We start from the raw sequence: 57671 nt of genomic DNA on the forward strand, positions 1-57671 counted from the left end.
ATGCAGGATGTGAAATCGGGCAGCGCGGGATTGTGCATTCCGGTGCCGTGATCGGCACCGATGGTTTTGGCTTTGCCAATGAGGGTGGGGCCTGGATCAAGATTCCGCAAACCGGACGCGTAATCATCGGCGACGATGTCGATATCGGTGCCAATACCTGCATCGACCGCGGCGCTCTGGCCGACACCGTGATTGAAAATGGCGTGAAACTCGATAACCAGATCCAGATTGGCCACAACTGTCATATTGGCGCACATACCGCGATGGCAGGCTGCGTCGGCGTGGCCGGCAGTGCCAAGATCGGTAAGTATTGCACTTTTGGCGGCGCCGCAATGGTGCTTGGTCATCTGAGCATCGCCGATCATGTCCATGTTTCTTCCGGCAGCATGGTGTCGCGTTCGATCCTGGAAGCCGGTCAGTACACCGGCTTTTATCCGCTGGCCAAGAATGCCGACTGGGAAAAATCGGCCGCCATCGTGCGCAATCTGGCGTCGATGCGGGAAAAGCTGCGTAGCCTGGAAAAGACCGTGCAATTACTTACAAAATCGCTTACAGACAAGAGTAAAGAAGAATGAATACCCTCGATATCAATCAAATCAAACAATATCTGCCGCACCGCTACCCGATGTTGCTAGTCGATCGCGTACTGGACTGGGAGGCCGGCAAGCGCATTACTGCAATCAAGAACGTTACGGTCAACGAAGAATTCTTCAACGGCCATTTCCCGAACAAGCCGGTGATGCCGGGCGTACTGATGATCGAGGCGATGGCCCAGACTGCGGCAATCCTGTCGTTTCTGACCATGGATGTAAAGCCGGACGAAGACACCATCGTCTATTTTCTCGGCATCGATGGCGCGCGTTTCAAGCGGCCGGTGGAGCCGGGCGACCAGCTTAGGATGGAAGTCGAAATCCTGCGCGTAGCGCGCGGCATCTGGAAATATTCCGCCAGGGCGACCGTGGACGGCCAGCTTGCAGTCGAGGGCGAGTTGATGTGCACCATGCGCAGCGCTGCCGATGCCAGCAAGGCTGCGGGGCAGTAATGTCGGGGATTCATGCCACGGCGCTGGTGGACGCCAAAGCGCAATTGGACAGTTCGGTCGAAGTCGGTCCCTATGCGGTCATCGGGCCGAACGTGCGGATCGCTGCCGGCACCAAAATCGGCCCGCATGTCGTGATCGAAGGCCATACCAGCATCGGGCGCGAAAATACTATTTTCCAGTTCGCCTCGATCGGGGCTGCGCCGCAGGACAAGAAATATGCGGGCGAGCCGACCCGGCTTGAAATCGGCGAACGCAATACGATTCGCGAATTCTGCACGCTCAATCTCGGCACTGCGCAGGATGCCGGCGTCACCCGGCTGGGCAACGATAACTGGATCATGGCATACGTCCATATCGCGCATGACTGCCAGTTGGGCAACGACATCATTCTGGCCAATAATGCGACGCTGGCCGGACACGTGCATCTGGACGACTGGGTATTTCTCGGCGGCTTTACGACAGTTCACCAGTTTTGCCGCATCGGCGCCCATGCAATGACGGCGTTCACCGCTGCCGTTAGCCAGGATGTGCCGCCGTTCGTGACAGCGGCCGGCAATCGTGCGGTACCGGCCGGTATCAATAGCGAAGGCCTGAAGCGACGCGGTTTCAGCAGCGAACAGATCATGGCGATCAAGCGCGGCTACAAATTGATTTACCGCGCCGGCTTGTCGCTCGAAGCGGCCCAGTCGGCGCTGCGGGAAGAGGAGTCGAAGACTCCGCAAGCCGCGCAATACCTGCGTTTGCTGCGTGAATTCATTGCGTCGTCCCCTCGTGGCATCATCCGCTGAGATCGCAAACACCGCGATTGCGATGGTGGCCGGCGAGAGTTCCGGCGACCTGCTGGCGAGCCGCTTGCTGTCGGGCCTGCGCGTGCATCTGCCGCAAGCCCGCATGCACGGCATCGGCGGCGCCAAAATGGCCGAGCATGGCTTTGTCAGCGATTGGCCGATGGAGAAATTGACGGTGCGCGGCCTGTTTGAAGTGATCCCGCGTTATCGCGAGATCAAGTCGATCCAGAATGCGCTGCGCGATCAGTTGCTGGCTGAAAAACCGGCGGTTTTCGTCGGTGTCGATTATCCTGGCTTCAATCTTGGCCTGGAAATGCAGTTAAAACAAGCAGGCATACCTACCGTGCATTTCATCGGCCCGCAAATCTGGGCCTGGCGCGGCGGACGCATCAAGAAAATCGCCAAGGCAGTGTCGCACATGCTGGTGGTGTTTCCGTTCGAGGAAGAGATCTATCGCCAGGCCGGCATCCCGGTGACCTACGTCGGCCATCCGCTGGCAGAAGTGATCCCGCTGCTGCCGGATGTAGCGGCGGCGCGGGTCGCGCTGAATCTGCCGGCGGCGGCAAAGGTGATCGCGATCCTGCCCGGCAGCCGCATGTCGGAACTCAAATACAACACCGCAGCCTTTATCGGGGCGGCAAAGTTGCTGGCCCGACGCGAGCCCGGCCTGCACTTTGTGGTGCCGATGGCCGGCGCGAAGCAGCGCGAGTATTTTGTGCAACTGCTGGCGCAAGCCGGTTTGACCGATGTTCCGCTACGCTTGCTCGACGGCCAGTCGCATACCGCGCTGGCGGCGGCCGATGCGGTGCTGGTGGCCTCCGGTACCGCATCGCTGGAAGTCGCGCTGTTCAAGAAGCCGATGGTGATTGCCTACCGGATGATGCGCGCTTCGTGGGAAATCATGCGCCACATGGGGTATCAACCGTGGATCGGGCTGCCAAATATCCTGGCGCGCGAATTTCTGGTGCCCGAACTGCTGCAGGATGCGGCCACGCCGCAAGCGTTGGCTGATGCGCTCTGGCAGCAGTTGAGCGACGTCAGCCTGCAAGCGTCCCTGCGGCAACGGTTTACCGAGATGCATCATGCGCTGCTGCGCGATACCGCCAGCGCAAGCGCGCAGGCTGTGTTGCGCGTAATGAATATGGCCAAGGATTAATACTGCACTTTGTATTTTTCAATTTCACAATAATTACCTGTGGAATTATCAGTATTTTTGTCCATACTCCCTATTTTGTTTTTTATTGAATTTTTTAAAGTGAGCGGTGTGCAAAAATCGGAACAATTCCTGTTGTCGTTTGACCTCGATAGCCCGTTGATGTGCGGCGTTGACGAAGCAGGGCGCGGTCCGCTGGCGGGCCCGGTATTTGCCGCCGCCGTGATTCTCGACCCGGCGCAGCCAATAAAAGGCTTGCGCGATTCGAAGAAACTGACAGCATCGCGGCGCGAAGTGCTGGCGCTCCAGATCCGGCAGCAGGCGCTGGCCTGGTCGATCGCTCAGTGCTCGGAGGAGGAGATCGATCGTTTGAACATTCTGCAAGCCACCATGCTGGCGATGCGCCGTGCAGTCGAAGGATTGTCGATGATACCGACGCTGGCCCTGATCGACGGCAATCGCTGTCCTGTGATGTCGATCCGCTGCGAGGCGATCATCCAGGGCGACGACAAGGTGGCGGCCATTTCAGCCGCCTCGATTCTGGCCAAAACCGCGCGCGATGCCGCCCTGGCGACGCTGCATCAGCAACTCCCGCAATATGCATTCGACCAGCACAAAGGCTATCCGACCGCCTTGCATCTGGCGCGGCTGCGCGAACATGGGGTGTCGCCGGTGCATCGCAAATCGTATGCGCCGGTGCGCGCATTGCTCGCCTTGGAGTAGCCATGAAACCGATTACCTCACGCGACAACCCGCTCTATAAAGAGCTAAAACAGCTGGCAACCAGCTCGCAAGCCCGGCGCCGGGCGCAGCGCACGCTGCTCGACGGCGTGCATTTGTGCGAAGTCTATCTGGAGCAGGTCGGCGCGCCGCCCCTGTGCGTGGTCAGCGACAGCGCCGTGTTGCTGCATGAAGTCGCACCTATCCTGCAGCGCTGCGAACAGGACGGCGCGCAATGCATAGTGCTGCCCGACGCGCTGTTCAAGGCCATTAGCCAGGTTGAGCATGGCGTCGATCTGCTGTTCGTGATCGATACGCCGGCGCCCGATGCGTCATTGCGCCTGTGCGGCAATGCGGTGCTGCTGGACAGATTGCAAGACCCAGGCAATCTCGGCTCGATTCTGCGCAGCGCCGCAGCAGCGGGAATTACCGACGTCTTTTGCAGCGTCGGCACCGCCTTCGCCTGGTCGCCGAAAGTATTACGCGCCGGCATGGGGGCGCACTTTTTGCTGCGCATCACGGAGAATGTCGATCTGGTGCAATTATTGCAGTCGGCAACCGTACCGGGGCTGGCCACCAGTTCCCATGCAAAAACAACCATTTACGACATCGATTTGCAGCAACCGGTGGCATGGGTGTTCGGCCACGAAGGGCAGGGGATTTCCGATTCTCTGATGGCCCTGACCACGCACCAAGTCGGCATTCCGCACCTGGGCCGGATGGAATCCCTGAATGTGGCAGCCAGCGCGGCAGTCTGCTTTTTCGAGCAGGTCAGGCAAAGGCGTTAATTCTCGCAAGCTAAAAATCCACCGCTGCCTCCCAGGCGCGACGATGGGCTTTTCATGTCTTTTCCGCACTTGTTGAGATTCTCAGTACACCCGCTTCTCCAGTTTGACTTCCTGCAGGATCGTGCTGGAAATCTCTTCTATCGATTTGGTGGTGGACGATAGCCAGCGAATTCCCTCCCGCTTCATCATCGCTTCCGCCTCGTTGATCTCGAAGCGGCAGTTTGCCAGCGACGAATATTTGCTGCCGGGGCGGCGCTCATTGCGGATTTCGGACAAGCGTTCAGGCGTGATGCTCAGGCCGAAAATCTTCGATTTGTAGGTCAGCAAGGCCGAAGGAAATTTGCCACGTTCGAAATCTTCCGGTATCAGCGGATAATTCGCCGCCTTGATGCCGTATTGCATCGCCAGAAAAAGGCTGGTCGGGGTCTTTCCCGAGCGCGATACGCCCACCAGGATCACGTCGGCGGTCGACAGGTTCTTGTGCGACTGGCCGTCATCATGGATCAGCGAGTAATTGATCGCTTCGATGCGGTTTTTGTATTCTTCTGAATTGGCAATGTTGTGACTGCGGCCGATGGTATGGGTCGACTTGACTTCGAGCTCCTGCTCCAGCGGGCCGACAAAGGTCTGGATCAAGTCCATGTACATACATTTGGTATTGCGGATGATCTGCGACAGGTCGCCCTTGACCAGCGTGGAGAAAATGATCGGGCGCTTGCCCTCCTGCTCAAAGGCTTCATTGATCTTGTTCGCTGCGTGATGCGCCTTGTCGAGATCGTCAATGAAGGGCAGGCGCACTTGCCTGAAGCGCAGGCTGAACTGTGTCAGTACTGCATGGCCGAAAGTTTCGGCCGTGATGCCGGTGCCGTCGGAGACGAAGAACACGGTGCGATCGAATGCTGCCGGCTGGTTGATCAAGGTATCTGGCATGGGGCCCTAAGAGAGTGGTTGTGCTAAAAATAGACGGCTTGCAGATAAAAACCAATCGCACCATGTAAAATGTGCGAATTGGGTTTAATCAGGTTGCTCTCATAAGAATAACAAAAAGCAGTGATCAATGAAGATGCGCACACAGATTTCTTATCATCAAACTAGAGGTTGTTATGTCCAACGCAGTACTTGCAGGGGTGTCCACGGAGGCCACTTACGTAGCTTCATTTGAACATTTGCGCATGACGGATGTCGATTCCGTCGGCGGCAAAAATGCATCATTAGGCGAAATGATCAGCCAATTGGCCAGCGCCGGTGTGCGCGTGCCGGGCGGCTTCGCCACTACCGCCCAGGCTTTCCGGGATTTTCTATCGTATAGCGCGGATGGTGGCCTGCCGCTGGCCGACCGCATCGCGCAGCGTTTGGAGAGCCTGAACATCGACGATGTCCGGTCCTTGGCCCAGGCCGGCGCCGAAATCCGTCAGTGGATCATCGACACGCCTTTTCAGCCTCGGCTTGAAAAGGAAATTCATGATTTTTATCAGCAACTTGTAGCAGACTCTGCAAGCGAAATGTCGTTTGCCGTCCGGTCCTCGGCTACGGCTGAAGATTTGCCGGATGCATCCTTTGCCGGCCAACAGGAAACCTTCCTGAACGTGGTCGGCATCGACAATATTCTTGAAGCGATGAAGCATGTGTTCGCTTCGCTGTACAACGACCGCGCCATTTCCTACCGCGTTCACAAGGGCTTCACGCATGCGGAAGTAGCCCTGTCCGCCGGCGTGCAGCGCATGGTGCGCTCTGACCTCGGCGCGGCCGGCGTGATGTTTACGATCGATACCGAATCGGGCTTCAAGGATGTGGTGTTTATCACTTCCAGCTACGGCCTGGGCGAAACGGTGGTGCAGGGCGCAGTCAATCCGGACGAGTTTTACGTCCATAAGCCGATGCTGGAGTTGGGCAAATCGCCGGTGATTCGCCGCAATATCGGTTCCAAGCTGCTGAAAATGGAATTCACCGGCGAAGCCAAGGCCGGGCGCTCGGTCAAGACCGTCGATGTGCCGATCGAGTTGCGCAACCGCTATTCGCTGAACGACGCGGAAGTGGTTGAGCTGGCCAAGTATGCGGTCATCATCGAGAATCATTACCAGCGGCCGATGGATATCGAATGGGGCAAGGATGGCCGCGACGGCAAGTTGTACATCCTGCAGGCGCGCCCGGAAACGGTGAAGTCGCAGCAGAAAGCGACCGATGCCCAGCAGCGCTTCAAGCTGCGCAGCACCGGTACGATACTGGCTTCCGGCCGCGCGATCGGGCAGAAAATCGGTGCCGGTCCGGTGCGCGTGATTCACGACCCGGCCGATATGGAACGGGTTCAGCCCGGCGATGTACTGGTCGCCGACATGACCGATCCCAACTGGGAGCCGGTGATGAAGCGGGCTGCCGCGATCGTCACCAACCGGGGCGGGCGCACCTGCCATGCGGCGATCATTGCGCGCGAGCTGGGTGTTCCTGCGGTGGTCGGCTGCGGCGATGCGACCGAATTGCTCAAGGACGGCACGCTGGTCACGGTGTCCTGCGCCGAGGGCGACGAGGGCAAGATCTACGACGGCTTGCTGGAAACCGAGGTCACCGAAGTGGCGCGCGGCGAGTTGCCGAAGCTGCCGCTGAAGATCATGATGAACGTCGGCAATCCGCAACTGGCGTTTGATTTCCAGTCGATTCCGAATGCCGGTGTCGGCTTGGCGCGTCTTGAGTTCATCATCAACAACAATATCGGCGTCCATCCGAAGGCGATCCTGGAATACCCGAATATCGATCCCGCACTCAAAAAAGCGGTTGAGTCGGTGGCGCGCGGCCATGCTTCGCCGAAGGCATTTTATGTCGACAAGCTGGCCGAAGGCATCGCCACCATCGGTGCGGCTTTCTGGCCCAAGCCGGTGATCGTGCGCATGTCCGACTTCAAGTCGAACGAGTACAAGAAGCTGATCGGCGGTTCGCGGTACGAGCCGGATGAAGAAAATCCGATGCTGGGCTTCCGCGGCGCGGCGCGCTATCTGGCCGACGATTTTGCCGAGGCATTTGAAATGGAATGCCTGGCCATGAAGCGGGTCCGCAACGAGATGGGCTTGACCAACGTCGAAATCATGATTCCGTTCGTGCGCACTCTAGGGCAAGCAGAAAAAGTCATCGCTTTGCTGGGCAAGAACGGCCTCAAGCGCGGCCAGGATGGCTTGCGCGTGATCATGATGTGCGAAGTGCCTTCGAATGCGATTCTGGCCGAGCAGTTCCTGCAGCATTTCGACGGCTTCTCGATCGGCTCCAACGACCTGACCCAGCTGACGCTGGGCCTGGATCGGGATTCCGGCATGGAATTGCTGGCGGCCGATTTCGACGAGCGCGATCCTGCGGTGCTGGCCTTGCTGTCGCAGGCAATTGCCGCCTGCCGCGCGCAGGGCAAATACGTCGGGATTTGCGGCCAGGGACCATCGGATCATCCGGATTTCGCCGAGTGGCTGATGAAGCAGGGCATCGAATCGATTTCGCTCAATCCGGATACGGTGATCGATACCTGGCAAGCGCTGGCGGCGGTTAAGTAAATTTTTATTGCCGACATGAAAACGCGAGCACGATGCTCGCGTTTTTTTTCGCTTATCATGGCAATGCCTTGTTTCCCCGGGCCAACGGATTCAGGCAGTCTATTTCGCAAAACATAAAAAAGGAACATCTGATGCACGACTGGATGATCTGGTTCGGCATGGCGGGCATTCTCGTCATTGCCGAAATATTCACCGGCACGTTTTATCTGCTGATGATCGCGTTGGGGATGCTGGCCGGCGGTGCGGCAGCGTTGACGGGCGTGGCTTTTGCGTTGCAAATGACGCTGGCCGCGATCATGGGCGCAATCGCCACCTTTTTATTGCGCAAGAGCAGTTTTGCCAGAAAACATAAAGTGCCAGCCGCGCGCGACCCGAATGTGAATCTCGATATCGGACAAACCGTGGATGTCGCGCAATGGCACGGCAACCATGCGCGCGCAATGTACCGCGGCGCCATGTGGGACATCGAACTGATGCCGGGCGCCGTGGCAGTAACCGGCACTTTCGTCATTCGTGAAATACGCGGCAGTCACCTGATTGTCGCCAATACCGCTAGCTAAAGGACCCCCATGATGTTTAATTTCGGCAGTGTTTCGATCATCCTGTTCATTCTGGCGATCGTTTTCGTGGTCAAGACCATCAATGTGGTGCCGCAGCAGCATGCCTGGGTGGTCGAGCGCTTCGGCAAGTACCATAGCACGCTGGCGCCGGGCCTGAACATCGTTTTGCCCTTCATCGACCGCATCGCCTACAAGCATTCGCTGAAGGAAATCCCGCTGGACGTTCCCAGCCAGGTCTGCATCACCAAGGACAATACGCAGCTGCAAGTCGACGGCATTCTGTACTTCCAGGTGACCGACCCGATGCGCGCCTCGTACGGTTCTTCAAACTACATTGCCGCGGTGTCGCAGCTGGCGCAAACCACGTTGCGCAGCGTGATCGGCAAGATGGAACTCGACAAAACCTTCGAGGAGCGCACGCACATCAACCAGAGCATCGTCAGTTCGATCGACGAGTCGGCCGCGAACTGGGGCGTGAAGGTGCTGCGCTACGAGATCAAGGATTTGACGCCGCCCAAGGAAATTCTGCATTCGATGCAGGCCCAGATCACCGCCGAGCGCGAAAAACGGGCGCTGATCGCCGCCTCCGAAGGGCGCAAGCAGGAGCAGATCAACATCGCAACCGGCGAACGGGAGGCGTCGATCGCCAAGTCGGAAGGCGAAAAGCAGGCCTCGATCAACCGCGCCGAAGGCCAGGCCGCGGCGATCATCGCCTTGGCCGAAGCCAGCGCAGATGCGATCCGCAAGACCGCTGCCGCGATCCGGGAGCCGGGTGGCGCCGATGCGGTGAACCTGAAAGTGGCCGAGCAATACGTCAGCGCCTTCGCCAATCTGGCCAAGACCAATAATTCGATTATCGTTCCGGCCAATATGAGCGATATCAGCGGCTTGATTGCAAGCGCGATGCAGGTCGTGAAGTCACAGCAAAAATCCTGATCCAGACTTGGCAGCCGTGTCGAAAACGACTGCCTGTCTCAGTTTTTCCGATCATGTCGGCGAATGGTTCTGTGCCAAAATATATACACAGTCATGTATTTATTAATGTCGCAATGAGATTGCGTGAGATAGGCCATTTTATGGCTATACTCAAAAATAAATCACAATCGATCAGGGTACGTCTTGACGCTTAACGCCGATGCGTTTTCATGATTTGCTGCTGTTCGCGCTGCCAGTCGCGCGCCCTCTCGGTATCGCGCTTGTCGTGCTGTTTCTTGCCTTTTGCCAGTCCGATTTCGCATTTGACGCGACCCCGCACGAAATGCAGATTGATTGGTACCAGGGTGTATCCGGATCGTTCGACCTTGCCGATCAGCTTGCTGATTTCGGCTGCATTGAGCAGTAGCTTGCGGGTGCGCAAGGCTTCCGGATGCACATGGGTGGAGGCGCTCAGCAGTGCGCTGATGTGGGCGCCGAACAGGAAAATCTCACCGTTGCGGGCGATTACATAGGCTTCCTTGAGCTGCACTCGGCCGGCCCGTATCGCCTTGACTTCCCAGCCATGCAGGACAACACCGGCTTCGTAGCGTTCCTCGATAAAGTAGTCATGGAAAGCTTTTCTGTTATCAACTATGGTCATGTGATGGGGCAATAAGGCGAGTCGGTTAAAATTCGTGTAATTTTATCAAACGGTTGAGATTCAATGGCTGCAGTACACAAATCAGTGATTGTAGGTTATAGCGCCGAGCAGATGTTTGCGCTGGTCGATAAGGTGGAGGATTATCCGCGTTTTCTGCCGTGGTGCGGCGGGGTGGATGTGCGCGAGCGCGAGGCCGACCGGCTGGTTGCCACCATTGCCATACAGTATCACGGCATCAAGCAGACCTTCACCACGGAGAACACCAATACCCGGCCGACCTCGATGCAGATGCGCTTGCTGGAAGGCCCGTTCCGGCATTTGCAGGGTGCTTGGGTATTCAAGCCGTTGCGCGAGGATGCCTGCAAGATTGAATTCGACTTGCAATATGAATTTTCCAGCAAAATTCTGGAAAAAATCATCGGGCCGGTGTTCGGCATGATTGCCAACAGTTTCGTCGATTCATTCTGTAAAAGGGCGGAGGCCGCATATGGATAAGGCAACCGGCAAGTTGCAGGTGCAGGTGTGTTTCGCCAAGCCGGATTCGGTGCTGCTGCGCGACGTTTTGGTGCCGCCTGGCAGCACTTTGCAAGCCGCCATCGAGCACAGCGGGATTCTGAGTGAGATGCCGGAAATTGACTTGTCGGCTTGCCAGGTCGGTATTTATGCCAAGCTCAAGACTTTGGAAACGATTTTGCGCGATGGCGACCGGATTGAGATTTATCGGCCGCTGATTGCTGATCCGAAAGAATCGCGTCGCCGGCGCGCCGACAGAAAATCGGGTTTATCTTCGGACTCGTAAGGATGGGCTTTGTGTCCTCGCAGCTGCAAGGATTTATTTGCATTCGCTGAGAATTTTCCTGGTGTCGCGCGCTTCCTGGGCCCGCTGCGCATCGCTCAGAAAAGCACGCTGACCATTTTTTTCTTGCCGCGCAATGCGCTGGCCGGAGTCGAGCGCTTTCTGGTAGGCGCTGGCGCGCTCGCAGTTTTTGCTCTTGTCGGCGGCGCGCTGGGCATCGTCGGCCGATTTTTTGTCTTTTTCAGCCTGTTCCATCCTGCGCTTCTGAAATTCGGCATTCTTCTCGGCGGTCGTCATCGGCAACTTTTTGTCACTGGCCGCTGCTGTCGGCGCACCACCTTCCGCTGCCTCGGGCGCAACGCTGGAAGCGGCTCCCCGGGACGGCGCGCGGGGAGATTTCAGGATATGGCTGTTCGGTACCGCTGCCGGTGGCGCCATGTCGGAATACTGCTTTACCCCTTTCTCATCCAGCCATACATACTGTGCTGCAGCATGAGACGATAAACCGAGCATCAGGCTGGCAAGGGCGAATGCAGTGATGCGCTTGTAGTGCAAATGATTCATTATCAACCTTGCTGATTGTACTGGAGAGAAATAAGCATGAAAGTCATCCGATTACCGTGCGGAATTACGTTTTATAATCCGTGGCGACCATACTTCCGACCGGAAATATTATATAGAAACACCGTCGCGTGGAAGGTAACTGGTCGGAGGATTTTATTTCTCTGGCGCAAGTCTATAGTTCGAACCGATGAACACGTCATGGGATTTTGTACGGGAAACGTCTTCTTTAAGCGGATTTCTGTATAATTCTATTTTGCGCCAATAGGAATTAAGATGCGTTTACTTCAAAAAGCACTCACATTCGATGATGTGCTGCTCGTACCGGCATATTCAAATATCCTCCCCAAAGATACCTCTCTGAAAACGCGCCTGACGCGCAATATCACATTGAACATGCCGCTGGTATCGGCTGCAATGGATACTGTGACAGAGGCGCGGCTGGCGATTGCGATGGCGCAAGAGGGTGGTATCGGCATCATCCACAAGAACATGACCGCTGCCGAGCAGGCGCGCGAGGTCGCCAAGGTCAAGCGTTTCGAATCCGGCGTGTTGCGCGACCCGATTACCATCCCGCCCACCATGCGCATTCGCGACGTGATCGCACTGTCGTTGCAGCATGGTATCAGCGGCTTTCCCGTGGTCGAGGGCAAGACCGTGGTCGGCATCATTACCAACCGCGACTTGCGCTTTGAAGGCGAACTGGATGCGGAAGCGCGCGCCAAGATGACTCCGCGCGACAAGCTGGTATATGTCAAGGAAGGCGATGATCCGGTCGAAGCCAAGCGCTTGATGAACAAGCACCGGCTGGAACGCGTGCTGGTAGTCAACGATGCATTCGAATTGCGCGGCCTGATTACGGTCAAGGACATCCAGAAAGCCACCGAGCATCCATTTGCCTCCAAGGACGAGCACGGCAAGTTGCGGGTCGGTGCTGCAGTCGGAGTCGGTCCGGAAAACGAGCATCGGATCGACCTGCTGGCCAAGGCCGGCGTCGATGTGATCGTGGTCGATACCGCGCATGGCCACTCGCAAGGCGTGCTGGATCGGGTCAGATGGGTCAAGACGCACTACCCTGAGGTTGAAGTTATCGGCGGCAATATTGCCACCGCAGCCGCAGCCAAGGCACTGGTCGAATACGGTGCTGATGGCGTCAAGGTCGGGATCGGCCCCGGCTCCATCTGCACCACCCGCATCGTGGCCGGTGTCGGGGTGCCGCAGATTACTGCGATTGCCAATGTAAGCAAAGCACTCCAGGGGACCGGCGTGCCATGCATTGCCGATGGCGGAATCCGGTATTCGGGCGATATTTCCAAGGCGCTGGCGGCTGGCGCTTCCTGCGTCATGATGGGCAGCATGTTTGCCGGCACCGAAGAGGCGCCGGGCGAAGTGATTTTGTTCCAGGGCCGCAGTTATAAATCCTATCGCGGCATGGGCAGCCTGGGCGCGATGGCCGACGGCTCAGCCGACCGTTATTTCCAGGACCCTGCCAACAACACCGACAAGCTGGTACCGGAAGGCATCGAAGGCCGGGTTGCCTATAAGGGCAGCGTATTGGCCATCTTGTATCAACTGGTCGGCGGCATCCGCTCATCGATGGGGTATTGCGGTTGCGCTACCATCGATGAATTGCGTGAAAAAGCGGAGTTTGTCGAAATCACCTCGGCTGGCATGCGCGAATCGCACGTACATGACGTACAGATCACCAAGGAAGCGCCGAATTATCGCGCGGATTGAATCTGTGGCCTGCGCTGGTTATACCCTTCGCTCGAACTGGAAGCCCCATGGTAATGACGCATCAAGATAATATGGATGATTTTATCGGGGCCAATACCGTGCCGCTGGATGCCTCCGGATTCAGCATGCATCAGCAAATCTTACGGATTCGGCGCATCGGCAAGCGTTTGTTCGGTGTTTCAAGCTGCTTTGTCAGCATCACCGATTTGATGACGGGCGCCGCCGAGTCAGAGCGCTCGATGGAGTCGATTGAAGCGGTGTTTGTTGATGGATTGCCGGCTCCGCAAGCCTTGTATGTGGCTAACGATGCCCGTAACGATCCATCGTTGCGCCAGCATCGGCTGGTTGTTGGTGCGCCGTACATCCGATTCTATGCAGCGCATCCGATCATGGATGCACAAAATCAGATTATCGGCAGCGTTTGCCTGGTCGATTACGCGCCACGCACCTTTAATCAGGAAGACGGACAGCTGTTGGCAGATCTGGCGTCCCTGTTCGAGCGTGAATTGCGACTCAGCAGCGCAAGCGCAACGCAGCTCGATCTGATCAAGAAGAATCGCAATTTGCGGCGGGAATCTCTGACCGACCCTCTGATCGGCACGTGGAACCGGACTGCCATCATGCGCGCATTATCGGCCGAGATGGTCAATTGCCGTCAGGCTCAAAAATCCTTGTCGATGGTTTTTGTCGATCTGGATCATTTCAAGAAAATTAACGAAGAACACGGCCGCCCGAGCGGCGACACCTTGCTGCTCAAGGTGGTCAGCCGTCTGCGTTCCTGCATCCGTCCTCACGATGCGCTGGGCCGCTACGATGGCGATCAATTCATGGTGGTCTTGCCCGGCGCGTCGCATCTGATTTCGCTGGCGGTAGCGGAGCGGATGCGCTTGGCCATCATGGCGCATGCAGAAGCGATCGGTGCTGCCAAACTACAATTAACAGTCAGCGCCGGCACCGCATCGACCGATGCGTTTCCTGCCGCAACTGCCGAAGAATTGATCAATCATGCCGAAAAAGCGTTAGCTGCCGCTAAAAAAGCAGGTCGTAACTGCGTCGTCCAGGCTAATCCTGGTGAATCCCTGTCGTTTTAATGTCTTTTTGTAAAAGCGTCTTCCATGCATTCTAAAATCCTCATCCTCGATTTCGGTTCACAGGTCACCCAATTGATTGCCCGCCGCGTGCGTGATTCAGGCGTTTTTTCTGAAGTCTTTCCTTACGACGTATCGGATGAGTTCATTCGCAACTACGGTGCGGCCGGGGTAATTCTGTCGGGCGGTCCGAACTCCGTAATGGAAGGCGATACGCCGCGTGCACCGCAGGCGGTGTTCGAGCTCGGCGTGCCGGTACTGGGCATCTGTTACGGCATGCAGACCATGGCTGCCCAGCTCGGCGGCCAGGTCGAAAGCGGCCTGGTGCGCGAATTCGGCTACGCCGAAGTGCGCGCCCGCGGCCATACTGCCTTGCTCAATGAAATCAACGATTTCGTCACGCCCGAAGGCCACGGCGTGCTCAAGGTCTGGATGAGCCACGGCGACAAGGTCAACCAGATGCCGCCCGGCTTCAAGCTAATGGCCTCGACCGACAACTGCCCGATCGCCGCAATGGCCGATGAAGAGCGCCGCTTCTACGCGGTGCAATTCCATCCGGAAGTCACTCACACCGTGCAGGGCAAGGTTATCCTCGGCCGTTTCGTGCATGAGATTTGCGGCTGCAAGTCCGACTGGAACATGCCGGATTACATTGCCGAAGCGGTCGCAGCGATCCGCCAGAAAGTCGGCCATGACGAAGTCATCCTGGGCCTATCCGGCGGCGTCGACAGCAGCGTCGCTGCAGCCCTGATCCACCGCGCCATCGGCGATCAGCTGACCTGCGTTTTCGTCGACCACGGCTTGCTGCGCCTGGACGAAGGCAAGATGGTGATGGATATGTTCGGCAAGAACCTCGGCGTGAAAGTGATCCATGTCGATGCGACCGCCCAGTTCATGGGAGAGTTGGACGGAGTGACCGACCCGGAAGCCAAGCGCAAGATCATCGGGCGCGAATTCGTCGAAGTATTCCAGGCCGAGTCCGGCAAGCTGCAAAACGCCAAATGGCTGGCCCAGGGCACCATCTATCCGGACGTGATCGAAAGCGCCGGCAAGGGCAAAAAAGGCCACACCATCAAGAGTCACCACAATGTCGGCGGCCTGCCCGACACCATGAACCTGAAACTGCTGGAACCCTTGCGCGAACTGTTCAAGGACGAGGTGCGCGAACTCGGCGTCGCACTCGGCTTGCCGCACGACATGGTGTATCGCCACCCGTTCCCCGGCCCCGGTCTGGGCGTGCGCATTTTGGGTGAAGTGAAGAAGGAATTCGCCGACCTGCTGCGCCGTGCCGATGCGATTTTCATCGAGGAATTGCGCAATACCGTGGATGAAAACAGCGGCAACAACTGGTACCAGTTGACCAGCCAGGCCTTTGCGGTATTTTTGCCGGTGAAGTCGGTCGGCGTGATGGGGGATGGCCGCACCTATGAATACGTGGTGGCCCTGCGCGCGGTGCAGACGCAGGATTTCATGACTGCGCACTGGGCGCATCTGCCGCACGAATTGCTGGGCAAGGTCTCGAACCGCATCATCAATGAAGTGCGCGGCATCAATCGCGTGGTCTATGATATTTCCGGCAAACCTCCGGCGACGATCGAGTGGGAATGATTTTGACTATGGCAACGTAGCGCAGAGTCTGGCAGAAAATTATATTAAGCCACTGTTTTTAAGGGACTTTTTTGCATCCCAATGTTTGGAGAAGGCAGTGACAAGCACGATGTGTTGATGGCGCAGTTGTTGGTGCGAATTCGGTCTGATGCTATTTCAACAGGCTGATGGGCACGGAACTGAAAAATATCAAGACAAAAGAAAATATATTCAAGCTGTCCGATCGGGGTGGGCTCTACGTGGCAGTCTTGGCCGCGCGTATGGTATCATTTCGGCAACAGGAACCTCAATCTGATTGGCATTTATGCAATTTTGAGCGGATGCGCTGGTTAATCAGCGTCCCGCCCGTGACAACGCAACTTAACGAGGTTCATTGCGGCGGTCACGCGCATTACCCCAATCCTTGGTCACCAATTCGGATACGTGCTGCATTTTGCCGTTACGATCCACGCTGTAATCCTTAAAGACGATTTTTTCGTCCAGTTGCACGTCTGGCCCTATCCGTGTGTATTCAAACAGTACACTGCGTATTACCCGCGCACTGGCACATATATGACTGCCATGCCCGATCCAAGTCGGGCCGATGATTGTGCAACCGGCCTCGATATGACTCCCCGCGCCGATATACACGGGTCCTTTTATGATGGTACCTTTCCAATCAATCCGCGTATTAAGCCCGGTCCAGATCCCATCATCAATCTGTATTCCCGGGATATGCATCTGTGCGAGATCACCCATCATCACGCTTTGCGATACCGACCAGTAGTCCTTCATGCTGCCGATGTCGATCCAGTTGAATTTTCGATTCTGTGCAAAAAACGGGATGCCTTTTTCCACCAGTAAGGGAAACAGCTCTGAGCCGATATCGAACACTGTGTTTGCCGGAATCATGTCCACCACTTGCGGTTCAAAGATATAGATGCCGGTGCTAACATGGTTCGACAGTGCTTTGTCCTGCTGTGGCTTTTCCTGGAAGGATTGAATACGACCGTCCTGATCCGCCACCACCACGCCATAGTCGGATACCTTGTCCCATGGAACCTCCTTGGTAATGATGCTGGCCAGCGCGCCCTTGCGCTTGTGTGCAAACAGGGCAGACTGAATGTCGAGGTCAATCACCGCATCACCGCATAAGACAATCGTGGTCTCATCAAAGAAACCGCCAAATTCCTGAATCTTCTTCATCCCGCCAGCAGAACCCAGTGGTTGCGCTATCACATCCCCGGCGTCGTTGGTATAACCCTCAAAGGAATAGCCAATCTGCACCCCGAACTGATGTCCGTCGCCGAAGTATTCTTCAATTTTTTCGTGCAGGTAACTGACGTTGACCATGATCTCGCGCACGCCGTATTTGGCGAGATGCTCAATCAGATACGCCATTACCGGTTTGCCGAGGATGGGGATCATCGGCTTGGGCAGATCGTAGGTCAGCGGCTGAACGCGGGTTCCTTTACCCGCTGCGAGAATCATGGCTTTCATAATTTTCTTTACAAATAGGGGTTGATGGAGCAGCGGAGTGTTAGCGTGTCGACCTAATCAACTTCCAATTATTTCAAGTTCAATTGGAATATAGGGCTGCGATAACGGTACGTCGAAAAATTCCGATGGACAGTGGGGCGTTGATATCTGGAAAAAATCACATGCTGGGAAATTGCCTGCTTGTTTATAGTTGCCAGAAGGAGGCTATCAAAATTGGGGTGGCGTCAACACCAGTATCGCCACTGTATGCTGATGCTTATCATCAAGCAGTGGAATCGTCCCATCCATTTGTTCAATGCCGTCCAGTTTTACATTGCCCTTTGCACCAAGGACACTGCTTTGCGTCACCTCGATCCTGTACATTGTGTCGCGATACCGATAGTGCATTGCATATGTACTCCAGTCAGCCGGCAAGCACGGCATGATAGTTAGTTTGTCGCCTTCCAGCTTCAAGCCCAACAGTGATTCCACAATCAAGCGGTACATCCATCCCGCCGATCCGGTGTACCAGGTCCAGCCACCGCGGCCCACGTGCGGCGTTACCGCATACACGTCGGCAGCAATGACATAGGGTTCGACCTTGTAGGTGGCGATATCAGTGGCAGTTTTGCCGTGGTTGACCGGATTGATCATCTGCAGCAATTCCCATGCGCGCCGGCTGTCTCCCATTTTGGCAAACGCCATCGCACTCCAGATCGCCGCGTGCGTGTACTGTCCGCCGTTTTCACGTACGCCTGGAACGTAGCCGCGAATATAGCCGGGATTCAGATCGGATTTATCGAAGGGCGGATCGAGTAATTGGATGATCGAATCTGCACGCCGCACCAGTCGGCGATCGACTGCCTGCATCGCCATCCTCACACGTTCCAAATTGCCGGCGCCGGACAATACAGCCCAGCTTTGGGAAATTGAATCGATTTGACATTCGACGTTTTGTGCAGAACCAAGTGGTGTTCCGTCATCGAAATATGCCCGGCGATACCATGCGCCATCCCAACCGTTTTTCTCAATGTTCTGACGTAGCTGAGCCGCTTCGGCATGACAGCGATCCGCGAAAGTCTGGTCGTTGTGGTTTGTTGCCACTTCGGAAAAACACATCAATACTTCATAAAGAAAAAAGCCAAGCCAGATGCTTTCGCCTTGACCATGCTCGCCGACCTTGTTCATGCCATCGTTCCAATCACAGGAACCGATCAATGGGAGGCCATGCACACCGAACTTCAATCCTCGCTCAATCGCACGCACGCAATGCTCGTACAACGTCGCGATCTGCGCCGAACGGTTCGGCAGGTCATAGTAAGAATCTTCCTCCGGATTCACGGAGCGGCCCTCGATAAAGTGCGCCATCTCATTCAATACACCGGTATCTCCGGTGCTGATCACATAACGATGAACCGCAAGCGGCAGCCACAGGTAATCGTCAGAACAATGCGTGCGAACGCCACGCTCGGTCGGTGGATGCCACCAGTGCAGCACATCGCCTTCGATAAATTGATGTGCTGCACACAGCAGCAGGTGTGCGCGCATCAGTTCCGGGTGGCTGTGCACCAGTGCCATCGTGTCCTGCAACTGGTCGCGAAAGCCGAATGCGCCACCGGACTGGTAGTAACCGCTGCGCGCCCACAGACGGCAGGCAATGGTTTGGTACATCAGCCAGCCGTTGGCCAGGATATTCAGGGAATGGTCCGGGGTCTCGACCTGTACTGCGCCCAGCGTACGATCCCAGTAGGTATGCACGGCTTCCAGCGCATCCCACGCAGCAGTCGAGCCGCGCAAACGCCGCACCAGATTGCTGACATCGGTGTGGCGGGTATCTGCCATGCCGAGCATGAACACGATTTCGCGTTGCTGTCCATGGAGTAATTCGAACTGTACCTGCATTGCAGCACATGGATCGAGACCGGCACCGACCTTTCCGGATAAGCGTACACGCTTCATCGCGACGGGATTTTGCAGCGATCCGTTGCGGCCAATGAATTCATTGCGGTCGCCGCTGATGGTGCGCGACGTTGCATCGACATCGAAGAACGCAGTGCGTTCGGTGAACTCGGTGTTGTAGGGATTGCGTGCAAACAGTGCGCCGGTGGCAGGATCGGTTTCGGTGATGATATGCATCGTCGATTTTGGACCCAGGTCGCCAAGTACCCATTCGACATAACCGGTGGCGGACAGCGTGCGCATCGTGTCGGAATCGTTGCGTATGCGCAATATCGAATATTTAACCGACGCATCCAGCGCGACACACACGGTCAGTTCGGATGTTATGCCGTCCTCGGCATGTTCAAACACGCTGTAACCGAAGCCATGTCGCGTGACATAGTCACCTTCGCCGCGGCGGGGCAACGGCGTCGGCGACCAGTAGCGGCCAGTTTTTTCATCGCGCAGATAAAATACTTCGCCGCCGGTGTCGCACACCGGATCATTGTCCCAAGGCGTCAGCCGGAATTCATGTGCGTTCTCACCCCAGGTATACGCTTGCCCGCTTTCGGAAATGACGGTGCCAAATTGCGGATTGGCTATCACATTAACCCATGGCGCAGGCGTGACCTGACCGGCTGCGGTAGTGATCACGTATTCGCGCCCATCCGGCGTAAATCCACCAATGCCGTTCGACAGGATCAGATTGCGCGTGGGCAGGACATCGCCCTTGCTTATGTTCTTATTGGCGATGGCTGGTTGGAGATTGCCGGTTGCTGTCAGTCGCGGTATGCGCACGCCCCGCAGGTCGCGGCGGTTGATCTGTTCGGCCAGTGTGCCGCGGCTGTCGGTGAGGATCACCCGCGCCACCGACTGGAATAGTACACGGTCCTCATTGGAAATCTGATCGAGCAGTCGGACGAAAATGCCGCCTGGGCGATCAATCGCGTGGGCGCCGATGACCGATGCAATCAGCCCCATGATCTGTTCGTGTAAGCCATGCCGGTAACCGTTATGCTCTTCGTTCCAAATCACAAGATCGACCGCCAGCCCTTTCGAACGCCAATACGCATGCGCCTGTATCAACTGACGCACCAGTCCGATGTTTTCCTGGTTCTTGATCTGCACTAGCACGATCGGCAGGTCGCCGGAAATGGCGAAGCTCCACAAGCCGGACTGTCCGCGGTAATTGCGGAGAAGAACACTGGCCTCGGCACGCAACAGCGGATTGACAAAAATGATTGAGCTGGCCAGGCGTGCATATAGTTGCGCATCGGCTTCGCTGGCGTTCAGTTGACGCAGCACCACCTGGCTGTGGGTCCACGATAGTTCGATCACGCGATCTGCCAGATGACGGTCCTGATATGTATCTATCAGGCCGAGACAGAGTTCGCGCGATTCTCCAATGCCGGTCACCATGTCTATGATGATCGATTGTTCTGCGTCAAGCGTGATCTGATAACGGATCGCGACGATCGGATCGAGTACGGAGCCCTGGGCGCCTGTCAGCGGCGCGGGGTCGAACATCGCTTGCGGTGCAGCGATGGTATTGCCGCGACCGATGAATTGCATGCGGTCGGTTTCATACGATACGGCATTGATATCGACGCCATGCACCGCCATCAGATGGAACATCCACGGCATTTTTTCATGTATCGAACGCGGCCGACGGGTACACAGGATGGCACGGCGCAGATGCAGGATTTCGGTCTGAACGAACAGGTTGCCAAATGCTGGATGCATCGCATCTGCGGCTGCCGGTGCCAGCACCACTTCCGCATAGCTGGTGATTTCTATGGTCCGGCGCGAGCGCGAGGAATTGATAATGCGGGTACGACGCAGTTCGATATCGTCTTCCGGCGACACGACGATTTCGGTGTGCATGTCGAAATCGTTGTCGTTGCGGCGGAATTCGGCGCGGCCTTCTGAGAAAAACACTTCGTAAGTCTGTGGCTGTGCCAGTGTCGGCTGGAATGCGGTCGACCAGAAATGGCCATCCTCCATGTCGCGCACGTAACAGAACGTGCCCCAGTTGTCGCGCGTGCTGTCTTCACGCCAGCGGGTGATCGAAAGGTCGTTCCAGCGGCTGGAGCTACCACCGCCGCTGGTGACCATTACATGGTAACGACCGTTGGATAACAGCTGCACTTCCGGTGTGCGGGAGTCGGGTCGCTGCAGTACACGCATCTGCTTTCCCTGATCGGTCGATACGGTACGGATGTCGGCCAACTCGGTTGTGTTCGAATAGGTCGCAGAGGCTTTGGGCACCCGTTCATGCAGCAGCAACATTGTCGCCTGGAACAGGGGGTCGGATGCGAAACGCTTTTGCAGCGGACGGTCGAGCAGCAGATACGCCAGCGACAAGAAGCTCATGCCCTGATGATGGGTCATGAACGAGCGCACCGTCACATTGCTCTGCCCGTACGGCAGGCGTGACGATGTGTAATCGATTGCTTCATAGAATCCGAATTTGCCTTCAAAGCCTTGGGCTGACAATTGCTGCAGGTTGGCACATGCCGCTTCCGGCACCACCATCAGGGCCATCATCGATGCATACGGTGCGATTACCAGATCGTCACCGAGACCGCGCTTGAAGCCGATTCCTGGCACGCCAAATGCGCGGTATTGATAATTCAAGCTGGCATCGAAAGCGTTATAACCTGATTCTGAAATGCCCCATGGCACACCGCGCTGTGTCCCGTATTCGATCTGCCGTTCCACGGCGGAATGATAGGTCTGGTCAAGCAGGGTATTTTTAAACGTCGGCATCACCAGCAATGGCATCAGGTATTCGAACATTGACCCGTTCCACGACAATAGGATCGGTTCACCACTGGCGATAGTAAGCTGGCGTCCGAGTGCAAACCAGCTTTCCTGCGGTAGTTGTCCTTGTGCGATGGCGACGAAGGTGGTTAGCCTTGCTTCGGAAGCCAGCAGGTCATAGGAGCTGGCATCGAGGCGCCGTTCTGTGACGTTGTAACCGATCGCCAGCAGGTACGTCGCAGGGTCGTACAGGAAGCCGTATTCCATTCGTGCGAACTCTGCAGATTGCAGCGCGAGCTGGTCGATCAACAGCATGCGTTGGGTAACGTTGTGACTGCCTTCGGACACCAGTTGATTGAGGGCAGACACTTGTTGCGCATCGTTCGGATTGGTTTGGTCGGCAAGCCATTGTTTAAAAACCGGTGCCAGATTGGCATGGAGCTGAGCCAGCTGACGTAGCGTTGGTATTTCGTCCAGTGCGGGGAAGTGAGTGCGCCATTCGGCCGGTGTGGGCATCTGTGTCCAGGGCGCCAGCAAGCTGAGTTCATTCAACGCTGCATGGCACTGGCTTGCCAGCGCACGTGCCCAACCATTGAGCTGCAGATTGGGCTGTAAGGAGGGAGCAGCTTCGAGGCCTGCAAGGAAGCTCGCGGCGCTGTGGCTTAGCCGCTCTAGGCAATCGTGAGCGAGCATCAGTGTGCAAGGTGCAGACTGGCAGGTGGATTCGAGATCTTTCTCGAACTGAAGCAATGTCGCCAGCGGCGTATTACCTGCATTCTCACACAGGATTTCGTAAGTATCTCGGATGCCGGCGAAGACACGGGCAGCGAGGATCGGTGTATCGAGTAATCCGGTCAGGCCTGGCCCAAGCGTAAGCAGATGGCCGGCAAGGTTGCCGCTGTCCACCGTCGATACATACATCGGGTGCAGTGGCTCCAGGTCTTTAGTGCCGTACCAGTTGTAGAAATGCCCCTGATAACGTTCCAGAAAAGCCATGGTCTGCAAGGTCTTTTGGGACCGTTCAATCAATTGTCCGGCATGAATGTAGCCGAAATCATACGCGGCAAGATTAGCCAGCAGCGACAGGCCGATATTGGTGGGCGATGTGCGGTGCGCCACAACCGCGACCGGATGCTCCTGCACGTTGTCGATCGGAAGCCAGTTGTCTTCCGGGCCGACATAGGTTTCAAAAAATAACCACGTTTTGCGCGACAGCGATTTCAGGAACAGAGTCTGCTCATCTGATAAATGCGCGGTGCGGCGCGGGACCGGCTGGCTGATCCAATATGCAATGATGGGGGAAACCAACCACAGCAGCAGAATCGGCGCAGCCGCTCCTATTGCAATCGGATTGTCAGCGATCAGATAGGCAGCGCTGGCCAGGGCCGTCATCGGTGCGATCCACATCGATCGATAAGTGGCATACAGTCCACGGCTTGACTGCCGATTTGTCTGGCTCGATGGATTCCATTCCAGCAGTTTTCGGTGCGAGACCAATACCCGCCATTGTGTCCGGAGGATTGCATCAAGGCTGATCCAGGCTTCATACGGCATGAAGCTCAGGGACAGTGCGGCATGGATGAAGTGTTGCGTAGTCGATCGCAGCAATGTCGAAAAATGCTGATGGAACAGCATGTCGTTCGGTTTGCGCGCAAGATCTAGAATGAAGGAGCAGATCGATGGAATCAGCACGATGCCAAGTGCCGTACCGGTCCAGAACCAGGCCGCTGACAAGGATGGCGACAAGGCAGTCCAGCCTGTTAATAATAATGCCGCCAGAGCGCACGGTACGACGCTGCGGCGCAGATTGTCGAATAGCTTCCAGCGCGACAATGCCGATAGCGGATTGCGGTGGAGCACCATTTTGCCGGTGGATGAATCGCGAACGCCTGGCACCATCGGCAGCAGCCAGGAGGCGATCTGCCAGTCGCCGCGGATCCAGCGATGTTGGCGGCTGATGTCGGCGCTGTAGCAGGAGGGATATTCTTCATAAAGTTGCACATCATTCAACAGACCGGCACGTGCATAACATCCTTCCAGCAAATCATGGCTGAGAATACGGTTTTCCGGCATGCGGTCGCGCAGGGCACGTTCGAATGCGTCGACGTCGTAAATGCCTTTGCCGATGAAGGAGCCTTCACCGAATACATCCTGATAGACATCCGACACGGTGCGCGTATAGGGATCGATACCTGCTTCGCCGCCGCACAGCAGGGCATAACGCGATGCCTCGGCGCCGGGAAAGCTGACTGCCACGCGTGGCTGCAGGATGCCGTAGCCCTCGCAGATGCGCTGGCGTTGCTCGTCAAACTGCGCCCGGTTCAGCGGATGTGCCATCGTGGCCGCGAATTTGCGTGCGGCGTCGCGCGGCAATTGCGTATCGGTGTCGAGCGTGATCACATACCTGACATTGCTCAGGCCTTCGGTGTTACCAACAATCAGCGAGAACGCATCGGTCGCGCCGCCGCGCAAGAAGGCGTTGAGGTCGCCCAGTTTGCCGCGTTTTCGTTCGTAGCCCATCCAGGTTTTTTCCTGCGCGTTCCAGCGCCGCGGCCGATGCAGCAGCAGGAAATAGTCATTTTTGGCGCCGTGATATTTTTGGTTTAGTTCATCAATGTTCTTCTTTGCGCGTTCCAGCAGGATTGCATCGGCCGGTGTGGTTTCTGTTTCCGCATCGGCGAAATCGCTCAGCAGGCAAACGCGCAGATTGTCGTCGCGGTTGGCGAGAAAGCGGACCTCGAGCGCTTCAGTCAGGCTGTCAATATTTTGTGTCGTAAACAGCATCGTCGGCACAACGATGAGGGTGCGCGATTCGAGTGGAATGCCATCCGAAAAATCCATGCGGGGAAGTGGATGGGGCAGGCTGATCAAGGTGGCAAACCAGTTGACCATGGACAGCGCAAGCTGGCTGCTGGCAACCAGTGTGATCAATGCGACCAGCGCAAGCAGCCATTCATCCACGCCATCGGCACCGGCTTTGGCAACGATGGCACCGGTGGCGGCCAAGGTCAGCAACAGTATGCTGCCAAGATAGATAGTCAAGGGCGCGCTTCTGCCCGCGCGCTGCAGTGCTTCCAGCATTGGCAGCTGAAAATTTGCCGATCGTTCCAGCTCCGGAAGACCGTTGCCAATCAGGTAATAACCAATATGCGCGGTGCGCTCTTCGGCCCCGGCCTGGCTTGCAGTGGCGCTGGCGAGTCGAAATGCATTGTCGGCGACTTCCACTTCGGACAGGCGGCTATGCTTGGCAATTTTTTCCACCACATGCCGATAGTGATCGCGCGTCGCGAAATCCATTCTGGTGTAGACGCCGGCCGGGTCTTTGCGCAAAGTGTGCTCGACCACGCTCAAGGTTTCGACAAACACGCGCCAGTCCATGGCAAGGAGGAAGCGCAGGCTGCCGATACTGTTGCTGATCGATACCTGTTCGGCGGCTTGCTGTTGGGTTTCGAGCTGGATCAGATGCTCAATGGTTTGGCCAGACTCTGCCAGCCGTTGCGATAGCCAGGTTAGCGGCAGTGTCAGGCCGTGCTCTTGCAAGCGCTGCACCAGTTCTGCGACGAATGCGCTATCTATTGGCGGATCGGAGCGTGCCATGTCAGCGACCAGCAGAATCAGATTGCTTGGATCATGTTCGGCGGTCTCCGCCATTTTTTCTGCCCAGTCATATGCCAGGTTGCGGTTGCAACGGGTTGTTGCCAGACGGGTGGCGACGCGTCGCAGGTTTTCGAGCAGTGCGAGCCGCAACATGATCGGGATCGCCCACAATTCTCCGAGCTTGAGGGTGGTGACCTGCTGGTAGGCCGTGACGAAACGGGTCAAACTCTCAGGATCAACCCGGCCATCACCATGTGAAATGGTTTCCAGTGCGATGTCATATACACGCGGTTTGCCGGCGGATGCGCCGCGCAGCAAGCGTGGCAATTCCTTGCTGTAATTTTTGGGAAAATGCCGCTTGGCGGTGCAGATATGTTCTTCGATCATGTAGAAATTATCGAGGAGCCACTCCGCTGCAGGCGTCACTTGCCGGCCGGCCTTGATGGCCTCGGTCAACTGATTGCAGGCATCGATGATGACAGTTTCATTGTCGGCGAGGCGCGATAACAACTGGTCGCGCCCGCGCCCAATGCTGATCTTGTGGGCATTGGCCAGGATGCGGCCGTGTTGTTCCATTTGCAATGCGCTGAATAACTCAGCGCGCAGCGGCAATCCATCATCCGCATGCCGGCCTGAAAAATTGTTTTTCAGCAATACGCTCTTGGCTTTACGTAAATTGCCGCGCAAAAAATCACGATCAGGTTTCAATTCTGACGTTTCTTTCTATTCAGCGAATCTGGATGACCCGGATCGCCGAGGAGGCGTAGCGTTGGCGGAACTCCGATTCTGGTATTGCCGGAGATCGATAAGCTACTGGATTGATTCAGGAAAAACGGGAACGCTGCGTCTGTCTTTTGGCGTGCTGCTGAAATTAACCTTTAAACATTATCGTTTGGGCGATGGACTGGATTTTGCGTTACCGCATAGGGAAGATCTTTATCCGTTGTCTTCTTGAAGTTTCTTGAAAAACGTGCCAGGAATGCAAGTTGTACGGTGTGCGCCGCGACAGGGTCATTGCTGCCCGGTGTCGCCAGTGCAGTTCAATGGAGCCCGGATATAAAAAATATCTTCTGTGCTAGTTACTCCCATGTGTATTTATAATGCGCACATAAAAATAGGCGGTTAATGATGCGTTTTTGCACATACTCAATTTATTGCTCTTTATTATTGGCAACTGCGTATTCCGCGATGGCGCGGCTTTCGCGTTTGCCTTGTTCATCGCGGCGCGCAAGCCGACGCCGCCCCGGAAAGTTCAAAAAACACCCACAGACTTCCGTGGCGCGCCTATTTTTAGATGCGACTTGTGCAATTACTATCTTTTTGGCGCACACTGAGCGTTGTGGAATGTCGTGTTTAGCCAAGTTTTACTCAAGTGCCCGGCGCGCGTTAGTGCATAGACAGCGAAGAGTGTTCCCGTCGCTGCATGCCGCCGGTGCAAGGCGCGCCCAAACGAGGAAATCGTCATGAACGCTATTGAAGATCTTCATGAACTGGGGCAAAGCCTGTGGCTCGACAACATCACGCGTGAATTGTTGAGCAGCGGCACCTTGCAACGCTATCTGAGAGACTTTGCCATCACCGGGCTCACTTCGAATCCGACAATTTTCGATAAGGCGATTCGCAATACGTATTTTTATGATGCGGCGATTCTCGCAAAGGCCGCCGAAGAAAAGTCAGGAGAGGCGCTGTTTTTCGAACTGGCGCTGGAAGACCTGACCCGGGCCGCCGACCTGTTTCTTCCGATTCACACGGCGACGCGCGGCGTTGATGGCTGGGTTTCGCTCGAAGTGTCGCCCTTGCTGGCGAACGATGCGATTGGCACGGTGCGGGAAGCTGCGCGACTCCACGCACGCGCACAACGGGTCAATCTATTCATCAAGATTCCGGGCACGTCCGCTGGCCTCATAGCCATTGAAGAATCGATTTTCGCCGGTGTGCCGGTCAACGTCACGCTGCTATTTTCGCGCGAACAATACCTGGCAGCCGCCGATGCGTATATGCGCGGTATCGAAAGGCGGATCGCTGCGGGACTGAATCCAAAGGTCGGTTCGGTTGCTTCGATTTTCGTCAGTCGCTGGGATGTTGCCGTCAAGGATGCCGTTCCTGTAGCACTGCGCAATCAACTTGGCATCGCCATTGCACGACGCGCATATCGGGCCTATCGCAAACTATTAGTCTCGCCGCGCTGGCGCAAGCTGACAGAAGCAGGCGCTGGCGAGCAGCGCCTGCTGTGGGCGAGCACCGGCACCAAAGATCCTTTAGCACCCGATACGCTCTATCTGCAGGCGCTAGCCGCGCCCGATACCATCAACACCATCCCGGAAAAGACGTTACTTGCTTTCGCCGATCACGGCGCGGTGAGCGGCAGCATGCCGGCGGACGGCGGCGATGCCGAAAATGTTATCGCTGCCTTTGTGCAGGCGGGCGTGGACGATGCCGTGCTGGCCACCCAGTTGCAGCGGGATGGCGCCGCAGCGTTCAGCACGTCGTGGCGCGATTTGATGGCATGCATTGCAACCAAGAGTGCAAGGCTTGCAAAAGCCGAAACGGGCAGGGACGACCGGTCATGAGTTACACCAAAGCCACGCCTTACCCGCGACTTACCGAGCGGCCCGCGTGGCAGGCCTTGGCGAAGCACTACCGGCAAGTGCACGATCTGCATTTATGGCGGCTTTTTTCCGACGATCCACAGCGCGGCGAGCGCCTGACTGCTGAAGGCGCTGGTCTCTACCTCGATTACTCGAAAAATCGCGTCACCGACGAGACGATTAAGCTGCTGCTGCAGTTGGCTGGGGAATGCGGCCTGGCTGGGCGTATCGATGCCATGTTCAGCGGCCAGAAGATCAACACCAGCGAGGAAAGAGCGGTGCTCCACGTCGCCCTGCGTGCGTCGGCGAGCGAGCGGATCGAAGTCGATGGGGTGAACGTGGTGCCAGAGGTGCATGCGGTTCTCGCGCATATGGCAACGTTTTCCGACAGCGTGCGCAGCAAAAGCTGGCTGGGGCATACCGGCCGGGCCATTCGTAATGTGATCAATATCGGTATCGGCGGTTCCGATCTCGGCCCGGTCATGGCATATGAAGCGCTGCGGCATTACAGCCGGCGCGACATGACGTTTCGCTTCATTTCCAACGTCGACGGCACGGATTTCGCGGAAGCCACGCGTGATCTGGACCCGGAAGAGACGCTGTTCATCATCTGTTCCAAGACCTTCGCGACGCTTGAAACGCTAACCAATGCGCACTCTGCCCGGGCCTGGTGCCTGCGCAAGCTCAAGGACGAGCGGGCGGTGCAGCGCCATTTCGTTGCCGTATCGACAAATGCAGAAGGGGTGGAGGAGTTCGGCATTGACACCGCCAACACGTTTGGTTTCTGGGATTGGGACGGTGGACGTTATTCGATGGAATCGGCGATCGGGCTATCGACCATGCTTGCCATCGGGGCGGAAAATTTTTATGCCATGCTGTCCGGCTTTCATGCGATGGATACGCATTTCCGGAGTACCCCGTTCGACCGGAACCTGCCGGTGCTGATGGGCTTGCTGGCGGTCTGGAACAATGATTTTCTGGGTGCAAATACGGTCGCAGTGTTGCCTTATGAACACTACCTGAAGCGTTTCCCTGCGTATCTGCAGCAGTTGGCGATGGAAAGCAACGGTAAACACGTCACCCTGGAAGGTGCCCAAGCCGAGGTGCCGACTGGACCGATCTACTGGGGCGAGCCAGGCACCAATGGCCAGCACTCATTCTATCAATTGATCCATCAGGGAACCGCACTCGTGCCCTGCGACTTTATCGGTTTTTGCCAGTCGCTCAATCCAATGGGCCGCCATCACGATTTGCTGCTGGCCAACTTGTTCGCACAGACCGAAGCGCTGGCATTCGGCAAGACAAAAGAGCAAATTGCGGCCGAAGGCACGCCGTCCTGGCTGGTGCCGCATCGTGTGTGCGAGGGCAATCGTCCGACCAATACCATTCTCGCTGAACGCCTGACCCCGGGCACGCTTGGACAACTGGTTGCACTGTATGAACATAGTGTTTTTACGCAGGGAGCGATCTGGAATATCGATTCCTTCGATCAGTGGGGCGTCGAACTCGGCAAGGTTTTGGCGCAACGCATCATTCCTGAACTGGAAAGTGCGGATGAGCCCAAGCTTGGGCACGACAGTTCAACCAATGCATTGATCCGGCGCTACCGACGCCTGCGAAAAGAGCCATGATGAAAATCAGCCTATTGGCCGGAAAACCGGCCCCACCTGAAATACTGGTGGATGTGCCCAGACTCATTACGGCTTACTACACGGATATGCCAGATCTGTCGGTACCCGGGCAGCGTGTGATATTCGGTACCTCGGGCCATCGCGGCTCTTCATTCGAGGCCAGCTTTAATGAATGGCACGTACTCGCCATAAGCCAGGCCATTTGCGAGTATCGGGCCAGACAGGGCATCAATGGCCCGTTGTTCATGGGAATTGACACGCACGCATTGTCGGCACCCGCTTGCGCCAGCGCGCTAGAAGTGTTGGCCGCCAACGGCGTGAACGTCATGCTTGCGCCGCACGACGAATACACGCCGACGCCCGCGATTTCGCTCGCCATACTCATGCATAATCGCGCCCGCACTACCGGTTTGGCCGATGGCATCGTCATCACGCCTTCGCACAATCCGCCCGATAACGGTGGATACAAGTACAACCCGCCGCACGGCGGGCCGGCTGGTACCGGCGTGACGGTCTGGATTGAGGCAAAAGCCAACGAATTTCTGAAAAATGGCCTGAATGACGTCAAGAGAATGTCCTACCAGCAGGCGCTATGCGCGGACACCACGCACCGCTACGACTATCTGGATGCATACGTGCGTCAACTCGACCGGATTATCGATATGGCAGCGATTCGCAGCGCCACTATCCGTCTTGGGGTGGATCCGCTCGGCGGTGCCGGTGTGCACTACTGGGTGCGGATAGGCGAACGCTACGATCTGAACCTGTGCGTGATCAGCGACGAAGTCGACCCGACATTCCGGTTCATGACTGTCGACTGGGATGGCCGCATTCGCATGGATCCGTCATCGTCCTATGCAATGCAGCGTCTTATCGGGTTGAAGGATCGCTACGATATTGCATTCGCATGCGATACCGATCACGACCGGCATGGCATCGTTACCCCAGGTGCCGGTTTGGTGCGTCCCAATCACTATCTTTCCGTTGCAATTGATTATCTGTTCCAGAACCGGCCGCAATGGTCCAAAGAGGCAGGTGTGGGGAAAACCGTCGTCAGTAGCCAAATGATCGATTGCGTGTGCGCACGACTGGGTCGGAAACTGTATGAGGTTCCGGTCGGCTTCAAGTGGTTTGCAGCTGGTTTGCGCGACGGTTCCTTGGGTTTCTGCGGTGAAGAAAGTGCGGGTGCATCATTTTTGCGTATCGACGGTTCGGTCTGGACTACAGATAAAGACGGACTGGTCCCGGCCTTGCTTGCGGCGGAGATCACAGCGCGCAGCGGGCGCGATCCGGGCGAGATCTATCGCGAACTTTCACGGGAATGCGGCGATCCTGTCGCTGACCGAGTCGATGCGCCCGCCACGCCGGCGCAAAAGAAAATGTTGTCGAAGCTCTCGCAGCAGCAGGTGCAATGCAGCGAGCTTGCCGGCGAAAAAATTCAGAGTGTTCTCACTAAAGCGCCTGGGAACGGCGCCTCGATCGGGGGAGTGAAGGTTTCCACCGACGGCGGCTGGTTTGCGGCGCGCCCATCCGGAACGGAAGATGTTTACAAAATTTATGCAGAGAGCTTTCATGGGGAAGATCATTTGCGCCGCATCATGAAAGAAGCGCAGGCGATTGTGGATGCCGTGCTTGCTCAAGGGAAAGACGGCCAGTAATCGCCGTCTGAAGAAAGCAGAGCGGGAAACGCATAACGGGATCGCAGCATAAAAATCGTCGGATTTGTTTTTTAACTCGGAAATACAACGTGCGTAAAAAAAAACTGACCACCGAAGCCGAGTTGAGCATGCTCCAACGGGAATCCTTCAGTTATTTCATGCATGAGACCAATCCGGCAAACGGTCTGGTGATCGACAAGACCGCGCCGAATTGGCCGGCCAGCGTCGCTGCGGTGGGTCTCGCGCTGGCAGCGTACCCGGTTGCGCTGGAACGCGGTTTCATCTCGCGTGCTGTAGCTGTCGAGCGTGTGCTGACGACGTTGCGATTTTTCTGGAATAGTCCGCAGGGACCCGAGGCCGACGCCACCGGATACAAGGGGTTTTACTACCATTTTCTGGATATGCAAACGGGCCTGCGTGCCTGGAATTGCGAACTTTCGACGATTGATAGTGCCTTTTTTCTGGCCGGTGCCTTGATGGCGGGCAGATATTTCGGAGCGACGACGGCGGACGAGACTGAAATCCGCACATTGGCCGATGCGCTCTATCTGCGCGCCGATTGGCCCTGGGCGCAGGCGAACGGTGTAGCGGTGTCGCTCGGATGGAAGCCTGAGAGCGGTTTCCTGTCCTATCGCTGGAAGGGATATGACGAAGCACTGTTGCTTTATATCATCGGCCTCGGCTCGCCTTCGCATCCATTGCCCCCAAGCTGTTACGAGGCGTGGGTCTCGGGCTACCAATGGGAGCACAGCTACGGTATCGATTATCTCTACGCCGGCGCATTATTCACACATCAGCTTTCGCATATCTGGGTGGATTTTCGTGGGATACAGGACGCGTTCATGCGCACCAAAGCCATCGACTATTTCGAGAACAGCCGCCGTGCGACGATGGTTCAGCAACGCTATGCGATTGACAATCCGCACGGCTTCGCGGGTTATTGCGACTGTTGCTGGGGCGTTACTGCAAGCGACGGCCCTGGTCCTGCGATTCTTGAGATTGACGGCGTCAAGCGTGAATTTTTCGATTACGTGGCGCGCGGCGTGCCACATGGTCCCGACGATGGCACTGTCGCACCGTGGGTGGTGGTGGCGTCACTGCCATTCGCGCCGGAAATCGTGCTGCCGGCCATCGACTATTTTGTCTACCAGCTCGATTTGAAAGGCGAGCATCCGTATGGTTTCAAAGCAACCTACAACGCCACCTATCCGAGCAAAAAACGTAATCCGTACGGTTGGGTATCGCGCTGGCATTTTGGCATTAATCAAGGACCGATCATCCTGATGGTCGAGAACTATCGTAGCGGATTGCCGTGGCGCCTTATGCGAGACTGCCCTTACATCGCAGATGGTTTGCGGCGGGCCGATTTTACCGGCGGCTGGCTGAGTAAAGGCTGAAATGCCTCTATCCGCGCAGCAAAGCAATGGCGCGCTGGCAAACATTTTCAACCGTAAAGCCGTATTCACGCAGCACTATCGCGCCGCTCGCCGACGCTCCAAAACCGTCGACTGCGAGCACATCGCCACGCTCTCCCACATAACGATGCCATCCTTGCGCCACGCCGGTCTCGACCGCGAGTCGGATGCCTAGCGCCGGCGGCAACACCGCATCGCGATATTCCTGCGACTGCTGCTCGAACAGCTCCCAGCTCGGCATCGAGACGATGCGCGCCTGAATATCCTGTGCCAGTAGTTGATGTTGTGCAGACACGATCAGCGGGACTTCCGAGCCGCTGGCAATCAGGATCATTTCCGGTTTGCCGTTCGGGGCTTCTGCCAGAGTGTAAGCACCGCGCTGCAAGCCACTGGCGTCGGCAAATTGCGCACGATCGAGGGTGGGGACATCCTGCCGCGTCAACACCAGCGCCACCGGCCGTTCGCATGTTTCGACCGCAACGCGCCAGGCGACTGCTGTTTCGTTAGCATCGGCCGGTCGAATCACGATCAGGCGTGGCACAGCGCGAAGGCTGGCGAGCTGCTCTACCGGCTGATGGGTGGCGCCATCCTCACCCAGCGCTATGCTGTCGTGAGTGAAAACATAGACCACATGCAGACCCATCAAGGCGGCAAGCCGGATAGACGGACGCATGTAATCGGAAAAAACTAAAAAAGTCGCACCGAATGGCAAGGTGCCGCCATGCGCGGCCATGCCGTTGATGATCGCGCCCATCGCATGCTCGCGTACGCCAAAGTGCAGATTGCGACCGGAGGGGCGCCAGCCGCCGCCGTCGGAGCCTTGCCGGTCGCTGGCGGCAGTCTCTGCTGGCTGGAAATCTCCCCATCCCGCCAGCGCGGTATGGGTAGACGGGTCCAAGTCCGCCGAGCCGCCGATGAGTGCAGGCAAATGCGGTGCGATGGCATTCATGATTTTGCCCGATGCAACGCGCGTGGCCATGCCTTTGGTATCGGCCGGAAACTGCGGGATGTCTTTATCCCAACCGGAGGGCGGGGCGTCGCTGCGCATCAGCTGCAGCAACTCCAGCCCGAGTGCCGGAAATTGCGTTTTGTAGGCAGAAAATTTATCGAGCCATTCCCTCTCGCCTTGCGCGCCACGCCCGACCGTTTCAAGGAAGTGCACGCGTGCCGGTTCGGGAATGTAAAACATCGGTTCCACTGGCCAGCCGAGGTTGCGCTTGGTCAAACGCAGCTCTTCCACTCCGAGCGGCGAACCATGCGCTTCAAACGAGTCCTGTTTATTAGGCGAGCCATACCCAAGATGCGTACGCACCAAAATCAGCGAAGGCCGCCTTGTTTCAGCCCGAGCCGCATCCAGCGCCAGCCCGATCGCTGTCAGGTCATTACCGTCGTCCAGCGACTGAGTATGCCAACCATAGGCCTCGAAACGGCCCGACTGATCCTCGGTAAAAGTCATGTCGGTGCTGGCGGAAAGCGTGGTGTGATTGTCGTCGTACAGGTAAATGAGCTTGCCCAATTGCAGATGGCCCGCCAGCGACGCAGCTTCCGATGCGACGCCTTCCATCAGGTCGCCGTCGCTCACGATGCCGTAGGTAAAATGGTTGATCACATCAAAGCCATCGCGGTTGTAGCGTGCAGCAAGATTCATTTCAGCCATCGCCATACCCACGCCATTGCCAAAACCTTGGCCCAGCGGCCCCGTTGTCACCTCTACGCCCGGCGTCAGGCCGCGTTCCGGATGGCCGGGCGTGATGCTGGCCCATTGGCGAAATTGCTGGAGTTGCTGGAGCGGCAGCGCATAACCGGTGAGGTGGAGCAGGCTGTACAGCAATGCCGAACCATGTCCGGCTGAGAGCACAAAGCGATCGCGGTCGAACCAGTGCGGATTGGCAGCATGGTGCTTGAGAAAACGTGTCCACAGTACGTAGGCCATCGATGCCGCACCTAATGGTAAGCCAGGGTGGCCGCTATTGGCTTGCTGCACCGCATCGACCGATAGAAAACGCAGCGTGTTGACGCATAACGCATCCAGAGCGGAGGCGGGAAGCGGAGTATCCATGTCATAACTCCTCAATCAAGATAGTCGATCGTAAAAGACGAGATCAACATTTTCCGGCGGACGCAACAGCCAGTTGCCGGTGCCGACTGCGGGACAGCGGGCGACCCATGTTTCGTCATAGAAATAAAATTCTTATCAGGACTTACGCAAAATACGGCTGTTTAAGTAGTGCAAGCCTGCACTACTGGGATTGCGTAAGTCCTATAAGTTCTACTTATGTGCTCAATGGTGTGCCGTCAGTCGCACGGATCGCGAATTGTCGTTTCTGCAACTGTAGTTGAGCATCTGTTGAATGCATAACCTAATTTTTCCGACAACGCGCGTAAATCGCACTCTTGTTTGTGATTCGACAAAGTGCACTATAAGGAACATGCAAATATCGCAATATTATTCTAGGCATGTCTTGAAATAAAATCGCAATGCGTTAGCAAAAGTGTTTTCACCTGCCATTGCTTTTACGCATTTTCGACAATTCGAACTGTCCATTGCCGGAAGCTTATTTATTGCCGAATGAGAATAGTCATTTTTTGGTCAAGAGCAAGGGCGCCGGATACTGAATCAGCGACAGCAGCATTCGGTCTGGTTCAGCGCACATGGTGTAGATCGATAAAAAAGGAAATTCCAGGTGAATCTGGGGATGATCGGATTAGGGCGTATGGGAGCCAGTTTGGTGCGGCGCTTGACCAGGAATGGCCACAAGTGCGTCGTCTACGATGTGAACCCAGCCATCACCAAAAAAATCGCAGGTCACGGCATTCGAGGTTCCGGTTCAATCGAAGAGTTGGTCGCGAAGCTGACCAAGCCTCGCATAGTCTGGGTGATGGTTCCCGCTGGCGTAGTCGGTGCGACCGTCGAGGAGCTGGCTTCCCATATGGAGGCCGGAGATATCATCATCGACGGCGGCAATAGTTATTACCGGGATGATCTTTTGAGAGCGGAGACGCTCAAGCCAAGAGGGATACATTATGTCGATTGCGGCACCAGCGGCGGGGTATTAGGGCTCGATCGCGGTTACTGCCTGATGGTCGGCGGAGCGGCGCAGATCGTTAAGTATCTGGACCCAATTTTCAAGAGTATCGCGCCCGGGGTAGAGGCTGCGCCGCGAACTCCAGGCAGGAAGGGCACTGCTGGCGCTGCCGAGCATGGGTATCTGCATTGCGGCCCGACCGGGGCCGGACATTTTGTGAAGATGGTTCACAACGGCATCGAGTATGGCGTCATGGCGGCGTATGCCGAAGGATTGAATATCTTGGAAGGCGCCAACGCCGGCATGCGCGCTGGCGATGTGAACGCCGAAACGGCGCCGTTACGAAATCCTGAGTTTTACCAATATGACCTGGATCTGCCCCAAATCGCAGAAGTCTGGCGCCGCGGCAGCGTGATCGGGTCCTGGTTGCTGGATCTGACGGCTGCGGCACTTCTGCAGGATCCGCATCTGAAGAGTTATGCTGGCCGGGTGTCGGATTCCGGCGAAGGGCGCTGGACGATCGCAGCTGCAATCGATGAAGCGGTGCCGGCCCCTGTTCTCAGTGCCGCGCTCTACGAACGGTTCAGTTCGCGTGGCGACGCGGATTTTGCCAATCGCTTGTTATCTGCAATGCGCAAGCAGTTTGGCGGACACGACGAAAAGGAAATCGGGAAAGGCTGAGATGAACCAGACAGATGGCAGGGCACAATCGGATGCGCTGGTCCTGTTCGGCGTGACCGGCGACCTGGCATACAAGAAAATTTTCCCTGCGCTCTATGCGCTGGCAAGGCGGGGAGCTCTCAACGTCCCGCTGGTTGGCATCGCTTCCTGTCCAATCAGTCTGGCGCAATTGCGCCAGCGCGCCGGGGCAGCCATAAAAAGTGCAGGAAAAATCGATGACAAGCCAGCTTTGCGCCATCTGCTCTCACTTCTTCGCTATGTTAACGGCGACTACAACGACCCGGCTACCTTCATCGCTCTCAAGGAGGCGCTGGGTGGCGCCCGGCGGCCGGCGCACTACCTCGCCATCCCGCCTGCGCTGTTCGCAACGGTGATTAATGGGCTCGGCACCGCCGGCCTGGCAGATCAGGCGCGCGTCATCGTTGAAAAGCCCTTCGGCCGCGACCTGGCCTCGGCGCGCAAGCTCAACCGCGATGCGCGGCGGATATTCCCGGAAGACGCAATCTTCCGCATCGATCATTACCTCGGGAAAGAGGCGATCATGAACATCCTCTATTTCCGTTTTGCCAATTCTTTCCTGGAGCCGATCTGGAACCGCAACTACGTGGCTAGCGTTCAGATAACCCTTGCTGAAGATTTTGGCATTAATGGCCGGGGTGCCTTCTACGAAAGTGCCGGCTGCCTGCGCGACGTTATTCAGAACCATTTGTTCCAGATCGTTGCGCTGCTTGCCATGGAGCCGCCAGCGTATCAGGGCTTTGGCGCCGTCCACAGCGAGAAGGCCAAGGTATTTCAGGCCATGCGACCGCTGCATCCTGACGATGTGGTGCGCGGGCAGTATATTGGTTATCGGAAAGAATCGGGCGTGGGAAGTGAGTCCGATGTCGAGACCTTCTGCGCGCTGCGGCTGTCAATCGACTCCTGGCGCTGGAATGGCGTGCCGTGGTACTTGCGTTCCGGCAAATGTCTGGCTGTGACTGCCGCCGAGGTCCTGGTCGAGTTAAAGCCGCCGCCGCAAAAGCTTTTCGACGATTCAACGCCGGTGACCGGGCGGGCCAATTATTTGCGCTTCCGGCTCGCGCCTGACTCGGCAGTTGCTTTGGCTGCCCGTGTTAAGCGTGCAGGCAAGGAGTTCGTCGGCGACCAATGCGAGCTCTACCTGCTGGAGGAACAGGCGGGCCAGGAAACCCCCTATGAGCGTTTGCTGGGTGACGCCATGGCCGGAGATGGCGCTCTGTTTACGCGTGAGGACGCGGTGGAGGCAGCTTGGGCGGTGGTCGATCCCGTTCTGGCAACACACCACGTGGCTTACCGCTATAAACCTGGCAGTTGGGGGCCGAAACAAGCTGATGCGCTGATTGCGTCAGACGCGGGCTGGTACAACCCCAAGCCAGGCGGTGTTTCAGCAGGATGAATACATCAGGAAAAACCGCAAGAGGTTCACTATCAGGACTTACGCAAAACCAATATATGTGTAGGGTGCGCCATGCGCACCACAGTCAGCCGTAAATGTATTGGTGGGTGCGCATGGCGCACCCTACAGCGTAACGTGTTTGCGTAAGCCCTAAATATAAAACAACATGAAATCCAGCACACTCACACCGGAACTGCTGCATAAGATCGACGCCTACTGGCGCGCCGCCAACTATCTGTCAGTCGGGCAGATTTATCTCTTTGATAACCCATTGCTGAGACGGCCGCTGATTCTTGCAGATATCAAGCACATGCTACTGGGGCATTGGGGTACAACACCAGGCCAGAATTTCATTTACGCGCATTTGAACCGCGTCATAAAAAAATACGACCTCGACATGATTTACGTCTCTGGCCCGGGGCATGGTGGCCCGGCCGTTGTCGGTAATACCTATCTTGAAGGCACTTACAGCGAGATCTATCCCGACATCAGCCAGGATGAGGCCGGACTGCGGAAGCTCTTTCTCCAGTTCTCGTTTCCCGGTGGCATTCCGAGTCATGCGTCACCGGAGTGCCCGGGCTCGATCCACGAGGGCGGTGAACTGGGCTATTCCCTCAGCCATTCTTTCGGGGCCGTGTTCGACAATTCAGAACTCATCGTCGCCTGTGTCATCGGCGACGGCGAGGCCGAAACTGGGCCGCTGGCTACTGCCTGGCATTCCAATAAATTCCTCGATCCAGCCTCCGACGGTGCAGTGCTGCCGATCCTGCATCTGAACGGCTACAAGATTGCCAACCCGACGATCCTTGCCCGCATCACCCGCGAGGAGCTGGCGCAGTTGCTGCGCGGCTACGGCTGGGCCCCCTTGTTTGTCGAGGGTCACGAACCGGTGCTGATGCACCAAGCCATGGCCGCAGCGCTCGATATTGCAGTGCAGCAGATCAGGCAATTCCAGCAGGCCGCCCGTGTCCATGGCGACCTGAGCCGCCCGTGCTGGCCGATGATCGTTCTTAATTCGCCCAAGGGCTGGACCGGGCCGAAGGTGGTTGACGGCCGGCAGATCGAAGGCACCTTTCGAGCGCACCAAGTACCCATCGCCATCTCGCCCAGCGCGCCGGCCGCACACCTGAAGTTGCTGGAAGACTGGCTCAGGAGCTACCGGCCGGAGGAACTGTTCGACGCCCAGGGCCGCCTGCAGCCGGAACTGGCCGAACTGGCGCCCAAGGGGGCGCGACGCATGGGGGCAAATCCCCATGCCAACGGCGGCATGATGCTGCGCGACTTGCGCATGCCGGATTTCCGTGACTACGCTGCCGAAGTTCCCGCGCCGGGTGTGCGTGGCATCGGCGATACGCATGTGCTCGGGCCATTCCTGCGCGATATCGCAAGGCTGAACGATGTGCAAAGAAATTTCAGGGTATTCGGCCCGGACGAGACACTTTCCAACGGCCTGGAAGCCTTGTTTGAGGCGACTCAGCGTCAATGGGATGCCGCGATGGTACCCGGCGACGAATTTCTTGCGCCGACCGGACGCGTGATGGAAATGCTTAGCGAACACCAGTGCGAGGGCTGGCTCGAAGGTTATCTGCTCACCGGACGCCACGGGCTATTCAATTGTTATGAGGCGTTCATTCATATCATTGATTCGATGTTCAACCAGCACGCCAAATGGCTCAAGGTCACGTCGCAGTTAGCGTGGCGGCGCAAGATAGCCTCCCTGAACTACCTGCTGGCTTCGCATGTCTGGCGCCAGGATCACAATGGCTTCACGCACCAGGATCCCGGCTTCATCGATCACGTCGTCAACAAAAAGGCCGAGGTGGTGCGGGTATATCTGCCGCCCGACGCCAATTGCCTGCTGTCAGTGATGGACCATTGTCTGCGCAGCCGACATTACGTCAACGTCGTTATTGCGGGAAAACATCCGGCACCGCAGTGGTTGACGATGGATGACGCCGTCAAGCATTGCACCCAGGGCATCGGCATCTGGCAGTGGGCCAGCAACGATCAGGGCGCCGGGCCCGACGTGGTAATGGCTTGCTGCGGCGACGTGCCCACGCTGGAGACGCTCGCCGCCGTCTGCATACTGCGCAAGCATCTGCCCGATCTGAAAATCCGGGTAGTCAACGTGGTCGATCTCATGCGGCTGCAGCCACAAACCGAGCATCCGCACGGTTTGAACGATATCGATTTCGATGAAATTTTCACCCGGAACAAGCCGGTAATCTTTGCCTTTCATGGCTACCCGTGGTTGATCCACCGGCTGACTTACCGGCGTACCAACCATGACAACATCCATGTTCGCGGCTACAAGGAAGAGGGCACCATCACCACGCCCTTCGACATGACTGTGCTGAATGACCTGGACCGCTTCCATCTGGTGATGGACACCATCGACCGCCTGCCGCAGACCGGCGACTACGGCGTCTACATGAAGCAGCAGCTCAAGGACAAGCTGATCGAGCACAAGCAGTACATCGACAAATACGGTCAGGATATGCCGGAAATCCGCAACTGGAATTGGAGTGACATCAAATGAATACACAACATCTGATCGACACCGCGAGGGCGCTGGTGGCCGACGACAAAGGTTTACTGGCGATGGATGAAAGCGATCCAACCTGCAACAAACGATTTGTCGCCGTGAAGATTCCCCAGACCGAAGAGGCACGGCGTGCCTGGAGAGAATTGATTGTAACCACACCCGGCCTCAGTGAATCCATTAGTGGTGCGATTCTTTATGACGCGACGATCCGCCAGCAAAGTAAAAATGGCATGCCCTTGATTAAAGTTCTTGCCGAAGCAGGCATCATTGCCGGTATTAAAGTGGATGCGGGCGCCAAGGACATGGCGGCGCACCCCGGAGAAAAAATAACGAGGTCTGGACGGATTGCGCGATCGTCTCATGGAATATGCTCAGATGGGCGCCCGTTTTGCCAAGTGGCGCGCGGTAATTACCCTCGGCGAGGGTATCCCCAGTTACGCTTGCATCGAGGCCAACGCACATGCATTGGCGCGCTATGCCAGGAGTCTGGCTTGGTACCAATCGTCGAGCCAGAAGTGCTCATGGACGGCGAGCATTCCCTGCAGCGGTGCGGAGAAGTAACGGAGCAAGTCCTGCGTGCGGTCTTCCACCAGCTTTACCTGCAGCGGGTGAAACTGGAGGGAATGTTGCTCAAACCGAATATGGTGCTGCCCGGATTGGGCTGCAGCAAGCAAGCGACGGCTGACGAAGTCGCTGCTGCCACGATAAGTTGCTTCCTGCGAGCGGTCCCCGCTGCCGTTCCGGGGATTGCGTTCCTGTCGGGAGGTCAAACCGGCGAACTGGCCTCGGCCCGGTTGAATGCGATGAATCTTCGAGTCAAGTCTGGTTTGCCTTGGGCGTTGGGATTCTCTTTTGCGCGTGCCATCCAGCAACCCGCATTGGGAATTTGGCAAGGCGAAGAGGGCAACGTGAAAGCCGCCCAGCAGGCTTTGCTGCACCGCGCCCGATGCAACCAGGCTGCGCGTCGTGGCGAATACAACGCCGCGATGGAGCTGATGCCGCATCCCGGTTCTCCGGCCAGCACAAGCGCCGCACGCTGAAGTGCCGGTACAAATTTTTGCCCGAGCTAATCGCTTTGGCTCTGACTTTTTCGAGCAGGGCTTGGATGCATCAGTGATGGGTCTTGATCCGCTGAAAAAATGAAAGATAAAATCGTTCCTTCGGCTTCCGGCGTGATTATCCCGGCGTGCGAAAGCATGGTGGATAGCACGCGCCGGCTGATGCCTTCTGCCGACATAGGCCTGTGCCGCTGGCATGAATTTTCAGATGAGCGGCAGTTGCAACAAGCGGCAACCAAAATCATTCTTGGCAGCGCGGCACAAGCTATTCATGAACGTGGTCAATTTCATCTTGTGCTTGCCGGCGGCAACACGCCGCGTGAAATTTATCGCAACTTATGTGTAGCCCAAACCGATTGGTCAGCGTGGCACATCTATTTCGGTGATGAACGCTGCCTGCCGTCGACCGACTCTGCGCGTAACTCACGCATGGCCGCGGAAGTCTGGCTGAGTCGGGTGCCGATTTCTCCCCTTCAGTTGCATGCGATACCGGCTGAATTGGGTGCATTGCAAGCAGCCAAACTGTACGCGGAAACGCTGCGAACAGTGGGTATCTTCGATTTGGTGTTGCTCGGGCTTGGGCAGGACGGCCACACGGCGAGCCTGTTTGCGGAGCATGAGTGGGGTGTGCGGGCCGGGTCGCCGGACACGCTGGCGGTGTTCAATGCGCCGCAGCCGCCGCCGCAGCGCGTATCGCTGAGTGCTGCGCGGTTAAGCCGTGCGCGGCATGTGGTATTTCTGGTCAGCGGCGCTTCCAAGCGCCGGGCGGTGGCCGAATGGCGTGCCGGCAGCGAGATTCCGGCGCGGGCGATCATGCCGGCAGCGGGCGTTGATGTGCTGGTAGAGTCGGCATTGCTCGCGCCGTTGGCTGTCTGAGCGGGAGTGCATGTGTTGGATTGCCCCGCCGTGTAACTTGCCGTCCCAAAGCCGGACGGATCAGGCGGAAGTTTTTTCCATCAATCAATAATCCTGGAAACTCCAGCCAACCGCTAATAGTAATAGATAAGCTATTGATTTAATTTATAATTGTTGAATTTAAGGCATTCGCCATTTGGGCGAGAGCGCTACCGGTACAACTGAGGCTTCTGGCAGGCTGTCGGACTGGAACTTCTAAAGTCTCGTCGGATAATCCGAAAGACTGCCGGAGCCCGGGTTTTTCTGAGTGCGCTCTATTTGTCGGACTGACGGCGCCAGCGGAGTGCCGTTTAAAATGCGTGCAATGGCGTATTTTTAGGATGATGTTTGCGGGATGTTTGTTGTGATTCTGCGTAGGACAATGCGCCGCCTGGTGCGGCCATCGTCCTTGCTTTTGGCGCAAACCGCAGCGGCGCGCTACAATTCGTGCCGCAGTGCGGAATTTCCGTTTCTGGGCCTGATCCCGCTAGTAGCGCAGCCATTTCCCTTTCTCCGGTTTACACATCGCAGTGACTTACAGCATCAAAGAAATTTTTTATACCTTGCAAGGCGAGGGTGCGCACGCCGGGCGGCCGGCGGTGTTTTGCCGCTTCAGCGGCTGCAACCTGTGGTCGGGGCGCGAGGCCGATCGCGCCGGCGCCGTATGCCGCTTCTGCGATACCGAGTTTGTCGGTACCGATGGCGAGCGAGGCGGCAAGTTTGTCGACAGCGAGACCCTGGCGTGCACCATCGACAGCCTGTGGCCGCAGGCTGGATCAGCCCATAAATACGTGGTCTTTACCGGTGGCGAACCGCTGCTGCAGCTCGATGACGCGCTGATTGCCAGCATGCACGCCCACGGATTTGCCATCGCGATCGAGACCAACGGCACCATTGCGGTGCCGGCCGGGGTGGACTGGATTTGCGTGAGTCCGAAAATGGGTGCGCCGCTGGCGGTGCGGAAAGGCAGCGAGATCAAGGTCGTGATCCCGCAGGACGGCCAGAATCTGGCCGACTATGCGGCGCTCGATTTCGAACATTTTTTCGTGCAGCCGATGGATGGACCGGACGTTGCCGCTCATACCCGGCTGGCGATCGAGACCTGCAAGCGCGATCCGCAGTGGAAGCTGAGCATACAGACCCATAAACTGTTGCAGATTCCCTGATCCTGCAGAAATAAGATGAAATACACATCATGTTGACAATTACCCGCAAGCTGGAATTCGATGCCGGTCATCGCATTCCCGACCACAAAAGCCAATGCCGCAACCTGCACGGGCATCGCTATACCCTGCTCATTACGCTGGTCGGCGCGGTGATCGAGGAGGAGGGGCAATCGGACAACGGCATGATCATGGATTTTTCCGATATCAAGGCGCTGGCCAAGACCCATCTGGTCGATCTGTGGGACCATGCTTTCCTGGTATATCGCGGCGATGGCGCGGTACGAGAATTTCTCGACAGCATGCCGGAACACAAGACCGTGGTGCTGGAGCGGATCCCGACGGTCGAGAATCTGGCCCGGGCCGCTTTCGACATTCTGAAAGAGGTATACAAGGACAGATACGGCACCGGTTTGTCCCTGAGTAAGATCACGCTGTATGAAACGCCCAATTGCTGGGCTGAAGTCGATGCCGGCGGCTAATGCAATGGATGATGCGTTCTTCATGGCGCAGGCGCTGGAGCAGGCGCAAAAAGCCTGGGATCTGGGCGAAGTGCCGGTCGGCGCAGTGCTGGTCAGGGATGGCAGGATCGTGGCGGTCGGCTGCAATCAGCCGATAGGCGCGCACGACCCGACCGCCCATGCGGAAATCATGGCCTTGCGGGCGGCAGCGCAGGTACTGGGCAATTACCGGCTGCCCGGTTGCGATTTGTACGTGACGCTGGAGCCGTGCGCGATGTGCGCAGGAGCGATGATGCATGCGCGCTTGTCGCGCGTCATTTATGGTACGACCGACCCGAAAACCGGCGCTTGCGGCTCGATCATCGACCTGTTCGCGCAACAGCAGTTGAATCACCACACCGCAGTGGTCGGTGGCGTGCTGGCGCAGGAGTGCAGCACGCTGCTGAAGGATTTTTTTGCAGAGCGCCGCCGGATGCAGCAAAATCAGTCCTTGGGAATCCAATGACGGCAAATATTCTTCCCGCAGGCCGCAACATCGGCGTTGCCATCGTCGCGCCGAGCGGTTATCCGCCCGACGACTGCGTGCTTGCGCGCGGTATTGCGCTGCTGCAGGCGCAAGGCTGCCGGATTCACAACTATTATGAGCCGGCTGCCAGCTATCAGCGCTTCGGCGGCACGCCGGCGTCCTGCCAGGCGCAATTGCACGCTGCCGCCGCTAACCCCGACGTGCAGATCGTCATGGCCGTGCGCGGCGGCTACGGCTTGTCGCGCCTGCTGCCGGCGCTGGATCTGGCGCAACTGGCCGCCAGCGGCAAACTGTTCGTCGGCCACAGCGACTTCACCGTGCTGCAGATGGCCTTGCTGGCACAGGCCGGCGCGGTCAGCTTCGCCGGCCCGATGCTGTGCAGCGATTTCGGCCGCGAGGATGCCAGCGCATTCACCCTCCGGCATTTCTGGGATTGCCTGGAGTCGGACACGCATCGGATCACGGTGCCGGCGGCCGGCAACCCGGCGGTGGATGTCGGCGGCACCCTGTGGGGCGGCAACCTGACGATCCTGAACCATCTGCTCGGTACGCCGTATTTTCCGCAGATCAGGAACGGCATCCTGTTCATCGAGGACATCAACGAACATCCGTACCGGATCGAGCGCATGCTGCTGCAACTGCTGCACGCCGGCGTTTTGGCGCAGCAGAGGGCGATCCTGCTGGGCGATTTTTCCGGCTACCGCGTCACCGACTACGACCGCGGCTACGATTTCAATGCGATGCTGGCCTTCATCCGTTCGCAACTGACGATCCCGGTACTGACCGGCCTGCCTTTCGGCCACGTGGCCGACAAGCTGACGCTGCCGGTGGGTGGCCACGCGCATCTGGCGTCGGATGCAAGCGCGTTTCAGCTCACGCTTTCTGCCTATCCGAATCTGCTGTCTTAATATACTGCAATTAGTATATTTTAATGTCGCAATGAATATGCGTGAAAATTGGCATATTTTTGCAAAATAGGATGGAGTATGTGAAATGCGGCTGGCGCCGGCGTGCAATATCCAAAAGCACATCCCGCCAAAGACACGAAAAAACGAGGCAAGGAGTGCATGCTTGCGCCGGCACTGCTTGCAGCCATCTTGCGGCGCATATATCTCGGTGAAGCCCTTTCGTGTCTTGCTTGCGCTAAACCCATCCATCCCGTGTCGGGCCGCAGCAAAGCCAAAATAAGCGCTTGACTTACAAGGTATAATAAGCAGTTATTCAGTTCACGTTTTTAAAGGCTTTCGTAGTGTTATCTACAGCAAACACACAGACAGGCTGCAGCCCTTTGTTTACGCGGGTTTCCGAAAAATTCTGAAAATTTTAGTAATAGATTAGTAATGGCCAGGCTCATTTTACGGCCGAAATAACCTGCCACCCGGAGCCACGCAAGTCATCATAAGTGGCTGTCATGTTGGCGTTTTTATGCCCCAACATGGACTGCGCGAACGCCGCACCGTATTGCTCCTTGTATAACCTTTCGGACAGACTGCGGATTTCGTGGAACGATGGCGGAGTGCGTCCTTCGCCCGCCCCGATGCCGGCGGCGATGCGGGCGCGTTTGAAAGCATCCGTCAGACCGTTCAGTGAGACAGCGTCACCCGGTTTAGCTGCGGGCCTCAAGACCGTGTGATGGATCATGAACGGACTGACGATGCGGTCGCGGCATTGCCGTACTGCGTCGGCGATCGACATGCCGACCGCGTCGAGCCGGATCGAGGCATCCTGCTGCAGCCGGACCTTGCCTTGGGATTTGCCTTGAATCACATACAGATAACCGTCTCGCAGGTCAGCGAATTTGGCCTCGCAGATATCCTCGCGGCGTTGTGCTGTCATGAGTGCCAAGTCCATGGCGTTGACGACCCAGGAAGGGGCCTTCGCCCTGATGGCAAGATATTGCTCCAGCGACAAGCGTTCGCGTAATACCGTGCGGTCCGGCACGTACGTTGGCGCGATCGGGTTCTTGCCGACCTCGATCATGCCCAGCGTTTCTGCCATGCGGAACATATCCGACATGCGTGCGCGCATGCTGGTGGCTGCGCCCGGGCCGCTGTCTTTTTCGATGTCGGTGAGAAACACCGCGACATGCGCGGTAGTGATGTCCCTGACCGCCATCCAGGCGAAGCTGGCCTCAGTGATGCGTCTCAAGTAGTAAGTGGCGCTGCGCAGGGTCGCGACAGACGGGTTCGTTTTCTCGGCCCACTTTACTTTGTACTGCGGCGCCCATTCCGCTAACGTAAGATGCTGCACGCCAGTAACCCAGGTAGCCAGGGTCGAGGGCGTCATGTTGGCCAGCACTGCATTGGCGGCGCGCGCTTCGCGGAACGCGGCAGCCTTGTCGGTGCCGACCCCTTTGCGCTTACCGCTCTGCGGATTGCGGTAGGAGAAGTAGCCCTTATTATCCAGGTAGAGGTTGGGCGGGAAGCCTTTGCGCCGGGCACTACGTTCGCTGCTCATATCAATCTCCTTGATACTTGGCGCTCCGCTCCACGAAATACAACTTGCCGTACTTGACAGGTTGTGGAGTGATACGACCCTCCCTGGCCCATCTACGCAGAGTGTTCGCGCAGGGGGCATGCTTGCCGAGCAGACTCTCGGCCCAGTCCGTGAGGGGGAGCAGGCGAGGGGGAGTATCGTTCATGTCGTTCTACTTTGTCTTGATCGTGATCATCAGGCTCGGCAGGTCGATGGTGATCGTGCCGCCGTCGTCCGTGATCAAAATGTTGGGTTTGTCGAGTATTGCCCTGCGCCGACCGCCGGTCTGCGCGTTATAAATGGTCTGTACTGCTTCGGCGAAACCTCCCGCGTTTTCTGCAGCGTCCCTATTGCGCCACGAGTAGGCCCAGCGTGAGCTGTCGTTGGAGCCATGCGGAGCCTGAAATGGGCTCCGCGTAACCTTGCCCCTACGCCACAGATTCCCCAGGTAGTCCGACACCCGGTTGGCGCTGGCGGCGAGCTTGCGCACATCCTCTTTGTCGTACAAGTCGACACAGGTTAGGGGCCGATCACCTTCCTTCAACAACTCTTCAATCAACCTGTAAAGCCCTGATTCTGTCTTGCTCATAAAACCCCCTTATATGGGGGTTTTATCACCCCCGGTAATGTTTGTCGTGTTTTTCAATACGTTCTTGGCAGGGCACGCAGTTGTAATAACCTGCGTCGACCCGGTCAGTAGGGATGGCCGCCCCGCAAGAACAGTCGCCGTCGAAATCATCAGGGCGTTTTTGACGGCTACGTGCGCCGTTAATCCCTGCCTCTATTATAGAGTTCATCAGCGCGTCTGCTATTTCTAGATACTTCTCGTCCATTATTTATTCGCTTGGTCAGGTAATATAACAGCAGGGTGGTGGAAATAATGCGATATGTCGCTGTTACGACTCGCGCTGTGGTAAATAGTGGCTCTAATGTCATGGCGGTCCTCCTGTGGTGTGAGCGATCCATCGTGCTATCTCTACACGCGATCTAAGCTGTTTCTTAAAATCGGCGCAAGAGAGAGGACGTTCCCAGGCGAGGTTTTCGAGTATGACCCCGCCTTCCTTACAGCCCACGATGACGGCCAGGTTACGGCCTTCGAAGTGCCTGCCTCCGCCCCAATCTTTTTGCAGATCGGACAGAGTGACATCGACCGGCGTAGAGTCGCGCTTGGGCAGCACCACGAACTTGTACTCGACCCAGAGGTCTGCCAGACCGGAGAACCAGAAGTCCCATGTTCCCCCGCGATAAGGGTTGTGCATCTTTTCCCGGTGGAGGTCGGCAGGGAGATGCTTGTGGACCCCGGCGTAGAAAGTCGTCTCCGGTTTGGCAGCCATCTACCGCGGAGCCTTCAGGAACGACGCCAGCACAGTCTCGTCGATAAGGAGCATGCCGATGGGCGTGCCCGTCTCGTAAAAGATGTCTTCCTTCGGGCTCTGCGCCTCGGGCTGTCGTTCGGGCTGGTTCGCCGCTTCCCGCCGGATCAAGTCGGTTTCGACCAGCCGGGCATAGCCGATGATATCGGTCCAGCTGTCGATGTAGTCTGGATCGCCGTTGAGGATGCGGCCGATCTTGTGGACGACCATCTCCAGCGCTTCCTTCTGGTCGCGCCGCAACTTGGCCCAGTTCGAGCTTGGGCTGTTGGCCATGACGTCTTTCAGCCCCTGGGTGATGTGGGCATGGCCGTCAAACTCGCCGTAGCGGGCGCCGCGTTCGGCCAGGGTGGTGTCGATACCGCTCATGTCGCACCCCGCAAATGTGCGATCAGCTCGGCTTCGCCCGGGCACGCTTCCTCTGCCTTGATTTCACCGGCAGTACCCTTGTCGAGAACCAGAGCAGACTTGATGCTGACTGCCACACTCCCATGCAGCATCTTACTGATCATCGGCGGCGTCAGCCCGGTGACCCGGCTCAACTTCGCCGCGGTGTTGCCCGGCGCACTTAACCATTGCTTCAGATTCATACCACCACCCCGTTCTCATTCAGCCATCCCAGCAAACCGGCCTTGTCGGTCGGAACGTCATGTTCAGCGGTCTGAACATTGCGGTAACCTTCTTTCTTCAGCGCTACACGCTGCTTGCTGGCATCCGCCTGGGAGCCGGCCCAGCGTGCATGGACATCGCCGTTCTCTCCGGCGGTTTGATAAAGTTTCATGCTGCCTCCTTCATGGTTTTGTAATATTCATGCAGCTGCTGTGCCTGATGAATGGCGTCGGTCAGTGCATTGTGTTTGAGCGCGTTCGTCAGTTTTGCCGCGTTCTTGGCGAACGGCAGTTTCTTGAACGTGCGGTAGCAGTTGGTGTTGTAGAACTTCCACGGCACGATCAGGCCGTGCGTGGAGTACGCATGCGCCAGCATCGGGATGTCGAAGTCAGCGCCGTTACTCCAGACCTGATAATCCTCGTGGTCGATCCATGCCGCGAGATCGTCCAGCGCGACACCGAGGACAACTTTCGGTTCGCGGAATACTTGTTGCGCTTCGGCTGATTGCTTGAACCACCACAGCAGGGCGTCCTCGCTGATGTGCCGGCCCGCCTCGGTGTTACTGTCGATCGAGACCGACGCATAGAACGCATCGTCGCCAATTTTTCCTGTATCTGGGTTGAACTTGACTGCGCCGATGCTTAAGATTACCGCGTCGGCGCGAGTGCCCAAGGTTTCAAGGTCGAACATGATTGCCGGATACTTGACTGCTTTACTCATTGCTTTCCTCGCGAAAAGAGTCCCTGCAGGGCAGGGACTCGTGATGCACTACGAACGGAGATGTTTCAGTCTTATGCGGCTGCTTGCGCTTGTGCGTCGTTGGCGGCGGCCGGTATCGCCTTCTCCGCGGCGGCGACGGCTTTCTCAGCGGCGGTGACGGCCTTGTTGAGTTCCTTGACGGTAACGGCATGGGCTTTGACAGCAGCAGCGTGTTCTTTCATATACGCTTTGATGGTGTCCTCATGAGCCTTGGCGGCAGCTTTGGTCGCAGATGCATGTGTTTTATCCGCTGCGGTGACCGCAGCGATTGCGTTCTTGTGTGCGGTCTTGGCGTCCTTCAGTGCAGAAGAGGCGGCGATCTTGACGGCCTTGATTTCGGACTGGGACAGGATTTTCGATTGGGTGCGTGCCATGATGTTTCCTTTAATTTTCGGTTTGTGTGCGGGATGCACGGTATTTTTCGTTGAGCGTCGACACGTACCAGAGCTCGTTGAGCCGGGCGGCTCTTGAGATAAGACGGTCTACGATCGATTTGCGACGCGAAGATTGCGATTCGAGATCGAGGCAGGCCAGGATTTCTTCCTCAGTCAGCTCAGACAGAACATTGTTCAGTTTACTGACGGAAGCAAGTGCTTGACCTACGTACCAGCTGCGAATCGCCATCTTTTACTCCGTTACGGATACTACTCCGCAGTTGCTAAAAAGAAAAGTTCTAATGTAGAACGGCTTGATCTATATTTAGAGAATAGATCGGAGTTACCGACGACGCGCCGGGGCAGTTGCTTTTTTCGGCGGCGCCGACTCGAACTGCGATACGTCCGGTTCGGTCTTCAGTCGGGTCATCGCTTCCTCCTTACGGGCGAAGCAGACTTCCAGGTCTTCGTTTGGTTCCGGGTTGCCGAAACGCAGCGAGGCGTAAGTCAGCGACTCGTCGAACGAGACTTCCGTCACCACCGAGACCGGCGGCAGCTGGAATGAACGCACTACCGAGGTGACGTAGGCGTCGAACGCTTTCAACGCCGTCGGCGATACCTTTAGAATCCATAACGGTGTGTCAGCTGTGGCGCCGGGAGGCAGTACGGCCAGCACGCGGGAGTTCTTGCAGGCCTTGCCGTTGCCGGCCGAACCGAACTGGTTCATCGGGCATGCGCCGCATGCGGATGCTTGTTTCACCGGACTGTTCTCGCTCGGCACCATCTGGGTCGGGTTGGAGCCGATCGAGAAGCAGGCCGGCGGCGAGATGTTATTCGGATCGTAGGCGCCCTCGTAGAAGCTGTTGGCCGACACGAAGTCGACGATCACCAGCTTGATCGGGCCGGCCGACTTGGTGCCATCCGGGAACTCGAACTTCTTGTCCTGGGTGACCTTGATACTGTCGCCGCCGGGGGCGCCGACGCGCGATGCCATGTCGGTGACCTCCTTGGCGAGCAGCGCGCGGATGTCGACGATGTTGCCGGCAGTGGTTTTCTTGACTGCGACTGCGGTTCCTGCTGGTTTCTTTGTGGCCATGATGTTCTTTCAGACTGAGGGATTGAGGGGATTGAGGATTAAGCCTTGACAGCCAAACTTCTCAGGTTGATACGCCGTTTTACAAAGGCCGTGAGGCCGGGAAGCTGCCCTTTGGACTCGAAGATTTCTCGAGCAGCTACTTCTGAAACCCGTCGCTGGAACAAGTGGAAGTACTTGGTCTTAGCGACGTACTTCGCAAATGCATCGAAGTCGGTGATGTTGAAACTGGTGGCGCTGGTGATGCTGACGCTGGCGGACTTACCCTTGCCGGCATCGGTCTCTTCTGCATCGAGTCTTTCGAAGAGTGTAGACTCAGCGGCGGCAATCTTCCCTTCGATCTCTTTGATCTCAGCCTCCTTGGCACGCTTGATTTCGCGCAGCTCCCATAGTGTATCGATAGCTTTGCCGAGGGTCAGGGTTTTGGCGGCGGGCCGCAGTGCAACGACTGTCATGATTGTACTCCTTTATGTTATGAATCGTAAATAGATACGATGTAGATCGTAGTAGATAGTAGAGCGGTGGTCAAGCAAACTCCTTGAATTGGATTGATCTGACGGCACCGATCATTCGGGCGAACCACATCGGGTTGCCGGAAACATCGACTTTGGCCGGAGCGTCGGTGTAGTCGACTTCATCCAGCGGGACGTCGAGGTTGGCGCGCAGCCAATACTCGCTACGCCCGTGCATGGACATGCCCAGCTTGGTCCGCAGCAGCACCTGGGTTGCCAGCAACTTGGCTCTGCGCGCCGCAGATGACGCCGCTTTCGGGTTGGTGATAACGTCGAGGTCGATACCCTTGACGGAGGCCAGGTCGATCTTGCCGTCCGGGCCATACTTCAGGTATCCGCCGACACCGTTGAACACCACGCCGTCGATGGCGAAAGCCCGCTCTTTGCTTGGCCGGCGTCCATTGAACGAAGGTAAGGTACGGCTGCCGACATATTTGCCGGTGAACTCCATGATCCGCGCCAGCGTGGTGTTGGAGGTCCAGCCGGTGCATATCTGCATCGTGCCGTCTGGGTAGAAGCGCACGATGTCGGTGTCGAAGTGCCGAACCGCCAGATGATCGCCACGGTCCATAACCCGGGTATTGTTGCCAACCGGCTTGCCTACAGACCGATTGCGCGCGGTCTTGAGTGCGTCTTCACAGCGCTGGTGGTTCCATGCCATGATGGTTCTCCTTGGGATTAAGCGGATTAAGCGGACTGAGTACTAAGCGTGCGTAGCTGGCTGCACCTTGAACCCGGCAGCCAGCAACTGTGACAGCAGGTTCTCAGTCGATGCCACGATCGGGTAATCCCGGGTGATCTTCGGGATGTGCGGCTCCAGCTCCGGCATGCGCTCCAGCAGCCGTTCGGTGGTGGTGCAGGAGCGCAGGAACGCCGTCATCTCGTCCTCTAGCGCCCAGTGCGCTTCGGCGAGTTTTTCGGCGCGCTGGTAGATTGGCAAGATCAGTTCGTAGTCCTGAGCAGTCAGGTTGCAGTCGAAGATGGCTGGGGTGACAAGGCATTCGAACTGCGTCGTGCCGTCCCACATATGCCGTCCGTCTAGGCGCTCGCGGTTGAACGCATTTTCGATAGCGTGTTTACTGTTTACATTTACGCGAGCTGTCCCCTGGAACCATTCTCTCGGGGCACCGGTGGTAAGGGCTTTAAACTCATCCGGTATTTTCGCATCCATGAGCTTGCGTACCAGGGCGCTCATTTCGCGCTCGATATCTTCCTTGTCCGTTTTAAATGTCGTTGCCGCGAGTACATTGCCGAGGATTTCTGCGCGGAGTGCTTTACTTAATTTCATGTCGTTCCTTATGGGTTAAAAGTTATTTGGAATAATTCTCAGCGAAGCCCCCCTCGGAATTGAGGGGCAGGTCCGGGCACCATGGCAGTGGAGTGCGCATGGCTTTGATCAACTCGCGGTACGCTGCTTCGGCCGAGGCCTTACGCACGCATAGGACGACTTCGTCATGGGTCGTCATCACCACGCGGCGCTTCGCACCCGCAGCCAGCATCTGTTCCATGACTACGATCCGGGCCAACGCCTGTACGATGTTCTCGCACAGCAGCCCGCCGTAGATTTTCTTGCGCATGTCCTTCGACTGATACGACCATTCGTCCCAGCCCTTGTCGCCGATCTTCTTTTTCAAGTCCGGGTATTTCAGGCACATGCCGTTGGGCAGCCAGATGCGCTCCTTCTCCCAGCTGAGCGGACCGTGCGAGCCTTCCCGGCCGGCGGCCATGTCTTCGATGACGCCCTTGCAGATTTCCCAACCAGCGACGATCTTCCAGTTCTTGCGGCGGTAGGTGTTGACGATCGTCTTGCAGCGATCGAGGTCGAAGAACACCGGCGGGCCGCCCAGTGCGCCCTTGGCCAGGGTGATCTGGAACTTGGGTGCGCCCATCTGGAAGCCGAGGCCCAGAACGCAGACTTTGCCGACGAAGCGCTCCATCTTGTCGTCCTTGGTGATCTCCCTGCCGTAGACGTGATCGGCGAAATTGCAGTACGCGTCGCGCCCGGTGCCGGCGTCTGCGGCTACGAACGCTTGCATCAAGTCGTCCTGCCCCCACAGCCAGCCGTTGACCCGGCACTCGATCTGGCCGGAGTCGCCGACCACCAGGACATGGCCTTTCGGCGCCAGAATCGACAGGCGCAGCTCGCCGCCTCGGGTCAGGTTCTGCATGTTCATCTTGTTGTTGCCGCCCATGCGACCGGTGTGCGCGCGATAGTAGGCGTACCCGACCGGCAGCGGCATGCCGTCTGCCCCGGCTTTCAGGAACCGCTCAGCGCGTGTGACGTTGGTAGTGGACTTCACCGCCAGCCGACAGTCGACTAGATTGCGGATGCGCTCCTGGCGCAGGGCCAGCTTGGCGATGTCTTTCTTGTGGTTGAGGTTAAGGTCGCTCGCCCACTCCTCGTGCATCTCGGGCAGATTGATGAAGTCGGCGTCGTCCTTGGCGAACGCATACGAGTACTTGTCGGCGTCATCGCGCTCGGCTGCCGGCTTCTTCATCCAGGCTGGGCTGATCTTGGTCGGTGGCTCGATGCCCTCGGCGCGCAGCAGGTCGGCGAAACGCTCATTGCTGCCGATGACGCGCTTGACCATCAGCATCAGGCGCTCCTTACCTTCCAACTCACGCTCCGGCCTGGTCTTGAGCAGTTCCTTCTCCGGGTACTGGGTGACGTCGACGATGTTGCTCATCAGGTCTTCGCGGTACTTGATCTCGCGCGCCAGCTCGACCTCGACCCTCGGGATGTCGACTTTCAGCACCGGGTCGCAGAACATGCGGATCGTCATGTCAATCAGCTTTAGCTCGGAAGCGGGGTAGACCTCCAGCATCTTTTCAAAAATCAGCAGGGTCAGCTCGACGTCCATCGCGCAGTACTCGGCCATGTCCTTGTAGAGCTGCTTAGGCAGGTTCTGCACGCCCTTGCTCTGCTCCAGTACGTCTGGGATTTTGTTGCCTACCCCATAATACTGAGCGACTTCGTCGAGAGAAGCGCCAATATCATTGCTATGAAGGCCGCGCGCCATCGAAAGCGTGTCATAGTAAGTTCGCGGAACAACACCATGATGATGGGAAAGTATAAAACCGTCAAAAGCAGTGTTATGGCAAAGGAGATCATGGGTCTTCCAGTCGATCGTTTTGAGGAGGGCGGCGATCTTCGACGTCGGCACTACCTTGGTCTTGCGCTTGCCGATCTTGATCCCGACCATGTGCGCCTTGAAACGCGGGTCGCGGATGTATTCGGAAGTACTGAGTTTCCTGAGCGTGTAATCGGCGTCCCAGTAGGTCTCGTAATCGAGCACTACGAGATGCGCCCAGTCGATCTTAGAGCGTAAGACTGCCGGGCGTGAAAAGGCGGGCTCCGGCGTAGCCTCGGATACGGCGTTAGACCAGGACATTGTTTTCCTTTGCATCGATTTCTGCGTACAGTCGATTAATCTCGTCCAGCATGCCCCAGGTCTCTTCTTCGTTTGCGTCGATCTCGTCAGAGAGCAGACTGATACGAGCCTTTATCTCGTCGAGCGTCATCGCCGAGGTGGGTGTAAATTTAGTCATGGCTCAAATCCCTTCTTGGCAGCGGTAAGATTGCCAGCCGCGGAAGTTCGCGTGCTGTATGTCATTTTCAGCGTCGGCAAAGGCGACATGCTCGAACGGCGAGGCATGGCCGCAGTCCCTGAGCATGATAGCCAGCGCTATGTCCTTGTCGATGCTCGGTGCCGAACCGTCGTGATTCAGGTAGGAGACCCGGGCACAACGGGCCGCAGAAATTAGGCTGATGTCCTCTTCGGGCAGAGCATTTATTTCCTCGCCGGAGATGTAGGGGGCATGCCCGATGCGCTCGATCGGCACCGAAGCGTCCATCGCTTCCTTCATCGCCCGTGCCAGTTCGTGGATATTCGGATCGGCAGCGGGGTGCAGTCGCAGCCTGAAGAAGTTATCCCAGGCAGTGGCGGTGACGATCGTATGCATCCATTGGAACGGTTCGAGGATGCGGTTGACGACCTGTTTGTGCAGGCCTAGGTTAGCCATAGGGCCGGCGATGTTGGCTGCCTGCCGCGCAGCCTCCGACCAGAGCTGCTTCGCGCTTTCAAGTTTGGTTCCGACCAGTTCCACACCGGCCTGCATCCCCGGCTGATTGCTGCCCCAATGAATCGGTATGGCCGGGTCGTTGCGCACTTGTTCAATCATCTTGGCGACCGGGATGGCGCGGGACGATGAGGCGTTGCGGGAAAATACGCGGTGGGTCATGAACTCGCTGTGAATGAAGCGCGGATAGACTAGCTGCAGCGTGGTCAGGCGCGCACCGGTCGGCGACACGCTGTCGAGAACGACCTTGGCGGAAGTAGTAGTTTTCATGCCGCTTTCTCCTCCGCAAACAAGCTCAGTAAGTTTGTCATTTTTGAATCCTTCTCCAGTAATCGTGCGTAGACTTTCTGTTCGATCGTGCCCTCGGCAAGGATCACGATGATTTCGGTTTTTTCCTTCTGACCGGCGCGCGCCTGGCGCTTGTTGCCCTGGCTGAAGTGCTCCAGGTCGTAGGTCGGCGAGGCCCAGATCGTGGTCGAGCCGCGCGTCAAGGTCAGGCCATGCGCGGCGGACTTCGGGTGCGCGAACATCACGTCATAGAATCCGGCCTGGTAATGTTTCACCATGTCGGTGCGCTCGCGGTCGGAGGCGTTACCGTCCATCACGCAGTAGGTCAGTCCACGTTTCTCGGCCTGCTTGATCAGTTCGTCTCTTTGATGCTTCCAGAGGAAGAACACCAGAGGGTGCTTGCGGTCCTCGACCAGGTCGAGGACCAGCTCGTAACGGCCGGTGTCAACGACGTGATACGTGTCCTCGTTTTCATACACGGCGCCGGACGCGATCTGCAGTAGTTTGGTGGTGACGGCGGCGGCGTTGATGGCCGTTACCTTGGTATTGGCCTTGAGCGACATGATCTGGGTCTTCTCCATCTCCAGATAGGCCTTCTTCTGCTTGGCACTCAAGTGGTACTGCATCGTGTAGCTGTGGGTGGCAGGGATGTCGATGCAGTCCTCGAATTTGTGACGGATCGTAATGTCCGCGATCAGCCCGTAGATCGCTTCTTCCGAGCCGTCCTTGTCGACCCACTTGACCATGTTCGGCAGCGGCCCGACTTGCTCCGGCGCGCACACTGCGGCCCGGAAACCGAAGAACTGGCTGCCCAGGCGCTTGCCGTCGTCGAGGATTTGCACCGGGTTCCAGATGTCGCAGATGGTGTTGCTGTTGGGCGTGCCGGACATCACGCTGCGATACCTGAAATATTTTCTGATCTTGTTGAGCGCCTTGGAGCGAGCGCTGGTGTGATGCTTAAAACTTGATACTTCGTCAACTATTAATGTGTCGAACTTCTTGAAGAAGGCCGGCTTCTGCTTCAGCAGCCAGGTGACGGCGTCGATATTGGTGATGTAGACGTCGGCGTCGGCGGCGAAGGCCTTCTCGCGGTTCTCCGCATACGCGACCGAGCAGCTGATCTGCGGCGCGAACTTGCCGAAGTCGTCTTCCCACGCGGAGCGCAGCAGGGACTTGGGGGCGATGACGATCGCGCAGCCACCGGACTTTTTGCGGCGCTTGGCAAAGGCCATGATCTGCACAAATGTTTTTCCCGTACCTGGGTCGCTCATGTCGAAGATGATGTCGGACTTGTCCATGACCTTCAGGGAGAAGGTCTGGTGTTTCATCGGTTTGTAATCCATCAATG

General features: G+C 57.1%; 53 protein-coding genes and 1 pseudogene (1 of these 54 running past the window's edge). 27 read left to right on the forward strand and 27 right to left on the reverse strand.

The window, feature by feature from the left end:
- From HMCN_RS0100005 to HMCN_RS0100030, 6 genes are all read left to right on the forward strand, one after another.
- The coding region (locus tag HMCN_RS0100005) for a UDP-3-O-(3-hydroxymyristoyl)glucosamine N-acyltransferase (protein ID WP_025915433.1) at nucleotides 1-575 on the forward strand (575 nt) is incomplete at its 5' end.
- Nucleotides 572-1042 (forward strand): 3-hydroxyacyl-ACP dehydratase FabZ, encoded by a 471-nt coding sequence (fabZ, locus tag HMCN_RS0100010; RefSeq protein WP_025915434.1) that lies wholly within the window; start codon nucleotides 572-574, stop codon nucleotides 1040-1042. The genes HMCN_RS0100005 and fabZ, both read left to right, overlap by 4 nt.
- Nucleotides 1042-1830, forward strand: a complete 789-nt coding sequence (lpxA, locus tag HMCN_RS0100015) for an acyl-ACP--UDP-N-acetylglucosamine O-acyltransferase (protein ID WP_025915435.1) — start codon at nucleotides 1042-1044, stop codon at nucleotides 1828-1830. Before fabZ ends, lpxA begins: the two co-directional genes overlap by 1 nt.
- The gene (gene lpxB / locus HMCN_RS0100020; protein ID WP_025915436.1) at nucleotides 1814-2986 is read left to right on the forward strand and encodes a lipid-A-disaccharide synthase; all 1173 of its coding nucleotides are present in this window, start codon (nucleotides 1814-1816) and stop codon (nucleotides 2984-2986) included. Before lpxA ends, lpxB begins: the two co-directional genes overlap by 17 nt.
- A gap of 159 nt (nucleotides 2987-3145) precedes the next feature.
- Nucleotides 3146-3706: a ribonuclease HII gene (rnhB, locus tag HMCN_RS0100025; protein WP_051566640.1), complete on the forward strand. Its 561-nt coding sequence runs from the start codon at nucleotides 3146-3148 to the stop codon at nucleotides 3704-3706.
- A gap of 2 nt (nucleotides 3707-3708) precedes the next feature.
- Nucleotides 3709-4491, forward strand: coding sequence for an RNA methyltransferase (locus HMCN_RS0100030; protein WP_025915438.1), 783 nt, complete (start codon nucleotides 3709-3711; stop codon nucleotides 4489-4491).
- Nucleotides 4492-4572: 81 nt separating this feature from the next.
- Here HMCN_RS0100030 and HMCN_RS0100035 read toward each other — a convergent pair whose 3' ends face one another.
- On the reverse strand, nucleotides 4573-5421 hold the full coding sequence (locus HMCN_RS0100035; RefSeq protein WP_025915439.1) for a pyruvate, water dikinase regulatory protein: 849 nt from the start codon (nucleotides 5419-5421) through the stop codon (nucleotides 4573-4575).
- 173 nt (nucleotides 5422-5594) lie between these two features.
- On the opposite strand from HMCN_RS0100035, the gene ppsA reads away from it, so the two are divergent.
- From ppsA to HMCN_RS0100050, 3 genes are all read left to right on the forward strand, one after another.
- Complete coding sequence (gene ppsA, locus HMCN_RS0100040; RefSeq protein ID WP_025915440.1) at nucleotides 5595-8021, forward strand: phosphoenolpyruvate synthase; 2427 nt, start codon at nucleotides 5595-5597, stop codon at nucleotides 8019-8021.
- 131 nt (nucleotides 8022-8152) lie between these two features.
- On the forward strand, nucleotides 8153-8581 hold the full coding sequence (locus HMCN_RS0100045; protein ID WP_025915441.1) for an NfeD family protein: 429 nt from the start codon (nucleotides 8153-8155) through the stop codon (nucleotides 8579-8581).
- Between the two features lie 9 nt (nucleotides 8582-8590).
- Complete coding sequence (locus tag HMCN_RS0100050; RefSeq protein ID WP_025915442.1) at nucleotides 8591-9517, forward strand: SPFH domain-containing protein; 927 nt, start codon at nucleotides 8591-8593, stop codon at nucleotides 9515-9517.
- A gap of 190 nt (nucleotides 9518-9707) precedes the next feature.
- Here the strand turns inward: HMCN_RS0100050 and smpB are convergent, their stop codons facing one another.
- A complete protein-coding gene (smpB, locus tag HMCN_RS0100055) occupies nucleotides 9708-10157 on the reverse strand; it encodes an SsrA-binding protein SmpB (protein ID WP_025915443.1) in 450 nt (149 codons plus the stop codon).
- A gap of 63 nt (nucleotides 10158-10220) precedes the next feature.
- Here smpB and HMCN_RS0100060 point away from each other — a divergent pair, with 63 nt between their 5' ends.
- On the forward strand, nucleotides 10221-10652 hold the full coding sequence (locus tag HMCN_RS0100060) for a type II toxin-antitoxin system RatA family toxin (protein WP_025915444.1): 432 nt from the start codon (nucleotides 10221-10223) through the stop codon (nucleotides 10650-10652).
- Nucleotides 10645-10956: an RnfH family protein gene (locus HMCN_RS0100065; RefSeq protein WP_025915445.1), complete on the forward strand. Its 312-nt coding sequence runs from the start codon at nucleotides 10645-10647 to the stop codon at nucleotides 10954-10956. The genes HMCN_RS0100060 and HMCN_RS0100065 overlap by 8 nt, the downstream gene beginning before the upstream one ends.
- A gap of 33 nt (nucleotides 10957-10989) precedes the next feature.
- Here HMCN_RS0100065 and HMCN_RS0100070 read toward each other — a convergent pair whose 3' ends face one another.
- Nucleotides 10990-11517 (reverse strand): DUF4124 domain-containing protein, encoded by a 528-nt coding sequence (locus HMCN_RS0100070; protein ID WP_025915446.1) that lies wholly within the window; start codon nucleotides 11515-11517, stop codon nucleotides 10990-10992.
- A gap of 273 nt (nucleotides 11518-11790) precedes the next feature.
- Between HMCN_RS0100070 and guaB the strand changes: the two genes are divergently transcribed.
- The 3 genes from guaB to guaA all read left to right on the forward strand — a co-directional run bounded on the left by guaB (nucleotide 11791) and on the right by guaA (nucleotide 15947).
- Nucleotides 11791-13251: an IMP dehydrogenase gene (guaB, locus tag HMCN_RS0100075; RefSeq protein WP_025915447.1), complete on the forward strand. Its 1461-nt coding sequence runs from the start codon at nucleotides 11791-11793 to the stop codon at nucleotides 13249-13251.
- A gap of 125 nt (nucleotides 13252-13376) precedes the next feature.
- A complete protein-coding gene (locus HMCN_RS0100080) occupies nucleotides 13377-14342 on the forward strand; it encodes a sensor domain-containing diguanylate cyclase (protein WP_162174106.1) in 966 nt (321 codons plus the stop codon).
- A gap of 24 nt (nucleotides 14343-14366) precedes the next feature.
- The gene (gene guaA, locus HMCN_RS0100085; RefSeq protein WP_025915449.1) at nucleotides 14367-15947 is read left to right on the forward strand and encodes a glutamine-hydrolyzing GMP synthase; all 1581 of its coding nucleotides are present in this window, start codon (nucleotides 14367-14369) and stop codon (nucleotides 15945-15947) included.
- Between the two features lie 360 nt (nucleotides 15948-16307).
- Here the strand turns inward: guaA and HMCN_RS0100090 are convergent, their stop codons facing one another.
- The 3 genes from HMCN_RS0100090 to HMCN_RS18950 form a co-directional block, all read right to left on the reverse strand.
- Nucleotides 16308-17426 carry a sugar phosphate nucleotidyltransferase gene (locus HMCN_RS0100090; RefSeq protein WP_025915450.1) on the reverse strand — a complete coding sequence of 373 codons (1119 nt, stop codon included), beginning with the start codon at nucleotides 17424-17426 and terminating at the stop codon, nucleotides 16308-16310.
- Nucleotides 17427-17633: 207 nt separating this feature from the next.
- Nucleotides 17634-26411 (reverse strand): glycoside hydrolase family 94 protein, encoded by an 8778-nt coding sequence (locus HMCN_RS0100095; RefSeq protein WP_025915451.1) that lies wholly within the window; start codon nucleotides 26409-26411, stop codon nucleotides 17634-17636.
- Nucleotides 26412-26854: 443 nt separating this feature from the next.
- The gene (locus tag HMCN_RS18950) at nucleotides 26855-27064 is read right to left on the reverse strand and encodes a hypothetical protein (RefSeq protein WP_155837265.1); all 210 of its coding nucleotides are present in this window, start codon (nucleotides 27062-27064) and stop codon (nucleotides 26855-26857) included.
- A 102-nt stretch (nucleotides 27065-27166) separates the two neighbouring features.
- On the opposite strand from HMCN_RS18950, the gene tal reads away from it, so the two are divergent.
- From tal to HMCN_RS0100115, 4 genes are all read left to right on the forward strand, one after another.
- On the forward strand, nucleotides 27167-28273 hold the full coding sequence (gene tal / locus HMCN_RS0100100) for a transaldolase (protein ID WP_025915452.1): 1107 nt from the start codon (nucleotides 27167-27169) through the stop codon (nucleotides 28271-28273).
- Nucleotides 28270-29922: a glucose-6-phosphate isomerase gene (gene pgi / locus HMCN_RS0100105; RefSeq protein WP_025915453.1), complete on the forward strand. Its 1653-nt coding sequence runs from the start codon at nucleotides 28270-28272 to the stop codon at nucleotides 29920-29922. Before tal ends, pgi begins: the two co-directional genes overlap by 4 nt.
- On the forward strand, nucleotides 29922-31580 hold the full coding sequence (pgm, locus tag HMCN_RS0100110; RefSeq protein WP_025915454.1) for a phosphoglucomutase (alpha-D-glucose-1,6-bisphosphate-dependent): 1659 nt from the start codon (nucleotides 29922-29924) through the stop codon (nucleotides 31578-31580). Before pgi ends, pgm begins: the two co-directional genes overlap by 1 nt.
- 89 nt (nucleotides 31581-31669) lie before the next feature.
- Nucleotides 31670-32977 (forward strand): glucoamylase family protein, encoded by a 1308-nt coding sequence (locus HMCN_RS0100115; RefSeq protein WP_025915455.1) that lies wholly within the window; start codon nucleotides 31670-31672, stop codon nucleotides 32975-32977.
- Nucleotides 32978-32984: 7 nt separating this feature from the next.
- Here HMCN_RS0100115 and tkt read toward each other — a convergent pair whose 3' ends face one another.
- On the reverse strand, nucleotides 32985-35054 hold the full coding sequence (gene tkt / locus HMCN_RS0100120) for a transketolase (RefSeq protein ID WP_155837267.1): 2070 nt from the start codon (nucleotides 35052-35054) through the stop codon (nucleotides 32985-32987).
- A gap of 625 nt (nucleotides 35055-35679) precedes the next feature.
- Between tkt and gnd the strand changes: the two genes are divergently transcribed.
- The 9 genes and pseudogenes from gnd to ldcA all read left to right on the forward strand — a co-directional run bounded on the left by gnd (nucleotide 35680) and on the right by ldcA (nucleotide 45671).
- A complete protein-coding gene (gene gnd / locus HMCN_RS0100125; RefSeq protein ID WP_025915457.1) occupies nucleotides 35680-36702 on the forward strand; it encodes a phosphogluconate dehydrogenase (NAD(+)-dependent, decarboxylating) in 1023 nt (340 codons plus the stop codon).
- Nucleotide 36703: 1 nt separating this feature from the next.
- On the forward strand, nucleotides 36704-38116 hold the full coding sequence (zwf, locus tag HMCN_RS0100130; RefSeq protein ID WP_025915458.1) for a glucose-6-phosphate dehydrogenase: 1413 nt from the start codon (nucleotides 36704-36706) through the stop codon (nucleotides 38114-38116).
- Between the two features lie 166 nt (nucleotides 38117-38282).
- Nucleotides 38283-40655, forward strand: a complete 2373-nt coding sequence (locus HMCN_RS0100135) for a phosphoketolase (RefSeq protein WP_025915459.1) — start codon at nucleotides 38283-38285, stop codon at nucleotides 40653-40655.
- Nucleotides 40652-41701: pseudogene (locus HMCN_RS16940) on the forward strand (class I fructose-bisphosphate aldolase). The gene HMCN_RS0100135 and the pseudogene HMCN_RS16940 overlap by 4 nt, the downstream one beginning before the upstream one ends.
- A 99-nt stretch (nucleotides 41702-41800) precedes the next feature.
- On the forward strand, nucleotides 41801-42595 hold the full coding sequence (gene pgl / locus HMCN_RS0100145) for a 6-phosphogluconolactonase (protein WP_202962629.1): 795 nt from the start codon (nucleotides 41801-41803) through the stop codon (nucleotides 42593-42595).
- A gap of 548 nt (nucleotides 42596-43143) precedes the next feature.
- Nucleotides 43144-43779, forward strand: coding sequence for a 7-carboxy-7-deazaguanine synthase (queE, locus tag HMCN_RS0100150; protein ID WP_025915461.1), 636 nt, complete (start codon nucleotides 43144-43146; stop codon nucleotides 43777-43779).
- A 29-nt stretch (nucleotides 43780-43808) separates the two neighbouring features.
- Nucleotides 43809-44258 (forward strand): 6-carboxytetrahydropterin synthase QueD, encoded by a 450-nt coding sequence (gene queD / locus HMCN_RS0100155; protein ID WP_025915462.1) that lies wholly within the window; start codon nucleotides 43809-43811, stop codon nucleotides 44256-44258.
- A 4-nt stretch (nucleotides 44259-44262) separates the two neighbouring features.
- Nucleotides 44263-44742 (forward strand): tRNA adenosine(34) deaminase TadA, encoded by a 480-nt coding sequence (gene tadA, locus HMCN_RS0100160; RefSeq protein WP_025915463.1) that lies wholly within the window; start codon nucleotides 44263-44265, stop codon nucleotides 44740-44742.
- Nucleotides 44739-45671 (forward strand): muramoyltetrapeptide carboxypeptidase, encoded by a 933-nt coding sequence (gene ldcA, locus HMCN_RS0100165; RefSeq protein WP_025915464.1) that lies wholly within the window; start codon nucleotides 44739-44741, stop codon nucleotides 45669-45671. Before tadA ends, ldcA begins: the two co-directional genes overlap by 4 nt.
- A 442-nt stretch (nucleotides 45672-46113) precedes the next feature.
- Here the strand turns inward: ldcA and HMCN_RS0100170 are convergent, their stop codons facing one another.
- The 20 genes from HMCN_RS0100170 to HMCN_RS0100255 all read right to left on the reverse strand — a co-directional run.
- The gene (locus tag HMCN_RS0100170; RefSeq protein ID WP_025915465.1) at nucleotides 46114-47220 is read right to left on the reverse strand and encodes a tyrosine-type recombinase/integrase; all 1107 of its coding nucleotides are present in this window, start codon (nucleotides 47218-47220) and stop codon (nucleotides 46114-46116) included.
- Nucleotide 47221: 1 nt separating this feature from the next.
- The gene (locus tag HMCN_RS16945; RefSeq protein ID WP_035625107.1) at nucleotides 47222-47404 is read right to left on the reverse strand and encodes an excisionase; all 183 of its coding nucleotides are present in this window, start codon (nucleotides 47402-47404) and stop codon (nucleotides 47222-47224) included.
- A 6-nt stretch (nucleotides 47405-47410) separates the two neighbouring features.
- Complete coding sequence (locus HMCN_RS0100175; protein ID WP_025915466.1) at nucleotides 47411-47827, reverse strand: hypothetical protein; 417 nt, start codon at nucleotides 47825-47827, stop codon at nucleotides 47411-47413.
- Between the two features lie 25 nt (nucleotides 47828-47852).
- The gene (locus tag HMCN_RS18955) at nucleotides 47853-48071 is read right to left on the reverse strand and encodes a TraR/DksA family transcriptional regulator (RefSeq protein ID WP_155837269.1); all 219 of its coding nucleotides are present in this window, start codon (nucleotides 48069-48071) and stop codon (nucleotides 47853-47855) included.
- Nucleotides 48072-48170: 99 nt separating this feature from the next.
- On the reverse strand, nucleotides 48171-48572 hold the full coding sequence (locus HMCN_RS0100180) for a hypothetical protein (protein ID WP_025915467.1): 402 nt from the start codon (nucleotides 48570-48572) through the stop codon (nucleotides 48171-48173).
- Nucleotides 48573-48977: a hypothetical protein gene (locus HMCN_RS19600; protein WP_025915468.1), complete on the reverse strand. Its 405-nt coding sequence runs from the start codon at nucleotides 48975-48977 to the stop codon at nucleotides 48573-48575. It lies immediately after the preceding gene.
- Complete coding sequence (locus tag HMCN_RS0100190) at nucleotides 48974-49198, reverse strand: transcriptional regulator (protein WP_025915469.1); 225 nt, start codon at nucleotides 49196-49198, stop codon at nucleotides 48974-48976. The genes HMCN_RS19600 and HMCN_RS0100190 overlap by 4 nt, the downstream gene beginning before the upstream one ends.
- Nucleotides 49195-49389 (reverse strand): hypothetical protein, encoded by a 195-nt coding sequence (locus tag HMCN_RS0100195; protein WP_025915470.1) that lies wholly within the window; start codon nucleotides 49387-49389, stop codon nucleotides 49195-49197. Before HMCN_RS0100195 ends, HMCN_RS0100190 begins: the two co-directional genes overlap by 4 nt.
- On the reverse strand, nucleotides 49386-49937 hold the full coding sequence (locus HMCN_RS0100200) for a 3'-5' exonuclease (protein WP_025915471.1): 552 nt from the start codon (nucleotides 49935-49937) through the stop codon (nucleotides 49386-49388). The genes HMCN_RS0100195 and HMCN_RS0100200 overlap by 4 nt, the downstream gene beginning before the upstream one ends.
- 71 nt (nucleotides 49938-50008) lie before the next feature.
- Entirely contained in the window at nucleotides 50009-50350 is a 342-nt protein-coding gene (locus HMCN_RS0100205) for a hypothetical protein (protein ID WP_025915472.1), read from the reverse strand.
- Between the two features lie 10 nt (nucleotides 50351-50360).
- The gene (locus HMCN_RS18960; protein WP_025915473.1) at nucleotides 50361-50600 is read right to left on the reverse strand and encodes a hypothetical protein; all 240 of its coding nucleotides are present in this window, start codon (nucleotides 50598-50600) and stop codon (nucleotides 50361-50363) included.
- 93 nt (nucleotides 50601-50693) lie between these two features.
- The gene (locus HMCN_RS0100215) at nucleotides 50694-51446 is read right to left on the reverse strand and encodes a hypothetical protein (protein ID WP_025915474.1); all 753 of its coding nucleotides are present in this window, start codon (nucleotides 51444-51446) and stop codon (nucleotides 50694-50696) included.
- Nucleotides 51447-51484: 38 nt separating this feature from the next.
- A complete protein-coding gene (locus HMCN_RS0100220; RefSeq protein ID WP_025915475.1) occupies nucleotides 51485-51898 on the reverse strand; it encodes a hypothetical protein in 414 nt (137 codons plus the stop codon).
- A 70-nt stretch (nucleotides 51899-51968) separates the two neighbouring features.
- Entirely contained in the window at nucleotides 51969-52616 is a 648-nt protein-coding gene (locus HMCN_RS0100225; protein WP_025915476.1) for a hypothetical protein, read from the reverse strand.
- A 42-nt stretch (nucleotides 52617-52658) separates the two neighbouring features.
- Entirely contained in the window at nucleotides 52659-53243 is a 585-nt protein-coding gene (locus tag HMCN_RS0100230; RefSeq protein ID WP_025915477.1) for an Nmad5 family putative nucleotide modification protein, read from the reverse strand.
- Nucleotides 53244-53265: 22 nt separating this feature from the next.
- On the reverse strand, nucleotides 53266-55362 hold the full coding sequence (locus tag HMCN_RS0100235) for a hypothetical protein (protein WP_081801346.1): 2097 nt from the start codon (nucleotides 55360-55362) through the stop codon (nucleotides 53266-53268).
- On the reverse strand, nucleotides 55334-55504 hold the full coding sequence (locus tag HMCN_RS18965; protein ID WP_155837271.1) for a hypothetical protein: 171 nt from the start codon (nucleotides 55502-55504) through the stop codon (nucleotides 55334-55336). Before HMCN_RS18965 ends, HMCN_RS0100235 begins: the two co-directional genes overlap by 29 nt.
- A gap of 3 nt (nucleotides 55505-55507) precedes the next feature.
- Nucleotides 55508-56305: an FAD-dependent thymidylate synthase gene (locus HMCN_RS0100245; protein WP_025915479.1), complete on the reverse strand. Its 798-nt coding sequence runs from the start codon at nucleotides 56303-56305 to the stop codon at nucleotides 55508-55510.
- The gene (locus tag HMCN_RS0100250; RefSeq protein ID WP_025915480.1) at nucleotides 56302-57666 is read right to left on the reverse strand and encodes a DEAD/DEAH box helicase; all 1365 of its coding nucleotides are present in this window, start codon (nucleotides 57664-57666) and stop codon (nucleotides 56302-56304) included. Before HMCN_RS0100250 ends, HMCN_RS0100245 begins: the two co-directional genes overlap by 4 nt.
- On the reverse strand, nucleotides 57666-57671 hold the end of the coding sequence (locus tag HMCN_RS0100255) for a hypothetical protein (RefSeq protein ID WP_025915481.1). 261 nt of this gene lie beyond the right edge of the window; only the last 6 of its 267 coding nucleotides appear in the window; its start codon lies beyond the right edge, outside the window; its stop codon occupies nucleotides 57666-57668. The genes HMCN_RS0100250 and HMCN_RS0100255 overlap by 1 nt, the downstream gene beginning before the upstream one ends.

It is taken from the genome of Herminiimonas sp. CN, from assembly GCF_000622895.1.
Classification (GTDB): domain Bacteria; phylum Pseudomonadota; class Gammaproteobacteria; order Burkholderiales; family Burkholderiaceae_D; genus AVCC01.

Excerpts from the sequence above, each read along its gene's own strand:
- HMCN_RS18955 (WP_155837269.1), bottom strand. The coding sequence starts at position 48,071 with ATGGACGAGAAGTATCTAGAAATAGCAGACGCGCTGATGAACTCTATA.
- HMCN_RS0100225 (WP_025915476.1), bottom strand. The coding sequence starts at position 52,616 with ATGGCATGGAACCACCAGCGCTGTGAAGACGCACTCAAGACCGCGCGC.
- HMCN_RS0100090 (WP_025915450.1), bottom strand. The coding sequence starts at position 17,426 with ATGAAAGCCATGATTCTCGCAGCGGGTAAAGGAACCCGCGTTCAGCCG.
- HMCN_RS18965 (WP_155837271.1), bottom strand. The coding sequence starts at position 55,504 with ATGACTAAATTTACACCCACCTCGGCGATGACGCTCGACGAGATAAAG.
- HMCN_RS18960 (WP_025915473.1), bottom strand. The coding sequence starts at position 50,600 with ATGGCGATTCGCAGCTGGTACGTAGGTCAAGCACTTGCTTCCGTCAGT.
- HMCN_RS0100070 (WP_025915446.1), bottom strand. The coding sequence starts at position 11,517 with ATGAATCATTTGCACTACAAGCGCATCACTGCATTCGCCCTTGCCAGC.
- HMCN_RS0100060 (WP_025915444.1), top strand. The coding sequence starts at position 10,221 with ATGGCTGCAGTACACAAATCAGTGATTGTAGGTTATAGCGCCGAGCAG.
- HMCN_RS0100170 (WP_025915465.1), bottom strand. The coding sequence starts at position 47,220 with ATGAGCAGCGAACGTAGTGCCCGGCGCAAAGGCTTCCCGCCCAACCTC.
- HMCN_RS0100220 (WP_025915475.1), bottom strand. The coding sequence starts at position 51,898 with ATGACAGTCGTTGCACTGCGGCCCGCCGCCAAAACCCTGACCCTCGGC.
- HMCN_RS0100200 (WP_025915471.1), bottom strand. The coding sequence starts at position 49,937 with ATGAGTAAAGCAGTCAAGTATCCGGCAATCATGTTCGACCTTGAAACC.
- ppsA (WP_025915440.1), top strand. The coding sequence starts at position 5,595 with ATGTCCAACGCAGTACTTGCAGGGGTGTCCACGGAGGCCACTTACGTA.
- HMCN_RS0100190 (WP_025915469.1), bottom strand. The coding sequence starts at position 49,198 with ATGAATCTGAAGCAATGGTTAAGTGCGCCGGGCAACACCGCGGCGAAG.
- lpxA (WP_025915435.1), top strand. The coding sequence starts at position 1,042 with ATGTCGGGGATTCATGCCACGGCGCTGGTGGACGCCAAAGCGCAATTG.
- HMCN_RS0100250 (WP_025915480.1), bottom strand. The coding sequence starts at position 57,666 with ATGGATTACAAACCGATGAAACACCAGACCTTCTCCCTGAAGGTCATG.
- HMCN_RS0100195 (WP_025915470.1), bottom strand. The coding sequence starts at position 49,389 with ATGAAACTTTATCAAACCGCCGGAGAGAACGGCGATGTCCATGCACGC.
- HMCN_RS0100205 (WP_025915472.1), bottom strand. The coding sequence starts at position 50,350 with ATGGCACGCACCCAATCGAAAATCCTGTCCCAGTCCGAAATCAAGGCC.
- pgl (WP_202962629.1), top strand. The coding sequence starts at position 41,801 with ATGAAAGATAAAATCGTTCCTTCGGCTTCCGGCGTGATTATCCCGGCG.
- HMCN_RS0100135 (WP_025915459.1), top strand. The coding sequence starts at position 38,283 with ATGAAATCCAGCACACTCACACCGGAACTGCTGCATAAGATCGACGCC.
- HMCN_RS0100175 (WP_025915466.1), bottom strand. The coding sequence starts at position 47,827 with ATGAGCAAGACAGAATCAGGGCTTTACAGGTTGATTGAAGAGTTGTTG.
- queD (WP_025915462.1), top strand. The coding sequence starts at position 43,809 with ATGTTGACAATTACCCGCAAGCTGGAATTCGATGCCGGTCATCGCATT.
- HMCN_RS0100235 (WP_081801346.1), bottom strand. The coding sequence starts at position 55,362 with ATGCAAAGGAAAACAATGTCCTGGTCTAACGCCGTATCCGAGGCTACG.
- guaA (WP_025915449.1), top strand. The coding sequence starts at position 14,367 with ATGCATTCTAAAATCCTCATCCTCGATTTCGGTTCACAGGTCACCCAA.
- rnhB (WP_051566640.1), top strand. The coding sequence starts at position 3,146 with ATGTGCGGCGTTGACGAAGCAGGGCGCGGTCCGCTGGCGGGCCCGGTA.
- HMCN_RS0100080 (WP_162174106.1), top strand. The coding sequence starts at position 13,377 with ATGCATCAGCAAATCTTACGGATTCGGCGCATCGGCAAGCGTTTGTTC.
- fabZ (WP_025915434.1), top strand. The coding sequence starts at position 572 with ATGAATACCCTCGATATCAATCAAATCAAACAATATCTGCCGCACCGC.
- HMCN_RS16945 (WP_035625107.1), bottom strand. The coding sequence starts at position 47,404 with ATGAACGATACTCCCCCTCGCCTGCTCCCCCTCACGGACTGGGCCGAG.
- guaB (WP_025915447.1), top strand. The coding sequence starts at position 11,791 with ATGCGTTTACTTCAAAAAGCACTCACATTCGATGATGTGCTGCTCGTA.
- pgi (WP_025915453.1), top strand. The coding sequence starts at position 28,270 with ATGAGTTACACCAAAGCCACGCCTTACCCGCGACTTACCGAGCGGCCC.
- tadA (WP_025915463.1), top strand. The coding sequence starts at position 44,263 with ATGGATGATGCGTTCTTCATGGCGCAGGCGCTGGAGCAGGCGCAAAAA.
- HMCN_RS0100180 (WP_025915467.1), bottom strand. The coding sequence starts at position 48,572 with ATGGCTGCCAAACCGGAGACGACTTTCTACGCCGGGGTCCACAAGCAT.
- pgm (WP_025915454.1), top strand. The coding sequence starts at position 29,922 with ATGAAAATCAGCCTATTGGCCGGAAAACCGGCCCCACCTGAAATACTG.
- zwf (WP_025915458.1), top strand. The coding sequence starts at position 36,704 with ATGAACCAGACAGATGGCAGGGCACAATCGGATGCGCTGGTCCTGTTC.
- HMCN_RS0100030 (WP_025915438.1), top strand. The coding sequence starts at position 3,709 with ATGAAACCGATTACCTCACGCGACAACCCGCTCTATAAAGAGCTAAAA.
- HMCN_RS0100035 (WP_025915439.1), bottom strand. The coding sequence starts at position 5,421 with ATGCCAGATACCTTGATCAACCAGCCGGCAGCATTCGATCGCACCGTG.
- HMCN_RS0100050 (WP_025915442.1), top strand. The coding sequence starts at position 8,591 with ATGATGTTTAATTTCGGCAGTGTTTCGATCATCCTGTTCATTCTGGCG.
- HMCN_RS0100215 (WP_025915474.1), bottom strand. The coding sequence starts at position 51,446 with ATGGCCACAAAGAAACCAGCAGGAACCGCAGTCGCAGTCAAGAAAACC.
- HMCN_RS0100245 (WP_025915479.1), bottom strand. The coding sequence starts at position 56,305 with ATGAAAACTACTACTTCCGCCAAGGTCGTTCTCGACAGCGTGTCGCCG.
- tkt (WP_155837267.1), bottom strand. The coding sequence starts at position 35,054 with ATGGATACTCCGCTTCCCGCCTCCGCTCTGGATGCGTTATGCGTCAAC.
- ldcA (WP_025915464.1), top strand. The coding sequence starts at position 44,739 with ATGACGGCAAATATTCTTCCCGCAGGCCGCAACATCGGCGTTGCCATC.
- HMCN_RS0100045 (WP_025915441.1), top strand. The coding sequence starts at position 8,153 with ATGCACGACTGGATGATCTGGTTCGGCATGGCGGGCATTCTCGTCATT.
- HMCN_RS0100065 (WP_025915445.1), top strand. The coding sequence starts at position 10,645 with ATGGATAAGGCAACCGGCAAGTTGCAGGTGCAGGTGTGTTTCGCCAAG.
- tal (WP_025915452.1), top strand. The coding sequence starts at position 27,167 with ATGAACGCTATTGAAGATCTTCATGAACTGGGGCAAAGCCTGTGGCTC.
- HMCN_RS0100230 (WP_025915477.1), bottom strand. The coding sequence starts at position 53,243 with ATGAAATTAAGTAAAGCACTCCGCGCAGAAATCCTCGGCAATGTACTC.
- smpB (WP_025915443.1), bottom strand. The coding sequence starts at position 10,157 with ATGACCATAGTTGATAACAGAAAAGCTTTCCATGACTACTTTATCGAG.
- HMCN_RS19600 (WP_025915468.1), bottom strand. The coding sequence starts at position 48,977 with ATGAGCGGTATCGACACCACCCTGGCCGAACGCGGCGCCCGCTACGGC.